Source organism: Micromonospora sp. BQ32, assembly GCF_059358895.1.
In genome coordinates, this window is record NZ_JCADBI010000001.1 from 56252 (window position 1) to 113922 (window position 57671).

A 57671-nucleotide genomic window follows, 5' to 3' on the forward strand; every position below is an offset into this window, starting at 1 on the left:
GTCCCGAGGGAACGCCGGAGCGCGGACCAGCCCGTCCCGAGCTGAGCGCCCCGTCCGAATCGGTGGGGGCATCGGTTCCCGTCACCTCGGACAACCGCGAGATCAGTCGAACGTGGGAACCCCGGGAACTTTTCCGGACCGGCCGGCGACCACCAGAGTGCGCGGCCGACCGGCGGCGTTCCGACGACGGCATCTTCGGCATGAAGGAGCGCCCGTGGCACACAGGACGGTGGCCGGTGCGGAACGGCGTCCCTGACGACGACCAGGTGACCCGGTGGGCGCGGGAGGCGGGCCAGGGTGACCGGCAGGCCGCCACGGCGTTCATCCGGGCACTACAGGACCAGGTCTGGCGGTTCCTGTCGCACCTGGCCGGGCCGGGGGAGGCCGACGACCTGACCCAGGAGACGTTCCTGCGGGCATGTCGCAACCTGCCCGGCTTCGCCGGCCGCTCGTCGGCCCGTACCTGGGTGTTCACCATCGCCCGGCGGGTCGCCGTGGACCACGTCCGGACGGCGGTGGCCCGGCCGAGGATGGCGTCGGTGCCGGACTGGCAGGCGGCGGCCGAGGCCGCCGGTGCGATCACGGCCGGTGCCGACGAGGGGGTCACCCTGCACCAGTTGATCGCCGGCCTGACCCGGGAGCGCCGCGAGGCGTTCGTCGCCACCCAGGTGCTCGGCCTGTCCTACGCCGAGGCGGCGGACGTATGCCAGTGCCCCGTCGGCACGATCCGTTCCCGGGTCGCCCGGGCGCGCGAGGATCTCGTCGCCGCCTGGCAGGCCGATACCGACCCGAGCCACGAGCGGCGGACCGGCTGAGGGTGGATACTGCGGCGATGAGTCTGCGGCGGTCCCTGTTTCTGCACTCGGAGCTGCGCCGTCGGCCGTACGACGTACTGCGGTCGATGCTGGCCCAGGTCGACCCGGCCGCGCCGCCGCACGGACCGGACGGGCCGGTGGCCACCCTCGAACGGCGCGTGGCATCCCTGCTCGGCACTGACGAAGCCCTGTTCTTCCCGTCCGGGACGATGGCGCAGCAGGTGGCCCTGCGCATGCACGCCGACCGGCGCGGCAGGCGGGTCTTCGCCGCCCATCCGCAGTGTCACCTGGATGCCTGGGAGCAGCAGGGGTACGCCGTCGTGCACGGGCTGCGCTTCCAGCCCGCCGGCGACCGCCACCGGCTGATGACCCTGGCCGATCTCGCCGCCGTCGCCGAACCGCTCGCGGCGGTGGTCTGGGAGCTGCCGCAACGGGACATCGGGGGACTGCTGCCGGAGTGGGACGACCTCGTCGCGCAGACCGAGGCGATGCGGGCGCGCGGCGCCGCCATCCACCTCGACGGCGCGCGCCTGTGGGAGGCGCAGACGTACTACCGGCGGACGTTCGCCGAGATCGTCGCGCTGTTCGACACCGGGTACGTCTCGTTCTACAAGGGACTACAGGGCGTCGGCGGTGCCGCGCTCACCGGGGACGCCGCCCTGGTGGCCGAGGCCCGGGTGTGGCGCCGCCGGCTCGGCGGTGACGTCTACGACGCGTGGCCGCTGGCGCTCACCGCCCTGCACGGCCTGGACACCCTGCTGCCCCGGCTGCCGGCGCACCGGGAGCACGCGGTGGCGATCGCGGCGGCCATCAACGCCGACGGGGTGGCCCGCGCCTTTCCGAACCCACCACAGACACCACTGTTCCATGTCCACCTTCCCGTCGGCCCGGATGCCGCGACGCGGGCCGCCGACGCCCTGCTCGCCGCTGACGGGGTGGAGCTGTTCGGCCGGGTACGGTCGGCGCCGGCGCCGGACCGGTGCTCGTTCGAGGTGAGCGTCGGCGAGAACGCCATGGACCTCGCGCCCGACGAGGTCGTCACGTTCATCCACGAACTGCTCCGGCACGCCACCTGACCTCGCGCCGCGACCGGCACCTCCACTCGGTCAACGGGATGGACGGGGCGTACCGGGCTTCCTATGATCACGCCGGTGAACACCGAACCTCTCCACGTCGCCGGCGTAGCTGGCCCGATCGTCATCAACACCAAGGCGTTCTTCGGCCATCCTGCCGTCACCGTCGGCGGAGCGCCGGCCGCCAGGTCGGGCAGACGCTACGCCTTGCCCACAGTGGACGGTGGTGTCGTCCAGGCAACGGTACGCACCGCTCTCGCCGACCCTCACCCGACAGTGGAGATCAACGGTGTCAAGCACCGGACCGGGCCCTCCATGCCGATCTTCCTGCGCATCCTGGTTCTGCTGCCGATCCTGCTGTTCACCGTCGGCGGCATCCTGGGCGCGCTGGTCGGGGCGTTGGGCGTCTGGGGGAACCTGACAGTTGCCCACACCCGGATGACAACCGCCGTCAAAGCGCTCGCCATGGTGGGTATCGGTATCGGCACTGTCATCGTCTGGCTCGCCATCGCCGTCGCGCTGAACGCGGCGCTCAGCTAGACCGCGCAGCACGTCAGCCCCGTACGGTCAGCGCCACCGGTCGACGACCGGTGGCGCTGACGTGTCTGCGGGTGTGCCGGCCGTGCTAACCCAGGCGGGCCTCGATGGCCTCGATGATGCGCGGACGCAGCTCGGCGGCGCGGATGACGGCGTCCACCGAGCCGACCTCGACGGCGCGGTGGATGTTGTGCACCCGGTCGAACTCCGCGGCCACCTCGCTGAGTTTCTCCGCGCGCACCGACGAGCGCAGCTCGTCGAGTTCGGCGGTGAGCGCGGCCCGTTCGGTGCCGGACGCGGCGGCGGTGCGAGCCTCCAGGTCCCGCACCCGCGGGTCGGCCGCCGTACGGGCGTTGACGTCGGCGGAGAACACCACCGCGGCGGCGGGTGCGCCACCGAGCACCGAGGCGAACGAGCCCTCCAGCGCCAGCACCGTCATGTTCGGGTTCAGTGCCTTCGAGAACACCACGAACGCACCGCCGTGGTAGCGCGAGATCACGCAGAAGACGATGGGCCCCCGGAAGTTCACGATCGCCCGACCGATCTCGGCGCCGTACTCCAGTTGCAGCTTGCGCATCGACTCCGGTGAACCGTCGAAACCGGACAGGTTCGCCAGCACGACGAGTGGCCGGTTGCCGCTGGCCGTGTTGATCGCCCGCGCGGCCTTCTTCGACGAGCGGGGAAACAGCGTGCCCGCCGTGTAGGTGTCCGGACCGTCGGTGGGTGGGAAGCCGTGCCGTGGCACCGACCGGGACTCGATGCCGAGCAGGCAGACCGGGATGCCACCGAGGTGGACGTCCTGCACGACCGCGGTGTCCGCGTCCGCCATGCCGGCCCAGCGCTCCAGCACCGGGTGGTCCTGGTCGGAGAGGGCCCGCATCACCGTACGGATGTCGAACGGCTTCTTGCGGTCCGGGTTGGACTCGACGGAGAAGATCTCCCCGACGGTGGCGAAGGCGCTGCCCGCCACGTCGTGCGGGAAGGCGGAGATGTCGCGGTCGGCCGGGTCGGTGGTGACCGCCCGGCGGGGCGCGTCCTCGCCGGGTGCGACGTACGTGTGGTCGTAGTGCGCCATCACCACGTCCCGTGCGGCCGTCAGGTTCGGCGCCCAGTACTGCGCCTGCCCGTTCGGTCCCATCACCCGGTCGTAGCCGCCGATGCCGAAGTTGTCCTCAGCCGACACGCCGCCGGAGAAGTCGAGCGACTGCTTACCGGTGAGCACCATCGCCGAGTCGGGCGTCATCACCAGGATGCCCTTGGTGTGCATGAGCATCGTCGCCTCGGCGTTCCAGTACGGCTGCGCGCCGACGTTGATGCCCGCCACCACGATGTTGATCTCACCACCGGCCTGGGTGAACTCGACGATCCGCTTGAGCGCCGCGGCCACCCAGTCCATGTTCTCCGTACCGGAGGTCATCGAGATCCGGGCCCCGGCGGAGAGCGCCCACCACTCCAGCGGCACCTGCATCCGCTCGGCCAGGTCCAGTGCGGCGACCACGCGCCGGCACTCCGGCTCGGACAGAGCGCCCAGCGACTTCGTCGGGTCGCCGAGCAGCACCACCCGGGTGACGCCCTGGGGGTAGCGCTCGGTCGGCGTGGTGACCACCCCGGCCACGATGGCGGCGCTGTTGCGCCCCTTGGGCCGGTCCACCGGCACCAACACGTGGTCGCCGTCGAGGTCGTGCTCGACGAAGTCACCGAGCCGGCCGGTCAGCTCGTACGGGTACACGGTGTTGCGGCTGCTGGCCCGCAGCACCTTGAGCCGGTACTCGTCGAGCGGCTCGATCGGCTCGATCGGCGGCTCCCCGACGGCCAACTCGGCGCCGCCCGCGGCGTCGAACGAGATCCGTACGGCGATTTTGGTCAGCTCGCCGGTCCGGCGGTCGCGCTGCCGCGCGATGAACAGGATCTCCTCCAGGCCGGCGCCCGCGGTCGTCGGGCGGACCCGCCCGGCGATCATCTCCATCTCCTCGCGGGTCAGCTCGCTCGGCGGCCACACGTAGACCACGATCCGGTTGGTGTTGAAGCGCGTCTTCGACGGCCGGCGCGACTGGGCGCGGCGGATCGAGTCGAGGCAGGCGGCGATGGCGTCCTCGGTCGTCGGCAGCGCGACCAGGCGGCCGTCCTGCTCACGAAGCTCGGTCAGGTCACGCACCTGCGCGAACGCGACGAGGCGCTCGTCGGCCCGGTTCTCCCGCGCCACGCACTGGAAGAGGTAGACCTCCTCGTCCGACGACGGCAGCCGGGTCAGGTCGAACTTGTGCAGCCGCTCCAGCTGCATCCGCTGCGCGATGTACGGGTGCAGCCCGCGGATCAGCCGGTCCTCGGTCAATTGGGCGCCCGACGGGCGGAAGGTGAAGTGGTGGTGCATCACCGCCCCACCGCGACCCGCGACGGTGGTGGTCACCCGACGGACCTGGGGCGGCAACGGGTGCGCGGCGATGACCTCGGCCAGCGCCGCCGCCATCGCGTCGAAGTCCTCCGGCTGGTTCTCCCAGCCGAGGTAGATGTCGGCGTCCACGTCGTCCTCGCCGCCGGCCAGCTCGGCCAGCCCGCGCAGCGCGCCGCCCAGCGCGTCGAAGCTCACCGCGGCGGAGACCACGCTGGAGTCGGCGCGCTCGGCGACCACGAAGGTGCAGCCCGCGACCTCGCGAGTGCCCACGCTGGTGAGCGACCGGTTGCCGTAGTACCGCCGGGTCAGCACCTCCAACATGACCGCGTTGTCCAGGTGGTCGCGGACGAGCCGCTGGCCGAGCAGCCGGACCAGCGGCTCGGTGCTGCGTACCATCTCGGCGATGCGCTCGGCGCGGTCCGGCGCGTCCGGGTGGGCGTCCAGGTGCCGCAGGTGCCCCCGTACCGCGGCGTAGACGCGGGCGCGGTTGCGGCGCAGCAGCGGCTGGGCGAACCAGGCGAACACCACGCCGCGGGCGAGGTCCGCGACCACGGGGAAGCGGACCTGCGTCGCGGCGATCAACCGCTCCAGTGCGAGGCCGGCCGGCTCGCGCAATGTCTCGTCCGGCGGGGTCTCCCTCAGCCACGCGCGCAGCAGCGCCGCGACGACCTGCGCGTCCGCGGACGCGCGCTGCTGGGCGAGGAAGATCCGGAAGACGGCGGCTTCGAGGGCGGGGGTGCGCTCCAGGTCGGTGACGCCGTAGCGGCCGAGCGCCTTGCCGAGCCTGGTCTGGAAGGCGTCCGGCAGCCCGGCCCGCTCGACGTCGAGGCTCTGCAGGTAGGTGTGGAAGTACTCCCGGGCGCTGTGCACGTGCGCGGCGCCGCCGTCCTCGCCGGTCGGCCGGTTGCGGCTCAGCTCGGCGAGATCGGCGAACACCTCGATGAGGTCGAGTTCGGCGGCCAGCGGTCGCTGACCGGCTTCGGTGGCCGCCCGCCGTGCGGTCAGGTAGTCGTCGAGCACCCGGCGGTCGTCGTGCGGGTCGACGTCGAAGCCGAGCAGCAGACCCCGCAGGTCCTCCTGACCGCGCCGGCTGCGCTCGCCCGCCGGGATCTCGGCGGTGGCGGTGGGCAGGTCCAGTTCGACCGTCTCGGTGCTCAGGTCGTCGGCGGTCTCCTCAGCGTCGTCCGCGAGCGGCTCCAGGCGCAGCAGCGGCGCACCCGCCTCCACCTGGCTGCCCACCGAGACGGCGCACTCCTTCAGCCGCGCCTTGAACGGCGCCCGCAGCACCGTCTCCATCTTCATCGCTTCCAGCACCAGCACCGTCGCGCCCGCCTCGACCTCGGCGCCGACCTCCAGTGGCGTGGCGACGACCAGCGCGGGCATCGGGGAGCGCAGCACGCCGCCCTCGTCCCGGCTGACCCGGTGCGTCACGCCGTCCACCTCGACCAGGTGGGTCGGCCCGTACGTGCCGGTGAGCAGGCGGTAGCGGATGCCGTTCACCACGATCTGACCGGTGTGCCGGTCGAAGCGGTCGAGTTTGACGTCGGCGGTGCGCACGACCGAGCCGGTTTCGATGCCGACCCGGAACCGGTGTGCGCCGACGCGCGCCACCCGAGTGCGGTAGCCGACGCCGCGCAGCTTGAGGTCCAACGGTCGGCCGCTGGCGTGCTGCACCTGCGGGCGCCCGCCGGCCGCCGTCGACAGCAGCCGCTGCCGCTCGACGCGCTCCTCCTCCTCGTACGCCTCGATGGCGGCGGCCGCCAGGGCGACCGCGGAGTGGCGGTGCGTGACGAGCCGGCCCTCGCCGCGGACGCGGTCGATCCAGCCGGTGTCCGCGCTGGCGTCGATCACCTCGGGCTGGTCGAGCAGGTCGAGCACGAAGCTCTTGTTCGTCGCCCCACCTTCGATGATCACCGTGGTGTTCGCCATCGCCCGGCGCAGCTTGCCGAGCGCCTCGTCGCGGTCGCGACCGTACGCGATGATCTTCGCGATCATCGAGTCGAAGTCGGCCGGGATGGTGTCGCCCTCGCTGACGCCGGTGTCCACTCGGATGCCGGGGCCGCTGGGCAGGTCCAGCCGGGCGATGCGGCCGGGCGACGGCGCGAAGTCGCGGTCGGGGTCCTCGGCGTTGAGCCGCGCCTCGATGGCGTGCCCGCGCTCGGCCGGCGGCGCACCTTCGAGCCGCCCGCCGGAGGCGACGTGCAGTTGGGCCTTGACCAGGTCGAACCCGGTGGTCAGCTCGGTGATCGGGTGCTCGACCTGGAGGCGGGTGTTGACCTCGAGGAACGCGAACAACCGGTCGCCCGGGTGGTAGAGGAACTCGACGGTCGCCGCGCCGCGGTAACCGACCGCCACGGCCAGCCGCTCGGCCGACGTCTTCAGCTCGGCGGCCTGCGCCGGGTCGAGCACCGGCGACGCCGACTCCTCGATGACCTTCTGGTTGCGTCGCTGCACCGAGCAGTCGCGGACGCCGAGCGCCCACGCGGTGCCCTGCCCGTCGGCGATCACCTGGACCTCGACGTGCCGGGCCCCGGTGACCAGGCGCTCCAGGAACACGATGCCGCTGCCGAACGCCCGTGCCGCCTCCTGGCTGGTGCGCTCGTACGCGTCGACCAGCTCGGCCTCGTTCCTGATCACGCGGATGCCGCGTCCGCCGCCGCCCGCGGTCGCCTTCAGCATCAGCGGGTAGCCGATCTCAGCCGCCGCCGTCTGGGCGGCGGCGAGGGTTTCGACGGCGCCGCGGCTCCACGGCGCGACCGGCACGCCGACCTTCTCGGCGATCAGCTTCGAGCCGATCTTGTCGCCGAGTTGGCGCATGGCGTCCGCGCTCGGCCCGACGAAGGTGACGCCGATCTTCTCGCACAGCTCGGCGAACGCCGGATCCTCGGCGACGAATCCCCAGCCGACCCAGGCGGCGTCGGCCCCGGTCTCGGTGAGGGCGCGCTCCAGCACCGCCAGGTTGAGGTACGGGCGGGCGGATGCCGGGCCGAGATCGTAGGCGATGTCCGCTTCGCGAACGAACGTGGCGTTGCGGTCGACATCGGTGTAGAGAGCCACGGTTTCGAGCTGGATGCCGGTCTCCGCGGCCAGCTCGCGGACCGCGTGGATGAGCCGCATGGCGGCTTCACCACGGTTGACGATGGCGACACGGTTGAACACCCGAAGAACCCCTTAGTTAGACCTCGACCTGCGTGCCGGGAGACGACGGCTCCCAGCAGTGATCACCTTTCCGGGTGACGGCGGCCAGCGCTATGGCGCAACCACCGAACCCACCGTCGCTCAGTTGTAGGAAGTGCACAAAACTTTTTGGCACCCCGGGGACTGTGTCCACCGCCGTCGACCCATCCCGGCCGCTCCGGTAGTTGATCAAGACGGTGTGGGCGGTTCACGTCGGCGGCCTCCCGTGTTCACCCCCGGGTGATCGGCTGGCCAGGAAGATCATCGCCGGTCCCGGTCAACCGCCGGCCCGGCTCGACCATCCCGGCCCAGGCCAGGAACGCACCAGGAAAGGAGCGGCGATGAGGTCACCGCACCTCGTACGCCCACGTCTGGCGCTGCTGCTCGCGGCGGGGCTGACCACGCTCGTGACGCCGGCCGGCGTCGCCCACGCCGCGACCGCCACGGTACCCGCGACGGACACCCCGATCACCATCACCTCGACCGAGCAGCTCGCCCCGGGCGTCACGTACGGCTCGTTCCAGGTGACCACGCCCCGCGGCGTCACCGTCGGTTACCTGCTCACGGCCGACCTCAAGAAGAACACGGTCTCCCTGGACCTGCTGCACCCCGACGCGGTGGCGCAACGCAAGGTCGTCTCGGCGATGACGAACGAGCAGGGTGCCGTCGCGGGCGTCAACGGCGACTTCTTCAACAACAGTGAGACGCACGTCGGTGTCACCCCGACATACTCGTCGTCCGGTCCGGAGATCGCCGACGGTGAGGAGTTGAAGTTCGCGGTGCCGACCGCGCAGCGTTTCGGCCCCGGCCTCGCCCCCGGCACCTCCACCCGGGACGTGTTCGGCGTCGGTGTGAACGGCAAGGCACGCGTCGACACCCTGAGCCTGGACGGCGAGGTCCGCAGCACGAAGGGCACGATCGCGCTGGGCGGCCTCAATCAGTACGCGCTCCCGGTCGACGGCGTCGGCCTGTTCACCGCCGACTGGGGTACCGCGTCGCGGGTCCGGTCCACCTGCGGCACCGACACCAGCCGCAGTGACCCGTGCAGCACCCACACCTACGAGGTGACCGTGCGCGACGGGGTGGTGACCACGGTGGGCCAGACGCCCGGCGCGGGCGCGATCCCGGCCGACACCCAGGTGCTGGTCGGCCGGGAGGGCGGCGCGGACGCGCTCGACGACCTCGCCGTCGGTGACCGGGTGCAGGTGCGCGAGAAGCTCGTCTCCGCCGGCAAGCCGAAGCTGACCTTCGCGGTCGGTGGCGCGCCGATCCTGCGCGACGGTGCGCCGCTGGCCGGCCTGGACACCAAGACCGCCGCGGTACGCAGCGCGGCCGGCGTCAGCCCCGACGGTCGGACGGTGTACCTGGTCGCCCTGGCTGGCCGCGCCCCGGTCAGCGCCGGGTTCACGATCGCCGAACTGGCCGACCTGATGCGCTCGATCGGCGCGGACGCCGCCGTGAACCTCGACGGCGGCGGTTCGAGCACGGTCGCCGTCCGCGAGCCGGGCCAGGCCGCGGCCACCGCCCGCAACAACCCGTCCGACGGTACGGAGCGAATGGTCGCCAACGGCATCGGGATCTTCGTGGGCAAGCGCTGATCGTGCCCCGCTCGAATTCGCCCCGCCCGATGCCGCCGGACGGGGCGAATTCGCGCACCCGCGACGCCGGGCACCCCGACTGTCGGCCCCCGGTCGGACAATGAGGCCGACCGAAAGGACCCGATGACCATTCTCGACACCCGGGCGCTCAACCGCGCGACGCTCGCCCGACAGTTGCTGCTCGACCGCGCCGACCTGCCGGCGCTCGACGCCGTCGCCCACCTCGGTGGCCTACAGGCGCAGGAGCCGCAGGAGCCGTTCATCGGGCTCTGGTCGCGGCTGCGCGCCTTCGACCCGACGGTGCTCTCGACGCTGCTGACCCAGCGACACGTGGTGCGTACCCACCTCATGCGCCGCACCGTCCATTTGCTCGCCGCCGACGACGCCGTGGCCTGGCGCCCCCGTCACGACGCCATGCTGCGCCAACGCGTGCTCGGGGTCTACCGCAGCGAACTCGCCGGGGTGGACCTCGACGAACTCGCCGCTGCTGCCCGGGCGGTGGTGGCCGACGGTGAGCCGCGCTCGATGCCCGAGATCGGGCGGGCGCTCAGCGAGCGCTGGCCGACGCCGGGGCTGCGGGTGCTGGGCGAGATCGCGGTCGCGTTGCTCCCGATGACACAGCTCCCGCCGCGTGGGTTGTGGCGGATGAAGGGCGGCGCGCGCTACGTCCTGCTCTCCGCGTGGCTCGGCCGGGAGATCGCCCCGCCGGCCGCGCCGGGTGCCGATCCGGTCGGTCAGTTGCTGGTACGCCGCTACCTGGCGGCGTTCGGCCCGGCGGCCACGGCCGACCTGCGGGCCTGGTGCGGCCTCGCCGGGCTGCCGGCCGCGGTGACCGCGATGCGGGACGAGTTGGTGACCTTCCGCGACGAACGTGGCCGGAAGCTGATCGACCTCCCCGACGCGCCGCGTCCCGACCCGGAGACACCCGCCCCGGTGCGGTTCCTGCCGGCGTTCGACAACGCGATCCTCGGCTACGACGACCGCAGCCGGATCATCGACGACGCCCACCGTAACCTCTCGGTGGCCGGCGAGCGCGTGGTGCTCGTCGACGGCCGGGTCTCGGCGACCTGGAGCGTCGAGTCGGGCACGGTGACCGTCAACCCACTCCGCGGCTTCTCCCGAGCGGACCGGGCCGCCGTGACCGAGCAGGGACAGGCGCTGGCGGCCTTCCTCTCCGACAACGAGAGCGACCGGGTACGGGTCGATTCGTCTCCCCGGTGACGGACCAGGACGGCCCGCCCCCGGGGAGACGACGGGATCAGTCGACGGTGGGCGGAGCCGTCCTCGCCGCCTCGGCGAGCGCCGCCGCCGCACCGGCGTACGGGTTGTAGCTGTAGGTGCGTGCCAAGCCGGTCGGCACCGTGAAGTACGCGGCCGACAGCTTCGCCGGGTCGCTGGCCAACTCCCCCCGCGCGGGGGTGTCGACGCCGTCGTCCCAGCCCCAGGGCGCGTTGGCCGAGTTGGTCGAACAGCTCCAGGTGCCGACGCCGCAGTCGCCGGACGTGTCACCGGCGAACGTGCCCAGGCTGGCGAAGAGGCTCGCGTTGGACCGCTGCGCCCAGAGACCGCCGGCAGCGAAGATGTCGATCAGCTGATACCGCACGTCGCGGTCGTTGCTGCTGCTCGGCGTCTCGGCGACGGTCGACGGGTAGTAGACCAGGCCGTCGCCGTTGATGTCGTACTGCGGGTGTGCCTTGAGGCCGTGGCCCTGCGCCTCCTGCGCAGTCACCGGGTGCTGGAACGTGTCGTGCGGTGACGCCTGGAACCGCAGCGTGCCGTCGATGCTCTCCCCGCCGCTGGTCCAGGTGCTGCCGGTCGGCGTGTAGGAGAAGAAGTCACTGTGCGCGACCGTGACGGCCGAGCGGAGAACCCCGTACGTGGAGCCGTCGCGTTCGATCGCGAACAGCGCGCCCTCACCGTCGTTCTCGTGCTCGGTCTCGAAGAACGGGTGGTCGGTCCAGTCCCGAGGGTGGAAGAAGAGGTACGTGATGTACCAGTGGGTGCTCGTCTCGACGACGGAGTAGTACACGTGCGCGGCGCGTGTGACGCCTGCCTGGCCGGCCCGGTCCCAGTTGTTGCGTCCGTCCAGGTCGCCGTCGAAGTCGACCCGGGTGAGGTAGTCCGACTGACCGCCCAGGGCGTGGCTGCCGGTGGCATCGACGTCCTGGTAGTGGATGGGTGCCCAGCGCAGGGCCAGTTCGGCCCGGCTGACGGCGGCGTTGGCGGGGGCCGGAGCGGCCAGTGCCGCAGTCGCCAGCACCGCCGCGGCGGCTGCCGCGATCAGTGCCCTCAGCACCCGGGGTCGCCGGGTCGTGCTGCTTGCGTCGAGCATGGTGTGCTCCCGTGTCCGAATGAATAGACCGCAATGGATCATTCTTGTCGCGGACGCCCGGCGGGTGTCCCCGCGGCGACGGGAAAGCGGACGATGTTCGACGGGATCGGGTTGTATCGATGGTCGTCGACTGCCATGCTGTGATTCGGTCGTGCTCGGGGAGCCAGCGCGCACCAGATCTCCTCCGGTCCACGGGGCGCGCGAGGTGACCATGTCACCCGTGCCGGGCAGCCCTCGTCGGCGACCGGAAACCCGAGCGCGGCACCCGGCTACCACCTCGGTCAGCGGTGCCCGGTAACCACGGAGGCACCGATGCTTCGCATGTTCCTCGCTGTCACGACCATGGCGCTGGCCGCCTGGGCCGGGACGACCACCGCCGCCGAAGCGACACCCATGCCAACGCCATCCTCCACACCGACGCCGTCGACGACACCGACGCCGGCCTGCCCGCCGGCGATACCGATCAGCGCGAGCGTGGCCGGGGCCACCACCACGAGCCTGACCATCTCGTACTTCATCTTCTTCCGCCCGCCCTGCGGCTACGAAACGCCGATGACCGTCAGCCTCTTCGCCAGCCGCGAGGACGCCCAACAGTGGCGGGCTGCGATCGCCGAGGGCGTCTCCGGGCCGGAACGCAACGGTTCGGTGACCATCGACCGGCTGACGCCCGACACCGAGTACTGGTACCGGTTCACCGACGCCGAGGGCCGGCGGGACCGGTTCGTGATCGCCTCGGGCCGTACCGCCTCGCTGACCTCGTGCCGCGCGACGGCCACGATCGACGCGCGCTGGGGCAGCGGCTTCGTCGCGACGGTCACGGTCCGCAACACCGGGACACTGCCGCTGGACCGGTGGCGCGTCTCCTGGCAGTGGTCCGGTGACGAGCAGGTCCAGACGGCCTGGGGTGGGGTGGCCGAGACGGCCGGCACCGACGTCACCGTCACCAACGCCTCCTACAACGGGACGCTGGCGCTGGACGGAGCGACGACGTTCGGTCTCCTCGTGACGACCAGCGCGGTGCCCGACGGCCTGACGCTGACGTGCGCGCGGTGAACGGCGTCCGCCCCGCTCCGGTGCGATGGCGGGAGCGGGGCGGACGTCGTGTCGGTCAGGGTTTGCGGGCCACCGCGCCGTAGGCGTCGATGCCGACGGCGTCGGGCTTTTCCGGTCGCCACAACGGGATCGGCACCAGGCCCGGCTCCACCAGCGTCAGCCCGTCGAAGCAGCTCTCGAGCTCCTCCGGGCTGCGCAGGATGTACGGAACTCCGCCGCTCTGCGCCAGCCGCTCGGCACCGGAGACCACCGCCGGGCTGGTGTTGGTGCCGTCCCAGAGCACCAGGTGGGAGCCGGACGGCACCGCGTCCATCGTGCGCCCGACGATGGTGCGCACCAGGTCCAGGTCGGGCTCGTAGCCCATCACGCCCATGTACATCACGGCGATGGGCTGGTCGAAGTCGAGCGTCTGCGCCGCTTCGGCGAGGATCTTCTCCGGGTCGTGGTAGTCGGCCGGGACGTAGGTGGTGACACCTTCGGACGTCGTGCTGGCCAGCAGTGCCCGCGCGTGCACCAGCACCATCGGGTCGTTGTCCACGTAGACGATCCGCGAGTCGGGCGCCACGCCCTGCGCGACCGCGTGTGTGTTCTGCATGGTGGGCAGGCCGGTGCCGATGTCCAGGAACTGCCGGATACCCGCCTCGGCCGCGAGGTAACGCACGGCTCGCACCAGGAACACGCGCGACTGCTGCGCCATGAGGACGATCTCCGGGTAGACCTCGGCGACAGCGTCGCCGGCCGCCCGGTCGGACTGGAAGTTGTCCTTGCCGCCCATCCAGTAGTTCCAGATCCGTGCCGCGTGCGGCACGTCGGGCTGAAGCTTCGCGGCGAGTTCGGGGTCCGGGCCGGCCATGCCAGGCTCCTATCGAGGGGTCGTCAGCTGGAGGTCACCACAGCGGTACGAGCGGGATCGTACTCCGGCGATGTCCACTCTCGACCGGGGGTGGACCCACCGCCACACACGGGTTCAGCGTCGCGTCACCGTTGGACCACGCCGTTCTGGTACGCCCACACGACGGTTTGCAGCCGGTCCCGTGCGCCGATCTTCGCCATGGCGCGCCCGAGGTGCGACTTGACCGTGCTGGTCTCGATGAAGAGCTGCTCGGCGATCTCGACATTCGACAGGCCCTGCGCGAGCAGCTCCACGATCTCCGTCTCCCGCGCGGTCAGCTGGTGCGCCACCGCCGCGTCCGAGCGGGGAGCGGGCGTACGCCTGGCGAACTCCGAGATCACCCGACGGGTGACGGCCTGGTCGACGAGCCCGTACCCGCTTGCCAGGCGACGGATCGCCTCGATCAGGTCCTCGGGCTCACAGTCCTTGAGGATGAACCCGCTGGCGCCGGACTCCAACGCGCCGAAGACGTACTCGTCGAGGTCGAAGGTCGTCACGACCAGCACCGCCGGCGGCGTCCCGGGTGCCTCGGCGACGATCTGCCGGGTCGCGGTGAGCCCGTCGCCGTGCGGCATCCGGACGTCCATGCAGATGACGTCCGGTTGCAGCCGGCGGGCCAGCTCGACCGCGGCGGACCCGCTCGACGCCTCCGCCACGACCTCGATCTCGCCGGCCTGCTCCAGGATGACCCGGAAGCCGGCGCGGACGACCGCCTGATCGTCGACGAGCATCACTCTGATCATGCTGGGGCCTCTTCCTTCGGCCGGGATGTGGCGGGACCGTTCGTCGGCAGGGTCGCGGCGACCGACCAGCCACCGGCCGCCGTCGGGCCGGCGGTGAACGTCGCCCCGATCAGCTGGGCACGCTCGCGCATTCCCACCAGGCCGACACCACCGGTCCGTGCCGCCGGTGCTCGTCGCGGCGTGGCGGGTTTGTTCACCACCTCCAGCGACACCGAGCGGGGCTCGAAGCGGAGCACCACCCGCACCGGAGCGCCCGGGGCGTGCTGGCGGGCGTTGCTGAGCGACTCCTGCGCGATCCGGTAGAGCGCGACGTCGGCGATCGGCGACACCTCGCGCTGCTCCCCCTCCCGAACGAACTCCACCGGACCGGCGAGGTTGCCCGCGGTGCGGACGAGGTCGTCGAGCATGCCCAGCCCCGGCACCGGGGCGGCACCGTCGCCGCCCTCGTGCCCGGGCCTGCCGCGCAGCACACCGACGACCAGCCGCAGGTTGTCCAGGGTCTCCTTGCCCTGGCTCCGAATCCAGGCCACGCCGGCCTTCGCGGCCGCCGGATCCCGGTCGATCAGCCGCTCGACCGCCGCCGCCTGCACGACCATGCCGGAGAGGTGGTGGGCCGCCACGTCGTGCAACTCCCGGGCCATCCGGGAGCGCTCCGCGCCGATCGCCGCCTGGACCTTCGTGCGCTGCTCCCGGACCGCCTCGTCCGCTCGCACCCGGACCAACTCGACGTAGCGCCGGTAGGTGGCCACGTAGCCACCGACGAAGGTCGCGCTGGCGTAGGTCAGGGCGCTCGCCGAGACGTACGCGACGGCCGTCAGCAGATCCGGGGTCACCACGACAGCCGCCCCGACCGACTCCACCAGCACGGCCGCGCCGACGGTCGGCAGCGCCCGCCGAACCGGCAGCAACGACCCGACGGTGTACGCCACCACGAACGGGGCGATACCTCGGATGGTCGCCTCGGGCAGGGAGAAGCCGATGATGGGCAGTTGGAGGCCGACGACGAGCGCGAGGCAGAGCAGTGGCCGGACCCGACGCAGGCACAGCAGCATCGCCTGCGCGCAGCAGATGGCGACGAGCAGCCAGGCCCGCGTCGGGTGGAACGACACCCCGTCCTGCGGTGCCACGAACCAGAACAACACCGTGAGCAGTACGAACGTCAGGACGCTCAGCGCCGCGGCCAGCAGGCAGTCCCGGGGGAACACCCCGGTCACCCCGAGCCGGGTGAGCCGTCCGTCGAGCCACTTCGTCAGTCGCGGGGTGCCGGGTTCGGGGTCGGTGTGGTCCCTCATGCGGTGCGCATCCTTGCTCCGGATCGTCCCGGGTCGGGCGGGTCAGTAGGAGATGCTAGGCGCGATCAGGTGGAACTCCACGGCGAACCAGCCCGCGCCGGCGAGAGCGAGCAGGATCAGGCCGCTGCCGGCGATCCGTCGCCAGCCCAGGTGGCCTCGCACGTCGTCGACCAGTCGGACCGCGGCGGGCAGCACTCCGAGCAGGCCCACCAGTTGCAGCACCTGGATGGTGCGCAGGACGGGCCCGGGCACGTCCTGGAGACTCATGATGCTGGCGATGCTCAGGACCCACCCGGTGAACGCGAGCAGCGTGCCGGCGACGGCGAGGCGGCTCAGGATCCGGGCGGTACGCCCGGACCGCTCCCGGGGGGCGCGGCCGAGCCGACGGCGGACGATCGCGCCGACCGGCCAGGACAGGACGGTGAGCAGCAGCACGACGGTCGACAGGGCGAGCACCGGGACGGCCACCGCCCAGGCGCGGGCCGGCTCGACGGGCAGCAACGCGAACGCGGAGTCGACACCGATCGCCTCGACCCGGTCGTCGGTCACCCGCATGCTGATCGTGCGCTGCCCGCCGACCTCGCGCCAGACCCAGGGCGCCACCTCCTGGTAGAGGGCGGGGGAGTCGGAGAGCGGGCCCGGCTCCAACAGCAGTCGGTCGCCGTCGGCGACGCTGACCGTGGTCCGACCGGCCAGGCCGATGGCCGTCAGGAAGTTGCTCCGTATCGCTCGCGAGGACTCGTACGTGCCGGCGGCCAGCGCGGCGTGCTTGGCGGTGGTCGCCGGGTCCAGCCCGGCGGTCGGCTGGTCGTCGCGGGCGGGGAAGTAGCGGTCGGCGAAGCCGGTCACGACCGACTCGCGCAGTTCGTGGCTGTCGAGGGCGCCGGAACCGTTGCTGTTGAGGGAGAGGAAGATCCCGGCCCGGTCGTCGGGGTAGATCTGCAGGTGGGAATGGAAGTACTTGGTGTCGCCGCCGTGGCCGAGGATCCGGTGGCCGTTGCGGTCCTCCTCGAAGAAGCCGAGGGTCATCCGGGGCCCGTCGGCCAGCGTGCCCAGCGACGTCGCGTCGAGTGCCGGACGCTGCATCAGATCACGGGTCGGCTGGTCCAGCAGGGGCGCGAAGCCCACCGGATCGCCGAGTTGGGCGAGCATGAACCGCGCCATGTCCGTCGCCGGGGCGCTCAGCGCACCGGGCGGGGGCGTGCCGACGATCTCGAACGGCGCGGCGGGCCCGGCCGAGGTGTCGTACCCCTTGGACATCCGGTCGCGCAGCGCCGCCGGGAGCGGCTGCTCGAAGGTCGACGACGGCATGCCCGCGCGGTCCAGGATGTTGCGCTGGACGTACTCCTCGAAGCGCGTCCCGCTGACGCGTTCGACGATGTAGCCTGCGAGCGCGTTGCTGTAGTTGGAGTACGCGGGGACGGTGCCGGGTTCGTAGATCTGCTCCGGTGGGTCGGTCACCAGGGCCCTGCGCAGGTTGAGGTCGCCCCCGTCGGTGCCGATGAGGCCGGCGATCCGCTCCTCGAAACCCGCGGTGTGCGTCAGCAGGTGCCGCAGGGTGACGGCCCGCTCGTAGCGGAGGGGCAGTTCGAAGTCGAGGTACGTCGTGACGTCCGCGTCGAGGTCGAGCTTCCCGCTCTGTACGAGTTGCAGGACCGCGGTGGCGGTGACGAGCTTCGACACCGATCCCATCCGGAACAGGTGTCGGTCCGGGTCGACCGGCACGGCTGCGTCGCCGTCTGCGCCGGTGTCGGCGTAGCCGTACCCCCGGGTTGTGATGATCTTGCCGTCGTGCACGACGGCGACCGTGGCCCCCGCGATGCCGGTACGGTCGAGTGCGGCCGGCAACAGCCCGTCGAGCCAGGCGTTGACGTCGGCGTCGGTCAGGGCGGAACCCGCCCCGGTCGCGGCGGCGGGCGCCGCCGGAGCGTCGATGCGCGGCGCGGGGTCGTGCTGCGGCGCGCCGCAGCCGGCGGCGCTCACGGCGATGACGACCGCGGTCGCCAGCAGCGCGCCGAGTCGGACCACGGGCCGGGCGGGGCGGGGTGAACTGGGTGCAGGAAACGGAAGAGGTCGCATCGTCTGCCAGTGCCTTTCCTGGCGAACGGGTGTCCGGAGCAGGTCCGTACGGCGTCACCCGATGCCATGGCACAAGCCTGTTCGAGCGATCGCACCCAGCCATCTGGCGCAGGACGGCAATGCGCTTACGACTTGAGGAGGAGGGGCGGGTGCACCGATGGTGGGCAGAGGTGGCGCCCCGGTCGCGTGAACCACCGCTCGCCGGTCGCCCGGCGCATTCATCGATTCGAGGGTCGATCGCTCTTCTCCACCTGGTTGCACACCGTGGTCGCCAACTGCGCGCGCCAGACCTACCGGTCACTGCGGCGCCGAGCGGCCGAGCGGCCGAGCGCGCTCCTGCCCGTCGAGGTGGCCGACCCCCGTACGACGAGCGTCATCGCCGGATTCCGCCTCGATCTGCTCGACGCGCTGGACCGGCTGGAGGCGCATCGGCCGGAGCTGGTGACGGCCCTCGTGCTCCGCGACCTGTGTCAGCTCGACTACCAGGAGATCGCCGGGCAACTGGGCATCCCGATCGGCACGCTGAAGTCCCGGATCCATCACGCCCGTCGGTACGTCCGGGAGACGTTGCAGGGCAACTGAGCGAAGCGTACGCCGATCTGCGGGTTTGCCCCCCGATCGAGGGACATCGTTTGACTTGTGCGGCGAACACATCTTTGATGGTCGATGTACATGTTCGGCGTGATCGGACGCTTGGTCGTCCGGGTGGGCCGGTCGGTGCCCTGATCTTGGAGGACGGATGCGAGTCACCGCGCGGAGGAACCCCAGCCGCCCACGATGGCGGCTGTTGCCGGTGGCGATGGCGGCGGTGACGCTGCTGAGCGTGGCCGTTGGTGTGCCGGCGGCCGCCGCGGCACCGTCGACGATCGTCGGTGTGGCCAGCGGTCGTTGCCTGGACGTGGTCGGCAACGTCCGGACCGCCGGTGCCGGCATCAACATCTACGACTGCAACGGTCAGGCCAACCAGGCGTGGACCCTCACCTCAAGTGGCGAGCTGCGGGTCTACGACGACACGATGTGCCTGGACGTCGTCGGTCAGGACACCACCGCCCCGGCCGCGCTGCAGATCAACGGTTGCACCGGCGGCGCCAACCAACGCTGGCGGATCACCGCCTCCGGGACCATCGTCGGGGTCCAGTCCGGCCTGTGCCTGGACGTGTCCGGCGCGGGCACCGCCAACAGCACCACGGTCGGTCTCTGGACCTGCAACGGGCAGTCCAACCAGCGATGGACGACGTCCCTCGGCAGCGCCGACAGTCAGCCACCGACGGCGCCGGGCAGCCCACGGGTGAGCGGCCTGACCTGCAACTCGGTGACGTTCGCGTGGAACGCCTCGACGGACAACGTCGCGGTGGCGTTCTACGACATCTACCACGACGGCCAGTTGATGACGTCGGTGAGCGGCACGACGCTCTCCACCAACCTGACGGTGGTGGCCGGGGCGACCTGGGGCCTGTACGTCAACGCCCGCGACGCCGCCGGCAACGTGTCGCAGGCGAGCGCCACTGTCTCGATCACTCCGCCGCCCTGCCAGGCCGACAGCCAGCCACCGACGGCGCCGCAACAGCTCACCGGCACCGCGTCGGGCACCACTGTGACGCTGCGCTGGACGGCGTCGACCGACAACATCGGGGTTCGGGCGTACGACATCTACCGGGCTGGCGCGAAGGTGGGCACGGTCACCGGCGCGCCGCCGGCGACCACGTTCACCGACAGCGGTCTGGCGGCGAACACCACCTACCAGTACTACGTGGTGGCTCGGGACGCGCAGGACAACGTCTCGTCGCGCAGCGGCACCGCGACGGTGACCACCGGTACGGCGTGCGCCAACCCGGTGTGCGGGGTGCGGCAGGTCACCACCGACACCGACATCCCGTGGGGTCTGGTGACGTTGCCGGACGGCAACGTCCTCTACAACCGCCGCGACGCGCACGACATCATCCAGCTCAACCCGAACACCGGGGTCAAGACCAACCTGGGCACGGTGCCGAACGTGCAGAGCACCGACGGTGAGGGTGGCCTGTTGGGGCTCGCCATCTCGGCCAGCTACTCCAGCGACCGTTGGCTGTACATCATGCACACCTCGCCGAGCGACAACCGCATCGTCCGGATCAGGCTGGAGAACGGGCGACTCAACACCGCCAGCGAGCAGGTCCTCCTCACCGGCATCCGGCGGAACAAGTACCACGACGGTGGTCGCCTGCGGTTCGGCCCGGACGGCAAGCTGTACGCCAGCACCGGCGACGCCCAGAACGGCAACTACGCCCAGGACCGGTCCAGCCTCGAAGGCAAGATCCTGCGGCTCAACCCGGACGGCACCGTCCCCTCGGACAACCCGTTCGGCAACTACGTGTGGAGCTACGGCCACCGCAACCCGCAGGGGCTGGCGTTCGACTCGCAGGGCCGGCTGTGGGAGCAGGAGTTCGGCAACTCGGTCATGGATGAGACCAACCTGATCGTCAAGGGCGGAAACTACGGCTGGCCGGCGTGCGAGGGCACCAGCGGCACCTGCGGTACGGCCGGGTTCATCGCGCCGGCGCGCACCTATCCGACCGCCGAGGGGTCCTGCTCCGGCATCACGATCGTGCGTGACGCGCTCTATGTGGCCTGCGCCCGAGGCGCTCGGATGTACCGCGCGGTGATCAGCGGCAGCAGCCTGACGAACGTGCAGACGTACTTCAGTGGCACCTACGGCCGGTTGCGGACGGTGGAGCCGGCTCCCGACGGGGGGCTGTGGCTGACCACCACCAACGTCGGCGACAAGGACAGCACCCCGAACAACAGCAACGAGAGGATTCTCCACGTCACGCTCGGCAACTAGTTCGTACGGACGGTGGGGTCCACGCCCGCCGGGGCGCGGCGCATGGCCTGGAGAGCGCTATACCACTGAGGTATGAATATGCCTCAGTGGTATAGCCGCCGAAAGCGAAACCGCCCCGGGCGCCCCCAAGACCGGGCTGGGGGGGGCGAACGCCGCCCTCAGCCGCTGGTCAGGAGCACGAGTTGCTGAGTGGCCCGGGTCATCGCGACGTAGCGGTCCACCGCCCCTTCGATGCCGGTGCCGAACGTTTCCGGGTCGATGAGGACGACCAGGTCGAACTCCAGCCCCTTTGCCTGCTCCGGGCTCAGCGACCGGACGCGGGCCGTGGGCGCGAACGTCGGGTCGCCGATCACGCAGGCGATCCCGTCGACGTGGGCGGCGAGCCAGGTGTCGAGGATCGAGCCCAGCTCGGCGACCGATCCGTGGACGACGGGGAGCCCGTTGCCGCGGATGGAGGTCGGCACGTTGGCGTCGGGGAGCGCGGCCCGGATGACCGGCTCGGCCTGCGCCATGACCTCCGCCGGCGTCCGGTAGTTGATGCTCAGCGAGGCCAGGGTGACCCGGTCGAGCCCGACCCGCTTGAGGCGGTCCTGCCACGACTCGGTGAACCCGTGCCGGGCCTGGGCGCGGTCGCCCACGATGGTGAAGCTGCGCGACGGGCAACGGGCCAGCAGCATCTGCCACTGGGCGTCGGTCAGCTCCTGCGCCTCGTCCACGACGATGTGCGCGAACGGGCCGGCCAGCAGGTCCGGATCGGCGTCTGGCAGCGCGGACTCGTCGACCAGGACGTCGCGCAGGTCGGGTTGGCGCAGCATCGTCAGCAGGCCCTCGCCGTCGTCGTAGGTGTCGGCGGCGAGCAGTTCGTCGACGACCCGGGCCATGTGCTCGCGTTCGGCGGCGGCAGCCGGGTCGTGCCGGCGGGTGCGCCCCGACCTCTCCGCGTCGCCGAGCCGCTGCCGTGCCGCGTCCAGCAGCGGCAGGTCGGACACGGTCCAGGCCCGGGGTTCGTCGCGTTGCAGCTTGCGGACCTCCTCGGGGCCGAGCCACGGCGCGCACGTGCGCAGGTACGCGGGCACCGACCACAGGTCTCCCACGAGATCGGCCGCGTCGAGCAACGGCCAGGCGCGGTTGACCGTCGCCCGCAGTTCCCGGTTACGCAGCAGTGAGTTGCGGATCACGTCGTCCGGCTCGTCGCCGTCGTACCTCTCGGTGAGGATGGTGAGCAACTCCTCCCAGATCTCCTCGCGCGCCTCGTTGTGCGGGGTGCCCGGACCCGGCGCCTGGAACGCGTCGGCCCAGTCGTCGGCACTCAGCCGGACGTCGGAGTCGCCCACCGTGATCGTCATCGGGGCGACCGGCGGGTCCTCGTAGAACCGGACGGCCGCGTCGATCGCCCGGACCAGCTCGGCCGAGGACTTCAGCCGGGCCACCTCCGGGTCGGTGTCGACGGTTGCCGTCGCCCCCTCGGGGACGAGGTCGCGCAGGGTGCAGGTCTGCACGTCCTCCTCTCCGAGGCTGGGCAGGACGTCGGCGACGTACGCCAGGTAGGGCTGGTGCGGCCCCACGAAGAGCACCCCACCCCGGCGCTGACCGAGGCGCGGATCGGAGTAGAGCAGGTACGCGGTGCGGTGCAGGGCGACGACGGTCTTACCGGTGCCCGGACCGCCGTCGACCACGAGAGCGCCGGCCGACCCCGCCCGGATGATGGCGTCCTGGTCGGCCTGGATCGTGCTGAGCACGTCGCGCATCCGGTTCGACCGGGCGCTGCCCAGGCTCGCGATGAACGCGGACTGGTCGTCGAGCGCGACGGCGTGCCCCACGAACCCGTCCGGGGTGAACACCTCGTCCCAGTAGTCGCTGATCCGGCCGCGGGTCCAGCGGTAGCGGCGGCGGCTCGCCAGGCCCATCGGGTTGGCATGGGTCGCGCCGAAGAACGGCTCGGCGGCGGGTGAGCGCCAGTCGAGCAGCAGCCGCCGACCCGTGCTGTCGGTGAGGCCGCGACGTCCGACGTACACGGGCTCGGGGTTGTCCGCCGCGACCACGTGGCCGAGGCACAGGTCCAGCCCGTAGCGGCTCAGCGAGCGCAGGCGGGCGGTCAGCCGGCGGACCTCCTCGTCCCGGTCGACGGCCTGCCGGCCCTTGCCGCCGGGCGCCCGGCGCGCGGTGTCCAGACGGTCGGACAGCTCGGCGCTCAACTGCGCAAGGCTCTGCGCCATTGCCGCGAAGTGCCGCTCGTCCTGGGCGATGAGCGCCGGGCCGGCCTTGGGGGAGAGGTGATCGGGAAGTTCGAACACGGAGATAGGCAAGGAATTCAATTCATGACTTCCATTTCGGCAGAATCTGGCCTCGGCCGACGATTCTGCGTCATGAACGGGGTCTTGCCGCAAGCCCCCCAGTGCGCTATAAGTTAGAAGTGGCGGGAGACCGAGTGTCTCCCGTCTCGCGTGTTCAGGGCACGTCGACGACCTCGCGGCCGAGGGGCCAGAACGCGGCCGGAACGAGCTTGAAGTTGGCGATGCCGAACGGGATCCCGATGATCGTCACGCAGAGGGCGATGCCCGCGAGGATGTGGGAGAGCGCGAGCCACCAACCCGCCAGCACCACCCAGAGGATGTTCGCCAGGCCGGAGACGGCACCCGCGCCCGGCTTGGGCACCAGGGTGCGACCGAAGGGCCACAGCGAGTAGACCGCGAGGCGCAGCGACGCGACGCCGAACGGGATGGTGACGACCAGGACGAAGCAGATCAGCGCGGCGATGCCGTAGCCGACCGCCAGCACGATGCCACCGCCGAAGACGAGCCACAGCACATTCAGTACGAATCGAATCACCACTCCAGCATGAAACATGCTCGCCACCCGACCCGCGCCCCGGTCGGCCGCCATGTGCCCTCAGCGTGGAACGGCCACCGCGTGACCCTCGGGCCAACGCCGCCGTGGGGCCGGCCGCTGTAAGGTACGCGAAAACCCTTCCACGGCGTGCTCCGGAGCGCGGCAGCCCGGTCCCGGAAGTTTCAGGAGGATCGTGTGTCGTCCGACGACCGTTGGCTGCTCGACACCCCGATCGCGCACCGGGGACTGACCGGCCCCAACAGACCCGCCAACTCGCTGGCGGCGTTCGAGGCAGCCGCCGACGCTGGCTATGCCTGCGAACTGGACGTGCAGCTCACCCGCTCCGGCGAGGTCGTCGTCGTCCACGACTACGACCTGGCCGCGCTCACCGGTGCGGCGATCGCCACCGCGGAGCTGACCCCGGCCGATCGGCAGCGGCTCCGGTTGCAGGGCACCGACCAGCGGGTGCCCACTTTGTCGCAGGTGCTGGACCGGGTCGCCGGACGGGTGCCCCTGCTGATCGAGCTGAAACGGCCGACGCTCGCCCTCAACTTCGACCTTGTCGACGAGGTGCTGCGGCAGACGGCCGACTACCCGGGGCGGTACGCGCTCGAGTCCTTCGACCCGTTACTCGTGGCGGCGCTGCGGGTCGCGGTGCGGAAGCTGCCGCCGCACCGCCGGGTGCCGGTGGGGCGCATCTGCGGACTGCTGCGCACCGCCGGGCCGCTGACCCGGATGGTGGGCCGCAGCATGGTCAGCAACCTGGTCACCCGACCCGATTTTCTGGCCTACGAGGTGGACGCGTTTCCGTCCAATCTGACGGCGTGGTGGCGTCGCCGCGGCGTTCCGGTGATTGCCTGGCCGGTCGCTTCACCAGAGCGGGAGATGTTCGCCCGTCAATACTCGGACAACATCGTATTCTCCGGCTATAGACCGTCGCATGGCCAGCATCTAACATCGTGACGTGTCTGTTGACCAAGGACAGAGCGGGCTGCTCGCCGAGTCGCAGAACGGGGCTCCCGGCGATCCGTTGCAGGTCTACCGCGCGTTGGCGGAAGACAGCGTCAACAAGCTCAGGGACCATTACGACTGGCGGGCGAAATGGCACCGTCGACTGTTTCGATCCACCGGCATCCTGGTCATCGTCGTCAGTGCGTCACTGCCACTGCTCGCCGGCTTCAGCTACCCGGGTAAGAACCTCGTAATCGCGGTCTCGGGCGTGCTCATCGCCACGGCCACCGCGCTACGCACCTTTTATCAGTGGGATCAGATGTGGGCGCTGCTGCGGCGTACCCATTTCGGGCTCATCGAGGCGAGCAACCAGTGGAGACTCGCGTTCGGTCGGGCCGAGGCGACCGCTGATCCGACCGAACGGGAGCAGCGCGCCTACGAGGCGACAGAGGCGCTGCTGGCGAAGATCGAAGGCATCCGCAGTGCCGAGACGGAGAAGTTCTTCAGCTCGTTGGCCTTCCCGGAGGAATCCGCGCTGACTGGCAAGCCATTCCGCCCCTGACCGCGGCGGCCGGCGGTGGCGGGTCTCGGGGTTGCTCGGTGGAAGACCTGAGACGAAATCCAGGGCGACCTGAGGGACGCTCCCGGAGGTCGGCAGGCGTCGGCGGCCAGATGATGGCTGGCATGAAACGCGCTGCGCTCTACGTGATCGCCGGACCGGTCGGCATTCTGGCCTATGGCCTGGCACGTCTGTGGGGGAAATCCGACGGGGTGTACGGCCCCGGGCTCGACTGGCAGGCCGCGCACCTGGTCGCTCTCGCCGGCATGGTGTGCTTCGTCCCGGGTGTGCTCGCGCTGTCGGGTCTGCTGCCCCGCAGTCCGTGGCGCACCGGGGTGGTGGCCGCCACGTTGGTCGGCCTCGCCGCGACGATGGTGCAGTTCGGCGCGGACATCGTGGAAGGGCTCCTGGCCGAGGACCGGGCGGAGATGTCGAGGCTCGGCGCGGACTTCAAGGACATCCCCGGCGTGGAGGTGGCCTTCTACGACGTCGTACCCCAACTCTTCTTCCTCGGCCTGCTCGTTCTCGCCGGCATGCTCGCCGCCCGACGGCGGTTGCCGTGGTGGAGTGTGTCGCTGCTGCTCGCCGGCATCGTCCTGCCGGCGGTCACCCTCGATCTGCTCCCCATCGGCGGCCTGTGCATGGCGGTGGCGTTGGCGCCGGCGCTGCCGTTGGTGCGACAGCAGGGCGAGCGGGCCGAGTCGTCCGCCGGCGTCCACTGAGGATCCCGGGTGGCGCTGGCCCTCGGACCAGCGCCACCCGGAGAGCCACTACTTCAGCGCGAGGGTGCGGGCGTCGGCGGCGATGACGCTGGCGGCCTCGGCCGGCACCAGCTTGCCGGCCTGCCGGTCGGCGTAGGTGGCCAGCTCGGCGTACTGGGCGTGGGCCAGCTTGATGGTCATCGCGGTGACGGCGGTCGGGTCCGCGCCCGAGGTGAGGATCAGGTAGCCGAGACCGGCCTGGCTCACCGTCACGGTGAAGGTGCTGGTCGCGGTGGCGGTGCCCTCGGGCCCGGTCACCTGGGTGGAGATGGTGTGCCGGCCGGCGGTCAGCTTGGCCAGGTCGAGCTTGCGCCCGGCGGCGGACTTCTTACCGTCCAGCGTGACGGTGACGGTGTCCGCGTTGGTCGCGGCGATGGCGATCACCGGCGACTGCGCCCGGTCCAGCCGAGCCCCGTCGGCCGGCGAGGTGATCTGCACGGTCGGGTCGGCGGAGGCCCGCTGGAGGAACGCCGAGTTCCAGCCGACCAGCTCGGCCGCGCGGTTGGTGATGATCGCGTCCGTGCCGATCCGCTCCAACCGCTGCCACAGACCGGCGGAGTCCATCGTCCAGGCCATCACGGCGACCCCGGCTGCGTGCAGCGGGGCGACGACCTCCGGCTTGGCCAGCAACGCGTTGCCGTTGGGGTTGTACGCGGTCAGGTGCAACTCCTTCGCGATCGCCACCGGGTCAGCGTCGAGGGTGCTGCGGAGCAGGCCGAGCGGCAGCTCGGGGGCGATCTCATAGGTGTACCTCAGGGCGTCGACCTCGAAGCTCTGGATGAAGACCCGGCCCATCATCTGCTCGTCCCGGATCACCTGGATGATCGTGGCGACCTCGTCCCGGGTGTGCCTGCCCTTGATCTCCACGAGCAGGTTGCCGCCGCGGGTCCGTAGGTCGGCGAGCTGCTCGGCGAGGGTGGGCACCCGCTCGCCCACGTACTGCGGGCCGAACCAGGAGCCGGCGTCGAGTGCCTTGATCTGCGCGGCGGTCAGGTCCCGGATGTTGCCGGTGCCGTCGGTGGTCCGGTCGACGGTGCCGTCGTGCAGGATGAACGGGACGCCGTCCTTGCTCGGCTGGACGTCGTTCTCGATCCAGTCGGCGCCGCCCCTACGGGCGATCTCCTGGGCGACGAGGGTGTTCTCCGGCGCGGCGGCGGACGCGCCCCGGTGGGCGATCACGGTGAACGGGCTGCCCTCGGGGCGCAGGTAGCCGTTCGGCGCCAGCTCGGTGACGGTGACGTCGTCGTACGACACCGTCGCGCCGTTGACGAAGAGACCCTGGACACCGTCGGCGGAGCGCTGGAGGCTGCTGGTCCGCATCGCCTCCCGCCCGTCGAAGATCCAGCGGGCTTGGTTGCCGTGCACCTCGACGGCGACGCGCACGTCCCGGCCGGTGCCGGCGTCGGACGGGGCGGAGGCGGTGTTCGTCACGACCCAGGCGTTGGCCGTGGTCCGCTGGGCGAATTCGAGCCCGTTGGCGGCGGTGGTGCCGCTGCGCATGGTGGCGATCCACCAGGGGGTCGCGCCGTTGGCGGGAACGTCGATGCCGAGCGAGGCCCAGCGGGTGGCGGCCGAGACCGACTCGAAGCGCATGGTCGCCTCAAGCCGGAAGTCGTTCAGGTGCCGACCGAAGGTGATCTTGTTGTTCTCGCTGGAGCTGGCGGAGGTTCCGTACAGCCGGCCGTTCTCGACCTTCCAGGTGCCGTCGACCGCGTGCCAACCGGCGGGCAGCGACCCGGCCGAGAAGTTCTCCGAGACGACGACGTGGCCCGGCTCGGCGGTGGCGGGCGACGAGGTCGCGACGGCGACCGCGACGGCAGCGCCGGTGACGGCGAGGACGGCGACGGACGCGGCGGCCCGGGTACGCAGGGCACCGAGGCGCGACCCGGCGCGGCGAAGCGACGGTGATGCGGGTAGGACAGTCATGGTCGGAACGGTACGAAGCGCGCCCGAACTGGTGATCAATCAAGCATGACGCCCGCCGGAACGCCCGGTGTACCACGCTCGACCGGGGCGTACCGGACCGGTCAGTTCGACAGGCCAGCGCAGGCGACCCCGTCGATCGTGCACGCCGTGGGGGCGGAACCGGTCAACGAACCATTGACCCGGAACGTCACCCGGACCGAGGCGCTGGCGGGCACCTGGCCGGTGTTCGGGTCCGGCACGAACGTCCACACCGCACCGTCCCGGCTGGTCTGTGCTCCCTCGACCCCGCTGACCCCCAGCGACTCCCGGGGCAGGGTGACCACCAGCGTCCACCGCGGTGCCGGAACCGAGCCGGGATTGCTGATCGTCACGGTCGCGCCGTAGCTGAGCAGGGCGTTGTCCCTGATCGCGAAGTCGGCGCTCAGCGCCGCCGGGGTGGGCTCGGCGGTCGCGCCGGTCGGCGTCGGCCGGGTCGACGACGCGACGGCCGGTGGGACCGGGGAGGCCGAGGCGGGCGGGGGAGCGGGCACCGCCGGGCTGGTGGCCGCCGGACGCGCCTGCGCCCGGGGCGTACCGGACGGCGACGCGCCCACCTGCTCCACGGACGGCGGCGGGTCGAGGGTCACCGGTGTCAGCTTCTCCGGTGTACGCACCACCCCGACGACGGAGACAACCGTCGCGATCAGCACCCCGAGCGCCGCGATGACGGCCACCCAGGTGGCCCGCGAGACGTCCTCCCGGCCGGTGAGCACCCGCCGTGCGGCCGTGACGAGGGCCACGACCCGATCCAGCAGGATGATCGCCACGGTACGGCGTGGCTGGGGTGGTGTTGCCGGCACTGCCTGTCTCTCCTTCAGTTCGTCGCCGGGTGCGTGCTCAGGATCCGGCCGGGTCGTGGCTGGCACCAGCCCGGTCACAGCCCGCGAAGCCCGACGAGTATCGCCTCGAGCAGATCCTCGGTCGGCAGCTCCGACAGCATCGGCGGTTCGTGCGTCTCGATCAGCCCGGCCGCGAGCAGGTCGCCGAGCAGCACCCGGACGGTCCCCAGCGGAAGGTCCAACTCGGCACCCACCTCGGCCACCGACACTGGATGGTGACACAGCTCGACGATCCGCGCCTGTTCAGGGAAGAGCGGTGTGGGGGGCGTGACCCCCCGCCGGGCGACGACCAGTGAGATCAGGTCGAACTGACCGCGTGCGGGCGCGGTGCGCCCCCCGGTCATGGTGTAGGGCCGGGCGACCGGGCCCGCGTCGTCGTCGTACCACGCCTCGTCAGTGGTGCCGCTGGTGTGCACCAGTGTCCCCGATCGTCACCGAGGAGGCCGGTCCCAGAGTGATCGGCAGGTGCCGCTCGGCCTGCCCCACGAAGAGCGCCACCTCGTACGCCATGTCACCGACCTCGACGTCGTCACCGGCGATCCGCACGGTGAGGATGGTCCCGTTCGGGATGGTGGCGATGAACAGGAACGCTCGCGACATCTGCACCACGACCTGGCGCAGCCGACCCGCGTCGCAGGTCCGGGTGGCGGCCAGCCCCAACGCGATCAGGCCGGCGACCACGCCGGAGATCTGCTCGGCCAGCTTTTCCCCCACCCGCCGGGAGCCGCCGAGCGGCAGCCCGTCCGGCGAGAGCACCACGGCGAACTCCGCGCCGTGCACTCGGTCGACCAGGCTGTTCAGGGCGTCGGTCAGGCCGTCCTCGGTGACCACTGCAGACGTCATTGATGTCTCCTTGCTGTTCTCGCGACCGGGAACTCGACCGTGTCGAGGCTGGTTCTGCCGTGTTCCGGGCCGATCCGCCCGGTGTGGCGGACCCGCGTCGGCAGCGCGCCGTCGCCGCTCGGGTCGGGCCGGTCGGTGCCGGTGCGGTCCGGTGGGTACGGGGTGTCGGATGGTGCGCTGGCCGGTGAGCGGCCGGTGTCGGTGACCGTGACCAGCCGGGAGGGCAGGAGCACGATGGCCGCCGTCCCACCGCGTTGGCTGGGGCGCAACGAGACGTGCGCGCCGCAGCGACCGGCCAGTACGGCGGCGGCGTACCAGCCGGCGAGGCCCGCGGGTGGGCCGTCCGGTGGCGGGTTGCCGAGCAGGTGGTTCGCCTCGGCCAGCGCGGCGGCGTCCAGGCCGGGCCCGTCGTCGACGACGAGGACGGCGCACCCCTGCGGTCGCTGCTCGGCGCTGACCCGGACGGTGGTGTCCGGCCCGGAGAAGGTCAGGGCGTTCTCGATCAGCTCCGCCAGCAGGTGGATGACGTCCGTGACGGCTGGCCCCGCCAGCGACCACGACCAGTGCGGGGCGATCAGGACCCGGTGGTAGTCCGGCACCTCGGCGACCGCGCCGCGTGCCACGTCGAGCAGCGGCACCGGGCGTCGCCAGCGGCGGGCGGGTGTCGCACCGGCCAGGGAGATCAGCTTCTCCACGTTGCGCCGGATCCGGGTGGTGAGGTGGTCGAGCTGGAACAGCTCGCCGGTCTCCTCGGTGGACCGTTCCCGACGTTGCATCCCGTCCAGCAGGCTGAGTTGGTCGCGCAGCAGGACCTGGTTGCGTCGGGTCAGCCCCAGGAACAGCTCCCGCTCGGTCGCACCCCCGGGCGGCGGGGCGTCCTGCGCCGGGACCAGGGCGTCCTGCGCCGAGGCCGGCGTGTCCTGCGCCGGTGCCGGGGGGTCGGCGTCCGGCCTGGTCAGCTCGGCGGTCAGGCGTCGGACGGTGCCCGCCCAGCTCAGCAGAAGCACGAGCACGACGATGAGGCCGAGCCCCACCACGACCCCGGTACGCGCGATCAGCACGGCGGCGCCGGGGGTGGCCCGCTCGACGCTGCTGCGGGCGGTCGTCGTCACCAGTGTCTGCAGCGCGCCGAGCGCGGCGTCCGCCGCGGCCCGCCAGCCCTGGACGGTGAGACCGGCCAGGGCGTTGGCGGTGCCCGCCTGAAGCAGCAGCCGGTCCTCCAGGGCGAGCAGAGCCGCGAACTCGGGGCCGGCCGCGAGGCGCTGGTGCTCGCCCTGGCCCTCGGGCGGAAGGCCGACCGCCGCCTCGGCGCGCGCGTACCGCTGGATGCTGACGAGCGTGCTCAGCCGGCGCCGCTCGTCGACGCCGAGCCGCGCGCCGGTCAGGGCCGCGCTGACCAGCGTGTCCTCCCGGGCGAGCAACTCCCGGGCGCGGGCCAGCGCGATCACCGCACGGGTGTCGGCGGCCAACCCGCTCTCGTACGCGCCCCACTCCGGTCCGTACACCCGGAAGGCGACGTCGATGACCTCGTCGTACCTGTCGATGGCCGCGGCCTGGTCGAGCCGCCCGGTGTCCACCTGGGACCGAATCGTGCCCAGGCCGTCGAGCCGTCGGACCAGCTCACCGGCGCGGTCCCGGACCGTGCCGGCGCTGAGCAGCCGAAGGTCGCGCCCCTCGGTGAACTCGCGGATCTCGGCGGCGGCCCGGTCGGTGCCTTCGCGGGCCCCGACCAGCGCCGGTGTCGTCTGCCCCGCCCCGGCGATCGTCTCGACGGTGGTCCGGCGCTCCGTCTGCAAACTCAGGATCAGGCGGTCGATGGGCTGACCCAGCGTGTCCGCCAACGCCCGGACACGCAGCAGGTCGACGGCGTCCTGGCTGGACACGTAGGCCGCGTACGACCACAGCGTGATCAGCACGGCGGCCAGCACGGCCAGCCTGGTCCGGATCAGCCGAACATCGTTACGGGTCATCGGCTCGCCCGCTGCGGCCACGGTTGCCCGGCCGTGTCGCTGGCCCGGTCGGCGACGAGGGTGCGCAGCAGCGCCAGCAGCTCGGTGCGGTTGGCGCAGTTCAGCCGGTTACGCATCCGCGCCACGTGGTGTTCGACGGTCTTGGCCGAGATGAAGAGCCGATCGCCGATCTCCCGGTAGGTCAATCCGGCCAACACCAGCTCGGCAACCTCGTACTCGCGGTCGCTGAGCCCGTGCTGAGTGGGGCCGGCGGCCCGCGCCGTGCTCGCACCGGTCGTGGCTGTCTGCCCGCCGTGCCCGCCGGAGGGCCGCCCCTGCAACGCTCGGGCGCACTCCAGCAGGGTGGTCATCGCCCGCCGGTCGGCGGTGCGGATGGCGGCCTGCCCGGCGAGGCGGGCGCCGTCCCAGCACAACCCGGTGTCGTACAGCCCGCGGGCGGCGGCCTCCACCCGGATCGGGTCCACGACCCCCCGGAGCACCTCCACCCAGCTCTCCGCGGCGGCGGCGACCACGGCCGCGTACCGGCTGTGACCGGCGGCGGCCAGCAACGCCGCGACGTGTTCGTCGGCGACCGTCGGCTCGCCGGTCAGGATGGCGGCGTGCAGTTCACTCCAGTGCAACGGCACACTCCACAGTGGTGGGCCGCCGAGGCGGTCGAGCAGCGCACGCCCCTGATGCAGGTACGGCTCCAGCCGAGCCAGGTCACCGAGCCGTGCGCCCGCGATGGCCAGCTCACCCAGCGGCAGCAGGGTGAACAGGTCGACGGGGTGCCGGACCACGGCCTCCAGCGCCTGCCCCCAACCCCGCTTGAGCGCACCGAGGTCACTGTTGCGCCGGCCGATGCCCATCCGGATCGCCGCGGCGAAGAGCTGGTCGCGGGACTCCAGTTGCCGCCCGTCGAGGGTCACCGTGGCGAGGCGTTCGGTGGCGGCGTGGATCTCGCCACGGACCATCAGGATCCAGGCCTGCAACAGCCGGTGGCGGCGGGCCATCAGCGGGCCACCGACACCGGCGGCCAGGGCGCGGTGCAGCACCCGCTCGGCGATCTCCAGCTCACCGCAGTGCACCGCCGTCAACGCGGCCAGGGCCGCCGGACTGTCCGGCAGCAGCGCCGCTCGTCCATCCGGCTCCAGCAGCGCGGCGGCCTGCACGAGCGCGGAGAGCGCGGCGGTCGGCGGGCCGGTCACGCTTTCCCGTACGCCGTTGGCCGTCAGGCGGGCGGCGCTGGCGTGCAGGGTGGGCGGTTCGCCCGCCGGGTCACCCGCCGGCGACTCGGTGGCGGCGGCCAGGTCACCGGTGGCGAGCCCGCCGACGATGGCGAACGCCGCGGCCGAGGCGGTGCCCGACCACCGGAACAGCTCGACGCTGCGACCGACGTGACCACGGTGGGCCAGGGCGGTGGCGGCGACCACGGCCGCCTCGGAGCGGTCCGGCGGAGCGGCCGTGGCCAGCAGTCGGTCCGCCAGCCGAAGCGCGTCGTCGAGGTCACCGGCGAGCGCGGCGGCGAGCGCCTGCTGCGCGTTGGGCGGCTGCCCGGCCGCCGTGGCCGCCGCGAACAGCTCGGCGGCGAACGCCGGCTCGTCGGCCAGCGCCTCGTCCGCCGCGGCGGCCAGGGTCGCGGCCGGGCAGTCACTGAGCGCGCCGACCGCGAGCAGGGAGCGGACCAGCGGCAGCACCGCGCCGCCCCGGGCGAGCTGCAACTCGGTGAGCCGACGCCAGACCGCCGTCCGCTCGGTGCTGGGGCTGAGCGTCGCGACGGCCCGCCGGACGATCGGCGCGAGCCGGCCGTCCGCGCCGAGCAGCCCGGCCGCCCTGGTCGTGGCGATCAACTCGTCCACCCCGGCCGGGTCCCGACCCAGCAGCGCGCCGAGCATGCTCACCGGCAGCGCCCCGCCGGCCGCGACGGCGAGCAGCAGTCGTCGTACCGCAGTGGGTTGAACGTCCAGGTCCGGAGCGAATTCGAGCATGACCGACCGGGGTGGGTCGACCATCGCGCCGGTCCGCGTCTCCACCCCGGACAGGCCACGGGCCAGCCGTTCCACATCCCGGGGTACGCCGGCGGTCTGCGTGTGGACGAAGTCGACCAGGTCGGCGGGGCGGCCCAGCTCGGGTGTGGCGGCGAGATAGGCGGCGGTCTGCTCCCGGGTGAACGGGGTGAGCAGCAGGGCCTGCCCGTCGCGTCGCAGGGCGTCGACCAGCTCGCTGAACGCCGCCGACCGGGGCCACGGGCGGTGGGCGACCACCAATCGGTGTCGTCGGCCGGCGACCAGACCCAACAGCGCCCCGATCCGCGCGTCGTCGAGCAGGTGTGCGTCGTCGACCAGCACCACCGTGTCGGCGTCGACCGGCTCACCCGGCTCCGGCGCGGTCGTGCGGACGGCGATCCCGGCGCGCTGGTGGACCCGCTCCAACTCCGCGAGCAGTGCGGTCTTCCCGTGACCGGCCGGGCCGGCGATGCCGACGGTCAGTGGGCCGGTCGGGTCCTGTGCGACCGAGTCCAGCAGGGCCTGCAATCCCTTGTCCAGGGTCAGCCCTGGCGCGGCGAGCTCATTCATGATCATGAGGGTTATCCTTCGCGTCCCCGGCCGCGGGCCAGCGCCAGGCGGGACGGCTTCGGCAGTTCCAGTGGGAGGACCCGGACCGGGGGCCGCGGTGGCGGATCGCCCAGAACGGTGTGATGGGGGCGTGGTGCCGGGATGGTGGCCCGCCCGGCACCGCTGACCGGGGCCGGAACAGGGGCCGGCGCCGGCTGGCGAGGGCGCGGTGACACCACCTGACAGGCGGCCATCGCCGCCCCGGTGGCGGCGGTCAACTGTGCGTCCGGCTCCACCTCGACGGGCACCGGCAGGGCCGCGCTGATCAGCTCGGTCACGAGCGGGACCCGGGTGGAGCCGCCCGCCAGCAGGACGCCGTCGAGCTGCGCCGGAGTCAGGTCGGCACTGCGCACGGCCCGGAGCAGAAGGTCGACGGTGGCCTGCACCGTCGGGCGGATCATGGCCTCGAACTGCGCCCGGGTCACCGGCACCCGGGCCGGGCCGCTCGGCAGGGTCAGCACCACGTCGGCCGTGAGGTCGACGGTCAGCACCCGCTTGACCCGGTCACACTCCGCGCGCAGCCCGCGCAGCGCGGCCTGGGCTCCGCGACGGCCGGTCGCGGCCAACTCCCGGGCCAGCACGGTACGAGAATGCTCGGCCAGCGCCTCGTCGAAGTCGGCGCCACCGATCGAGTCGAGACCCTGCGGGGTGCCGAACGTCTCGTACGTGCCGCGCGGGGTGCGGCGCACGAGAGCCGCCTCGAAGCTGTTGCCGCCCAGCGCGTAGACCACGGCCGTGCTGCCCGCGAACCCGCGAGCGGCATGGCTTTCGGCGACCGTGACCGTGCGGGGCAGCAGCGTCACGTGCCGTAGGCCGAGGTCCGACAGTGCCCGGTGCAGCACCTCCCGTCGGTAGGGGCGCCACCCCGCCGGGTGGCTGAGCACGATCGCCTCGGCCGCCCCGCCCTCCAGGGCGTGGACCCGCTCCACCACCCACGCCGCCAGCTCGGCGGTCAGCGTCTGCGGCGCGCACGGCTCGCCGCCGAGCAGCACCGGCACGTCGTCGCCGATCCGGTGGACGAAGTCCCGGGTGGTGCGGCTGCCGTCGTCGGTCGCGGGCTCCCCGACGTGCAGCGAACCGTCCTCTGCCAGGCAGAGCACCGACGGCATGAGTGGTGAGCCGGCGCTCAGCGGGACGGCCTCGGGCCGTGTCCAGGTCGCGCCGCGTCGCCGTGCGACGGCGGCGGCGGTGTTGCTGCTTCCGATGTCTATCCCCAGGACGTACGGCATCGTCTCTGTCTCTCCCCGTGAGTCGGCCGGTCGGTGGCGATGGCGTCGGCTGCCCGACGACCCACCCCCGGCGAACCCCGCGGGCTCCTACGTTCGTACCAGAGATCAGTCCCTGGTCGGGACCCTAATCTCGTCGGGACGGTTTCCCCCTGTCCCCCTAACGTACGAGGTGGCGGTGCCCCTAGTTCAACCGGCCCGGATGCGGGCTCAGCCCCGATGCCCGGGGGCGGGCCCCGGCAATAGCGTCGTCACTGTCGACGTACGACACCCCGCCAATGCCAGACTCGAGGAGAACCGGCACATGGACTCGCAGCAGACGCTCCACGACTTCGTGCTCGACCTACTGACGAACCCGGACGCGCGGTCGGCCTTCGACCTCGACCCCGAGGGTGCGTTGCGGGGCGCCGGGCTCACCGACATCACCGCTGCGGACGTGCAGGACGTCGTACCGCTGGTTGTCGACTACGCGCCGGGGGCGGGCCTCGCGCCGCTGGCCTCGCCGGTCGGGCAGCTCGGGCTGGACCCGCTGCTCACGGACACCACCGACGTGGTGGGTCAGTTGCAGAGCGTGGCGCAGCAGATCAGCGTCACCAGCTCGCCCAGTGGCGTGGACGTCAAGGCCGGCGTGCTCGGCGCCATCGCGGTCGACCCGTCGACCGCCGCCGCCGGGGTCACCGTGCTGCCGGGCATCGGTCTGGGTGTCGGTCCGTCCGGCCTCGACACCGACCTGGCCGGTGTCTCCGATGTGGCGCACACTCTCGACGCCGACGTGGTGCAGCCGGTGGACGCGATCGCGGACCCGGTGCTCGGGGACGTCACCGGCGCGGTCGGCGACCCGAGCGGTCTGCTCGGCGTCACCGACCAGAACCTGATCGGCGGCGACCTGACCGGCGGTGTCCTCTCCGGCACCCACGGTCAGCTCGGCGGGGTCGTCAGCTCGCTCGGTGTCGACGACACCCTCAACGGGCTGGGCCTCGGGCACGGCGACGGTGTCGTCGGCGGGGTCCCGCCGCTCGACGTGCCGTCGACGGTGGGCGGCGTGACGCATCAGGTGGACAGCCTCCTCCCCGGTGTCACCGACACGGTCGGTGACGTCACCGGTGGGGTCACCGATGGTGTGCTCGGCGGCGACTCCAACGCCTCCTCCGATCACGGGCTGCTGGGTATCACCGGCGGTCTGCTCTGACCCGGATCTCCGGTCGGAGCGGAGGGCCGGATCGTCTCGGGCGATCCGGCCCTTCCCGGTTCCACATCCGGTCCCTCTTGATAATTGAGCCGAAATCCGCACACTTGGTGCGGTGATGGCCGGGATCTGGTTGGACGTGCTGGACGAGATCGCCCGCACGTGCACTGCACACAATCGCGGTGACCTACTCCAGACGGTGCGGCAGAAGCGTGCGCAACTGCTGGACCCGACGCTGCGTGTCCTGGTCATCGGCGAGCCGAACCAGGGCAAGAGTCAGCTGATCAACGCGATCATCAACGCTCCGGCCTGCCCGGTCGGCGACGGCCGTACGACCGTCCTGCCGACCGTGGTGCAGCACGCCGAGGCCCCCACCGCGGCAGTGGCCCAGGCTGCGCCGCCGGCCCCGGGCCATCCCACCGGCACCGCCGCCGCGGTGACCGTCGAGCGGACCCCGGTGGCGCTCAACCAGGTCGCGGCTGGCGTGGCCGGCCTGGTCGGGCGTCGGCCGGGTGGTGGCCCGGCGTACGTCGAGATCGGACTGCCCCGCGCCCTGCTCGGCGCCGGGCTGGTGCTGGTGGACACTCCCGGCACCGACGAGGTCGCCGGTATCGGCGCCGCCGCCCCGGTGGCCGCGCCCGCCCGCGCGGACACCGTGCTGCTGGTCTCCGACTCCACCCGGGAGTTGTCGGTCGCCGAGCTGAACATGCTGCTGCACATCATGCGTTCGCATCCGAACGTGGTCGTGGTGCAGAGCAAGACCGATCTGGTGGCGGACTGGCGTACGGTCGCCGAGCGCAATCGGCAGCACCTGGCCGAGGCGGGCGTACCGGCGACACTGATTCCGGTCTCCGCGGCGCTGCGACTGCGTGCCGCCGCGGCCGACGACCGGGTTCTCAACGCCGAGTCCGGCTTCCCCGCCCTGATCGCCCGCCTGCAACGCGACCTGGCCGGCAAGGCCGACCACCTGGCCCGGGCGGCGGTGCAGACGGTGGCCCGGACGGTGGTGGAGCAGTTGGCCGCGCCGTTGCGCGCCGAGTTGGCGACCCAGGAGGCCGAGGAGCAGTCCGGGCCGATCTCCCGGCTGCATGCGGCACAGCGCGAGGTCGACGAGCTGCGCCGGTGCTCCACCCGGTGGCAGAACACGCTGACCGACGAGATCACCGACCTGCTCGCCGACCTCGAGTACGACCTGCGCGACCGGACCCGACAGATCCTGCGCGCGGTGGACGAGGCGTTCGACACCGCTGACCCGTTGGTCGCCTGGGACACCTTCCAGGACTGGCTGGAGCGGAGCCTGGTGGAGGCGGCTGAGGCGAACCACGAGTGGCTGATCCAGCGCTGCGACTGGATCGCCCGTCGGGTGGCCGCCAACTTCGACCGGTACGGCTACGACGTGCTGCCGCCCTGGTCGATGACGATGCCGGACGACATCGGCGGGCGACTGCCCGAGCTGCAACGGCCGACGATCGACCGGTTCACCACGGGCCAGAAGCTGTTCACCGGCATGAAGGGTTCGTACGGCGGCATGCTGATGTTCGGTCTGGCGACCACCCTGGCCGGGATGCCGATGATCAATCCGGTCTCGGTCGGCATCGGGGCGCTCTTCGGCGGCAAGAGCATCCGCGACGAGAGCAAACAGTTGCTCCGTCGCCGTCAGGCGACCGTCAAGACGGCCATCCAGCGGCATGTCGACGACTTCTTCGTCCGGATCATCCGGGACTGCCGCGACGCCGCCCGGCAGGTGCAGCGGATGCTGCGGGACCACTTCACGGGGCTGACCGAGGAGTTGCAGGAGGCCATCGTGCAGTCGTTCCGCAGCGCGAAGCAGGAGGCCGACACCGATGCCTCCCTGCGCGAGCAGCGGCAGCGCGAGATCCGGCTGAAGATGACCCGGTTGGCCGCGGTCTACGAGCAGGCTCAGCAGTTGACCGGCGCCCGGTCCGCCCCGCTGCTGCTGGAGCCGCAGGCATGACGGTGGGGGTGCGCCTGGATGAGGCGGCGTGGGGGTTGCTGCACCAGGCCATCGAGCTGTACCAGGACAATCCCCGGGCGGTCGGAGAGCTTCGGCATCAGGTGGCCCGGTTGGAGCAGCCGCTGCGAATCGCCGTCGTCGGCCCGTGGCGATCGGGAAAGTCGACGGTGCTCAACGCGTTGATGGGCGAGGAGGTCGCCCCGGTCGAGCGGGCGGACGGCGCCTTCACCTGGTACGAGGACGGGGCCGCGCCGCGCGCCACCGCCTACCCGGTCGGGCAGCCACCGCAGGAGTTGGCCGTGGTGAAGTCGGCGACCGGGCTGCGGGTGGATCTGGGCTGGGGTGCGGGGGAGGTGCGGGACATCGTGGTGCGGTGGCCGACGCGGGCGCTGCGGCAGATCACGCTGATCGACACCCCGGCGGTCACCGGGGGCGCCGAGCAGGGCCGGGCGCCGGTGTTGGAGCGGGTGCTGCGGGATGCGGACGCGGTGTTGTACCTGACCCGCGACGGTCGCGACAGCGATCTGCGGGTGCTGGAGTCGGCCCGGGACAGTGCCGTCGGGCAGTCTGCTCCGGTCAATGTGATCATGGTGTTGTCCCGCGCCGACGAGACCGGCGGCGGTCGGATCGACGGCCTGCTCACGGCACGTCAGCTCGCTCGCCGGCACTACCGCGACCCGAGGGTGAACGCGCTCAGCGTCAACGTGGTGGCGTGCAGTGGAATGATCGGCCTGGCCGGCCGGATGCTCGGTGAGTCGGATTTTGCCGCGCTTGCGACCCTGGCCCAGGTGCCCCGGGCGGAGTTGGACGCCCATCTCATCTCCGCCGACCGCTTCCTCGGCGGCGAGCTGCCGGTTCGGCTGGACACCGAGGTGCGCGCCGCGCTGCTGGGGCGGTTCGGGGTCTTCGGCGTCCGGCTGGCGGCCACGCTGGTGCGCAGCGGGTTCGACAGCCGGGTGAAGCTCTCCGCCGAGTTGATTCGGCGTAGTGGTCTCACCGAGCTGCGCGAGTCGGTGACGCGGTGCTTCATCGATCGCCGCGACGCGCTGAAGGCGCGGTCCGCGCTGGCCGCGGTGGAGGCGCTGCTGCGGGCCGAGCCCACCCGGGGATCGGCCGAGCTGGTCGGCGCGGTGGAGCAGATCCTCGCCGGTGCGCATGAGTTCCGGGAGCTGCGCCTGCTGGTGGCGCTGCGCAACACCCGGCTGGGGTTCGACGCGGAACTCGCCGCCGAGGCCCAGCGTCTGGTTGGTGGCGACGGGGTGGGCCTCGCGGCCCGGCTCGGTGTCGAGCATGAGGCCGACGTGCGGCAACTCTGGGAGGTCGCGGCCGACGCGCAGTGGCGGTGGCGGGACCGGGCGGAGGATCCACTGCTCCCGCTGGCGCAGCGACGCGGCGCCCAGGTCGTGGTCCGCAGTTGCGAGGGGATGATCGCCGAGCTGGCCGCGGGCGGCCGTTGAACGTCCGATCGCCATTCTCGCGGCGGTGGTTGGCTGTTTTTCGAGGTGGGAGGCACCCGGCATTGGCCAAAACCGGAAGTGTTGGTTAGCCTAACCTAACTTTCGGGCCGGATGGCTCGCTTCTCTTCGGAAGATCGGGAACTTCACCATGCACTCATGGCGTCCGGTCCTGGCCGTCGCGGCGCTGAGCGTCGTGCTCGGCGGGCTCACTGGTTGTGGCAACGACACGGGTACCGGTGACTCCGCCGCCGCTGCCACGGCTTCCGGCCCCTGGTCTTTCACCGACGGTTCGGGCAAGGCCGTCAAGGCGGACAAGACACCGACGCGGATCATCGCGCACGCCGGCGAGGCCGCCGCGCTCATGTCCTTCGGCATCAAGCCGGTCGGCGTCTACGCCGACGAGTCGGTCAAGACCGACCCCAACCTGAAGAACCTCGACCTCACCGGGATCGAGATCCTCGGCGAGGAGTGGGGCAAGATCGACGTGGAGAAGGCCGCCGCGCTGCGTCCGGACCTGATCGTCGGCGACTGGTGGCCGGCCGAGAAGGCGCACAGCGGCATGGAGGAGGGCGTCGACGAGAAGAGCAAGAAGCTCGCCGAGCTGGCCCCCGTCGTCGGCGTCACGCAGGGCAAGTCGATCGTCGCGCTGGCCGAGGGGTACGAGGATCTCGCCGAGAGCCTCGGCGCCGACGTGGCCAGCCCGCAGATCGCGGCGAACAAGAAGCGCTTCGAGGACGCGGTGGCCGCGTTCAAGGCGGCCACCTCGGCCAAGCCGGGCCTGACGGTCGCCGCGATGTCGCCCTCGACGGAGAAGGTCTACGTCGCGAACCCCGAGTACGCGCCCGAGCTGCTGGACCTGCAGACCTGGGGTCTGAAGGTGATCAACCCGGCCAGCCCGGACCCGGCCTTCCCGTACTGGGAGAACCTCAGCTGGGAGAACGCCGACAAGTACCAGCCGGACCTGATCCTGTGGGACGGCCGATCCTTCACGCCCACCGCCAACGCCGAGTGGAGCACGAAGCAGCCGACCTGGTCCAAGATCAAGGCGGCCAAGGCCGGTGCCACCGTCTCCTGGCCGGCGTTCTGGCTGCACACGTACGGGGACTTCGCCACCGAGCTGGACAAGCTGACCCAGGCGGTCAAGGCCGCTGATCCGAATGTCGGCAACTAACCAGATCGGGACGCGCAGCTCGACGGGAGGCGTGCGGCGAGCCTCTGCCCTCGGGCCGGGGCTCGCCGTCCTCTGTGCGGTCCTCGCCCTCGTCGGCTTCCTGAGCGTGACCATGGGCTCGCGGTCGATCGGGCTCTCCGAGGTGCTGCACGCCCTGTTCAGCCTCGACAGCGACGGGCCGATCAGCAGCACCGTCACGCTGGAGATGCGCGTACCCCGCACTCTGCTCGGCATCCTGGTCGGCGCCGCGCTCGGGGTGGCCGGGGCGATCCTTCAGGGCGTCACCCGCAACCCTCTGGCGGACGCGGGGATCCTGGGCATCAACTCCGGCGCTGCCGCGTTCGTGGTCTTCGCCATCACGGTGCTCGGGGTGCGCGGCGTCGGCGTCTACGTCTGGTTCGCGTTCGCCGGCGCGATCGCGGCGCTGGCCCTGGTGTACGCGGTCGCCTCGCTCGGCCGGGAGGGCGCCACCCCGGTGAAGCTGGCCCTGGCGGGCGCGGCGGTCACCGCCGGCCTGACCTCGGTGACCAGCGGGATCGTGATGACGAACGTGGACGCCCTCAACGAGCTGCGGTTCTGGCAGGTGGGGTCGCTCGCCGGTCGGTACACCCCGATCCTGACCGGGGTCGCGCCGTTCCTGCTGATCGGCCTCGCCGTGTCGCTGGGCTTCGGGCGGGCCATCAACGGCCTCGCGCTCGGCGAGGACGTCGCGCGTGGCCTCGGCCAGCACGTGACCCGTACCCGCGCGGCGGCCTTCGCCGTGGTCGCGGTCCTCGCCGGCGCCGCCACCGCGGCCTGCGGGCCGATCGTCTTCGTCGGGCTCGTCGTACCGCACCTCGCGCGGTTCATCTGCGGCCCCGACTACCGCTGGATCCTGCCGTACTCGATGCTGCTGGCACCCATCGTCCTGCTCCTCGCCGACGTGCTCGGCCGGATGGCCGCCGCCCCCGACGAGGTTCAGGTCGGCGTGATCCTCGGGCTGATCGGCGCGCCCGCGTTCATCGCGATCGTGCGCTACGGCCGGCTGTCGGAGGTTTGAGCATGGTGACCACAACGACCACGCCCGCGAGCGACGTCCGCGCGGCCACGTCCAATACGGCCGCGGCGCTGCGCGCCAACCGGCGGCGTCGAGCCGGCCGGTCCATCATGGTGACCTGCGCCCTGACCGTGGCGGTCGCCGCCCTCTTCGTGCTGACCATGATGGTGGGCAGCTTCCGCATCGGCGCCACGGAGGTCATCGCCTCGGTCCTGCACCTGTCCGAGAATCCCAGCGTCGACTTCGTCGTCCGTGGCCTGCGGCTGCCCACCGCGGCCGCCGCCCTGACGGTCGGGCTCGCCCTCGGCGCGTCCGGGACGATCTTCCAACAGTTGCTGCGCAACCCCCTCGCGTCCCCGGACTTCGTGGGGATCACCTCCGGGGCGGGGCTGGCGGCCGTCACCGGGATCGTGCTTTTGCAGGCCGGTGGGCTCGTCGTCAGCGGGCTCGCCCTCGGTGGCGGGGTCGCCGCCGCCCTGGCGATGTACCTGCTGGCCTGGCGCGACGGCGTCAGCGGCTACCGCTTCATCCTCATCGGCATCGGAGTGGCGGTCTTCTTCGAGGGCCTGATCGGCTACGTGCTCAGCCGGGCGCAGCTCTTCGAGGCCCGCCAGGCCATGCACTGGCTGATCGGGTCGGTCGGGCAGGCCAGCACCACGGAGCTGTGGGTGCTCACCGGCGCCCTGATCGTCCTACTGCCGGTCGCCACGTTGCTGCAACGGCCACTGAGCGCCCTCGCCCTCGGTGACGACGCCGCCCGAATGCTGGGTGTCCGGGCCGAGCTCAGCCGGGCCGGGCTGCTCGGCACCGCCGTCGTGCTGGTGGCCCTGGCGGTGTCGGTGGCGGGCCCGATCGCCTTCGTCGCCCTGGTGGCCGGGCCGATCGCCAACCGGCTCCTCGGCCCCGCGGCCCAGGGCGTCCTGCCCGCCGCCCTGGTCGGTGCCGCGCTGCTGCTCACCGCCGACCTCGTCGCCGTGCACCTGCTGCCCACACCGTTGCCCACCGGCGTGGTGACGGGTGCGGTCGGTGCGCCCTACCTGCTGTGGCTGCTGGCCACCACCAACCGACAAGGAGCGGGTGGATGACCCGACTACGCGCCGAGGGCCTCACCCTCGGCTACGACGACCGGACCATCGTCGACCACCTCGACGTCGCCGTGCTCGACGGCAAGGTCACCGCGATCGTCGGCGCCAACGCCTGCGGCAAGTCCACCCTGCTCCGTGGCCTGGCCCGACTGATGGCACCGCGCGACGGCGCCGTTTTTCTCGACAACAAACCCCTCGCCGATCTGCGCAACGTCGACGTGGCCAAGGTGCTCGGGCTGCTCCCTCAGACTCCCGTCGCGCCCGACGGCATCACCGTCGCCGACCTGGTGGCCCGCGGTCGCTACCCCCATCAGGGATGGTTTCGACGGTGGAGTGGCGACGACCACGACGCCGTCGCCCGGGCCCTCGACGCCACCGGCACCGCGGATCTGATCGACCGTCCGATCCGGGAATTGTCCGGTGGTCAACGCCAGCGGGTCTGGGTGGCCATGGCCCTGGCGCAGGAGACCGACCTGCTGCTGCTCGACGAGCCCACCACCTACCTGGACATCAACCACCAGGTCGAGCTGCTGCGGCTACTGCGGAAACTGAACGCGGAGTCCGGCAAGACCATCGTCATCGTCATGCACGATCTCAACCTCGCCTGCCGTTACTGTGACCACCTCATCGCGATGTCCGGCGGTGCGATCGTCGCCGAGGGAGCGCCGGTCGACGTGGTCACCGGCGACCTCGTCGAGCAGGTCTTCGGTCTCAGCTGCCTCGTCGTACCCGATCCGATCGCCGGCACACCGATGGTGGTCCCCGCGTAGGCGGTCGCTGACACAGGTTGGGGACGGCCGTGACGGCCCTCCCCGACCGCTTGCCTAACCATCACCAAGTGTAGGCGCCTGCGCCGGGGCCCTCCGGGGTGGATCGTGGCCCGAAAACCGTTATTCGATCTCACTCCGCACGGTCGTCGCTGACCTGCGGAGATAACGCTCTCACGGATGGTGGGAGAGTGCTTGACGCGCCCGTGATCCGGACGCAACGATGCATTCACATATCTCGTCCCACCACCGCCAGGCGTGATCGGCGCACGCCGTCCCTCGCACCGCGAAAGGACCCCACTGTGCGCAGATCCCTGAGATCGTGGCTCGGCCTCGCGCTGAGCGCGATCCTCGTGGCGGGCGGCATCGTCGCCGCGCCACCCACGGCCAGCGCCGCACCGTTCACCGTGCTGGTCTTCAGCAAGACCGCCGGATTCCGGCACGGATCCATCACCCCGGGCATCGCCGCGATCCAGCAACTCGGTGCGGCCAACGGCTTCACCGTCGAGGCCACCGAGGACGCCGGCCAGTTCACCGACGCCAACCTGGACCGGTTCGCCGCGGTGATCTGGCTCTCCACCACCGGCGACGTGCTCAACGCCGCCCAGCAGGCCGCCTTCGAGCGCTACATCACCGGCGGCGGCGGGTACGTGGGCGTGCACTCCGCCTCCGACACCGAGTACGACTGGCCCTGGTACGGCGGACTGGTCGGGGCGTACTTCGCCTCGCACCCGGCCGAGCAGACCGTCACCGTGAAGGTCGCCGACCAGGTGCACCCGTCCACCGCGACGCTGCCGCAGCGGTGGAGCCGGTTCGACGAGCTGTACAACTACCGCACCAACCCCCGGGGCAACGCGCACGTGCTGGCCACCCTGGACGAGAGCACCTACACCGGCGGGAGCATGGGCGCCGACCACCCGATCTCCTGGTGCCAGAACTACTCCGGCGGCCGGGCCTGGTACACCGGCCTGGGCCACACCGACGCGTCGTACGCCGAGGCGAACTTCCGTCAGCACCTGCTCGGCGGCATCCAGACGGCCGCCGGCGCGGTCGACGCCGACTGTGGTCCCACCGTCACCAGCAGCTTCCAGCAGGTGGAGCTGGCCAAGGGCGCGGCCGAGACCGGTGAGCCGATGAGCCTCACCGTCCTACCGGACCGGGGCGTGCTGCACACCTCCCGCAACGGCGTGATCCGGCACACCGACGCCGCCGGCAACACCAAGATCGCCGCCACCCTGCCCGTCTACACCGGCGACGAGGAGGGTTTGCAGGGCATCAAGGCCGACCCGAACTTCGCCACCAACCGCTGGGTGTACGCCTACTTCGCCCCACCACTGAGCACCCCCGGCGGCGGTGCGCCGGCCACCGGCACCCCGGCCGACTTCGCCGTCTGGGACGGAGTCAACCGGCTGGCCCGGTTCACCGTGAACGCGGACAACACCATCAACCTGGCCAGCGAGACGTTGATCCTCAACGTGCCGACCAGTCGGGGCATGTGCTGCCACGTCGGCGGTGACATGGACTTCGACGCGGCCGGCAACCTCTACCTGTCCACCGGCGACGACACCAACCCGTTCGACTCGGCCGGCTTCACCCCGATCGACGAGCGGGCCGGGCGCAATCCGGCCTTCGACGCGCAGCGCACCTCGGCGAACAGCAACGACCTGCGCGGCAAGGTGCTCCGGATCAAGCCGAGCGCGGCCGGCGGCTACACCATCCCGGCCGGCAACATGTTCGCCCCGGGCACCGCGCGGACCCGCCCGGAGGTCTACGCGATGGGCTTCCGCAACCCGTTCCGGATGAGCGTGGACAAGGCCACCGGCGTCGTCTACCTCGGTGACTATGGCCCCGATGCGGGCACCGCCGACCCGAACCGGGGGCCGGCGGGCAACGTCGAGTTCGCCCGGATCGACCGGCCGGGCTTCTACGGCTGGCCGTACTGCACCGCCCGCAACGACGCCTACAACGACTACACCTTCCCGTCCGGACCGTCCGGGGCGAAGTTCAACTGCGCCGGCGGGCCGGTGAACAACTCGCCCAACAACACCGGCATCACCCAGCTGCCGCCGGCCATCCCGGCCTGGTTGCCGTACGGCGGCTCCGGCTCGCCGCCGGAGTTCACCGGCGGCGGCCTGTCTCCGATGGGCGGGCCGGTCTACCGGTACAACCCGAACAACACCTCGCCCGTGGCGTTCCCCGAGTACTACGACGGGACCTACTTCGCCGGCGAGTTCGGTCGCCGCTGGATCAAGAACATCAAGCTCGACGGGTCCGGCCAACCGCTGAAGATCAACCCGTTCCCGTGGACCGGCACCCAGGTCATGGACATGGAGTTCGGCCCGGACGGCGCGCTCTACGTGCTCGACTACGGCACGGGCTGGTTCAACGGCGACGCCAACTCGGCGCTCTACCGCATCGAGTACGCCCGCGAGGGCCGAGCACCCGTCGCCAAGGTGTCCGCCACCCCGACCAGTGGCACCGCGCCGCTGACCGTGGCCTTCTCCTCGGCCGGCACCCTCGACCCGGACGGCGACCCGTTCACCTACGCCTGGGACTTCGACAACAACGGCACCACCGACTCGACCGCGGCGAACCCGAGCTTCACGTACACCACCAACGGGACCCGCAGCCCGACGCTGACGGTCCGGGACACCACCGGTAAGACGGCCACCGCGAGCGTGGTCGTCACGGTCGGCAACAGTGCCCCGGTCGTCACCGTGAACACCCCGTTGAACGGGCAGACCTTCAATTTCGGGGACGCGGTGCCGTTCAGCGTCACCGTCACCGACGCCCAGGACGGCGCGATCAACTGCGCCCGGGTCAAGGTGAACTACGTCCTCGGCCACGACTCGCACGGCCACCAGCTCGGCAGCGTGCAGGGCTGCACCGGAGTCATCCAGACCTCGGCCGACGGCGAGCACGACACGGCGGCGAACATCTTCGGCATCATCGACGCCGAGTACACCGACCTGGGTGGGGGTGGCCAGCCGGCGCTGACCACGCACACCCAGGCCGTGCTGCAACCTCGGGTACGCCAGGCCGAGCACTTCGGTGACTCGTCCGGCATCCAGGTCGTCGCCGGGGCGGCGGGGCACGGCGGCGCGGCGGTCGGCTACGTCGACAACAACGACTGGATCTCGTTCCGTCCCTACAACCTGACCGGCGTCCAGTCGTTCAGCGCCCGGGTCGGCGCACCGGCCGGCGGTGGCGGCATGTTGGAGTTGCGGGTCGACTCGCCCACCGGGCCGCTGGTCGGTTCGGCCACCGTGGTGCCCACCGGCGGGTACGCCAATTTCGCCACGGTCACCGGTGGGCTCACCGCCCCGACCGGCACAAGAACCCTGTTCCTGGTCTTCAAGGGCACTGGCCCGTACTTCGACATCGACGAGTTCACCCTCTCCACCAGCCCGGGTGGTCCCGGGCCGGACCCGGATCCCGAGCCGGGTGCCAACCTGGCCCGGGGCAAGCCGGCGCGCGCGTCCAGCTTCGAGGGCGCGTTCGGCGCGGCCAACGCGTTCGACGGCGTGGCCGGGACCCGGTGGGGCAGCGCCTTCGGTGACCCACAGTGGATTGACGTGGACCTCGGTGCCACGTACTCGGTCAACCGGGTCAAGCTGACCTGGGAGGCGGCGTACGGCAGCGGATACCAGATCCAGACGTCGCCGGACGGGGTCAACTTCACCACGATCCGTACGGTGACCGGCGGTGACGGCGGGGTGGACGACCTGACCGGGCTCAGCGGCTCCGGCCGGTACATCCGGCTCCTCGGCACCGCCCGGGGGACCGCCTGGGGTTACTCACTGTTCGAGTTCGAGGTGTACGGCGGCACCGGAAGCCCGACCGGCGGCAACCTGTTGTTGAACAAGCCCACGTCGACGTCCAGCAACGAGGGGGCCGACGTGTCCGGTGCCCAGGCGGTGGACGGCAGCCTCACCACCCGCTGGTCGAGCACGTTCTCCGATCCGCAGTGGATTCGCGTCGACCTCGGCAGCCCCACCGCGATCGGTCGGGTCAAGCTGAGCTGGGAGGCGGCGTACAGCAGCGCGTACCAGATCCAGACCTCGAATGACGGCACCACCTGGACCACAGTGAAGACGGTGACCGGGGCCGACGGCGGCGTGGACGAGCACACCGCCCTCGGCGCCAACGGCCGCTACCTGCGGATCAACGGCACCGCCCGGGGCACCGGATACGGCCATTCGCTCTGGGAGGTGGAGGCGTACGCCAGCTGAACCACCACCGCTGACGTGGCCGGCACGGCGATCCGTGCCGGCCACGTCCGTCACTCAGCTCTCGTCTTCCTTGCATATGCCGTCTATCGGTATATGCTCCCTGGCATGGCTGAGGCTCCACTTCGGGAACCGACGTTCCTGGTGCTCACCGCGCTGGTGGAGGCGCCCCTGCATGGGTACGCCGTCATCGAGGACGTGCTGCGCATCTCCGACGGCAAGGTGCGCCTGCGCGCCGGCACCCTCTACGCCGTCCTCGACCGGCTCCGCGCCGACGGTCTCATCGAGGTCGAGCGCGAAGAGGTGGTGCAGTCCCGACTACGCCGCTACTACCGCCTCACCGCTCTGGGCGCGCGGCGGCTCACCGAAGAGGCGTCCCGCCTGCGACACAACGCGGACGCCGCTCGGGCGCGGCTGCGCCGCAGCGGCCTCCTGACCGACGGGGGTGCGGCGTGAGCAGCGATGACCTGGAGCGCCGCTACCGGCGGCTGCTGGCCGTCTATCCGTGGGAACACCGTCGGGTGTACGAGGACGAGATGCTGGCCGTGCTCCTCGCCGGTGCGCGGCCGGGCCAGCGGCGACCCGCCGCCGCCGACGTGCGGAATCTGGTCGGCGCCGGCTTGCGGGCGCGGCTGCGGGTGGGCGCACGGGGGTTCACCGAGCCGAGCTGGGCGGACGCGGCGACGGTCACCGGCCTGCTGGTCGGGGTCGTCCTGCTGGCCCTCGCCAGCAGGGCGCTGCTCGACCAGCTCGTCCGCCCGTCGGGCCTGCCGCCCGGGTTCTCGCCGACCGGCCCGGATCTCGTCGACTGGCTGCGCGTCGCCGGCTGGGCGGGCGTCTGCGCCGCGGTGCTGGTCGGGTGGCGGTGGGTCGCCGCCGCTTTGGCCTGGGCCGGCGTGCTCGGCTGGGGCGCGCTCGTCGCCCCGCAGACGGGTGACAACCCGACGTACGTGGTGGACATGTTGCCGCAGCTCGCCCTCGCCGTGGTGGCTGCCGCCGCGCTCACCGTGCCGGTGCCGCGCCGCCGGGCGATCGCAGTGCTGGGCGTACGCCGACTGCTGGCCCTGCTCCTCGCGCCGGCCGCGATGGTCGCGCTCATGGTGACGAACCGGCTGACCAGTCCCACGTTCGGCTTCGTCGCCGAGGTGTCCTACCAGGTCTTTTACGACCTTGAGGCGAGCAGCGAGCTGGTGCTCTGGCTCTACGTCGCGGGCCTGGCGGTCGCCGCGTTGGCCATGGTGATCGCGGTTGCCACGCTCACTCCGGAGGTACGCCGACGGGTCGTCGTCATGCTCCTGCCCGTGGCCGCCCTCGCCCTGCTGATCGACAGCGCCCTCGCCGGTTGGGCCACCTCGACCATGCACATGGGACACGCCATCCCCCTGGTGCCGGCGCAGTGGGCGATGCTGGTGCTGGTCGCGCCGGTGACCTTCCTGGCCGGTGCGCTACTCGTGCGACGTCGGGAGGAGACCCTGCGCATGGTCGCCCTCGGCCGCGACGCGGACCGCGAGCAGCCAACGGGTCAGTGAGGCGGCCGGCTGCTCACCCGACGCCTGGCGGCTGTCCACCAGTGGCCCGGAACACCGCTCGGCTCAGATAGTGCCGGGACTGCCTGTCGAAGCGCCCGAGCAGGTCACGGGCCGCGGGCGGGACAACCGAGGCGGACGGTTCGCCGCCGGTGAAGGCCGACACCGCGGCGAGGTCCGTGAATGTCATGGCGGTGAGAAATTCGCTGCCCTCGGCGGGGTCGAGCTCCTGCGGGGAACGACGCAGGACCCGAAGCTCCCGAAGCCCGGCTACGTCCCGGGCGAGGATCGCCGGCGCGATGTCCTGCGTCAACAACCGCTCGTAGGCGTCAGTGAGAGCGGGCTCCGTCCAGCCGCTCCACAGTCGGAAAATCATGACAGCATGCTGTCATTCTAGTAATAGGCTGTCAATGTTCGATACCATGCTGTCGGTGAGGGAACGGAAGCAGGACCGGGTCGACGCCTACCGGCTGCTGATGGCAGACGTGTACGAACTGGCAGGCGAGTCTCGGCGCTCAAGCGAGGACCTCGCCCGAGAAGAGGGGCAAACTGCCGCCCGATGGCACGTGATGAGCGTGCTCTCCGACGGCCCCCGCACCGTGGCGAGCGCGGCGCGCAGGCTCGGCCTCGCTCGACAGAGCGTGCAGCGAGTGGTCGACGACCTGGCCCGAGCCGGAATGGTGGAGTTGCACGACAACCCCGATCACCGCCGGGCGCCACTCGTGACACTCACGGAGGTGGGTCGAGTCACGCTCACCGGCCTCCTGGAACGCTCGGACGCCGACCGCCGGGACGCCGTCGAACGAGCGGGTCTCAGCCTCGGCGATCTCGAAAATGCGCGCGCGACGCTCCGGAGGTTGGTGGACGCCCTGCAGAGCCGCTGAACCGCCCCCGACAACTCACCTCACCGCTCCCAGGTCGTCAGTCGTCGGCGACGGCCACCGGCTCCGAGCCGATGCAGCGCACCTTCAACTCGTACTCCCGGGCCGCCCCCTGGAAGGTGACCTCGACGTCGTCGTCCGGGCCCCGGTCCACGTCGCGGACCCGGAAGCCCTGCGCGGGCGCCCAGGAGACGAGGCGTACGCCGCCAACGCCGCACTCGGCGACGGCCGTGCCGCCGTCGGTGGCGAACCCCCGGCGGGCCCCGGAGCTGGCGCTCGGTGCGGGGCTCGTCGTGCCCGGCCCGGCCGAGGCGGTGCCCGTCGTGCCGGTGGGCACCGGCTCCGGCGAGGCGAGCGCCCGTTCGATCTCGGCCTCGCTGCGCACCCCGCCCGGGGTGCCGGTGAGGCTCTCGCCCACCAGCCGGATCGCTCCCAGGCCGATCAGGGTCGCGATGGCGGCGGTGGCCACCCACCCGCTGGCGACGAGGATCGAACGACGGCCCATCCCCTGACTATCCCCGATCCGTCATTGTCGTTGGCACATCCGAACGCTAAGGCGTGGTTAACGTGCGTCGCACTGCCAGCGGCAGCGGTTAGCCTGCCAGCTGTGGCCCGCCTGTTGCTCATCGAGGACGACCTGACGATCCGTACCCCGCTGATCCGGGCCCTGCGCGAACGCGGCCACGCGGTGGCGGCGGCCTCGACCGCGATGGCCGGGCTCCGCGACGCGCTGGAGGACCGACCCGACCTGATCGTGCTCGACCTGGGCCTGCCCGACCTGGACGGCCGCGAGCTGCTGCGGATGCTGCGGGCGGTCAGCTCGGTGCCGGTGATCGTGGCCACCGCGCGCGACGACGAGACCGAGATCGTCCGGGTGCTCGACGCGGGCGCCGACGACTACGTGGTCAAGCCGTTCACCGCGGCGCAGCTCGACGCCCGCGTCCGGGCGGTGCTGCGGCGCGGCCCCGGCGGCGCCGACGGGCAGGACCCGGCGCTCGTCGTCGGCGGGCTCCGCGTCGACCCCCGGGCCCGGCAGGTGACCCTCGACGGGGTCACCGTCGAGCTGACGCCTCGCGAGTTCGACCTGCTGCACCACCTCGCCGGCCGACCGGGCCAGGTGGTCACCAAACGTGAGCTGCTCACGGAGGTGTGGCAGATCCCGTACGGCGGTGCCGACAAGACCGTCGACGTGCACCTGTCCTGGTTGCGTCGAAAGTTGGGGGAGAACGCCCAGCAGCCTCGCTACCTGCACACCGTGCGGGGTGTCGGGGTGCGTCTCGAAGCCCCGGCGGCGCAGCCGTGAGGGCGCGGCTCGCGCTGCTGGTCGCCGCGGTCAGCGTCCTCACCCTCATCGCGTTCCTGGTGCCGCTGGCGTTGCTGGTGCGTACCGTCGCCGAGGACCGGGCCACCGTTCGGGCCACCGCCGACGCGCAGAGCCTGGTGCCGGTGGTCGGCACCGCCGACGCGGCGACCATCCGGCTCACCGTCGAGCAACTCGCCGCGGATTCCGGTCGACCGGTGAGCGTCTTCCTGCCCGACGGCACCGTGCTCGGTGCCCAGACCCCGCGTACGCCCGCGGTGGCCCTCGCCGAGCGCGGACAGAGCCTCACCGGCGAGTCGGCGGCCGGCCGGGAGGTGGTCATCGCCGTGCAGGGTCGGGCGGACGGCACCGGCGTGATCCGGATCGCGGTGCCGCAGCACGAGCTGACCGCCGGGGTCACCCGGGCCTGGCTGGTGCTGGCGCTGCTCGGCGTGATCCTCGTGCTGATCGGGCTGCTGGTCGCCGACCGGCTGGCGCGCACCCTGGTCCGGCCGATCAGCGACCTCTCGGCCGTCTCACACCGGCTGGCCAACGCCGAGTTGGACGCCCGGGTCACGCCGGCCGGACCGCCCGAACTGCGCGAGGTGGCCGGCGCGCTCAACCACCTCGCCACCCGGATCCAGGTGCTCCTGATGCAGGAGCGCGAGCAGGTCGCCGACCTGTCGCACCAGCTGCGTACGCCGCTGACGGCGTTGCGGCTGGAGGCGGAGTCGTTGCGGGACCCGGACGACGCCGCCCGGATCACCGCCGCCGCCGACGGGCTCGAACGCGCGGTCACCGGGCTCATCCGGCAGGCCCGGTGGCGGCACGCACCGGCGCAACCGGCCGCCGCGGACGCTGCGGCGATCGTCGCCGACCGGGTCGCGTTCTGGTCGGTGCTGGCCGAGGACACCGGCCGGGCCGTCACCCTCGACCTGGCGCCCGGCCCCCTTCCCGTCGGTGTGGCCGCCGACAACCTGACGGCGGCCGTGGACGCCCTGCTCGGCAACGTGTTCGCGCACACCCCCGACGGCACGCCGTTCGCCGTCCGGCTCGCCCGGGAGGCCGGCGGGGTGGTCCTCACGGTCGCCGACGAGGGCCCGGGCATGCCCTCCGGGGCGATCCGGCGGGGCGCCAGCGCGGCCGGGTCCACCGGCCTCGGCCTGGACATCGCCCGGCGTGCCGCGCAGGCGGCCGGCGGTCGACTGGAGTTACGGGCCGGCCCGGGAGGCGGCGCACGGGTGCTGCTCCGGCTCGGGCCTCCGACGTCGCCGCGGGACGCATAGCCGCTGCGGCGCCGGGTAGCTGCCAGTCATGGCGCGGTATACGAAACCCGAGCTCAGAGAGCAGATCAAGGAAGAGATCAAGGCTTCCGACAAGGGCGGCCGACCGGGGCAGTGGTCGGCACGCAAGTCACAGCTGGTCACTCAGGAATACAAGAAGCGTGGCGGCGGATTCCTGGGCGAAAAGGACGAGCGGCAGAAGTCCCTCCAGCGCTGGGGCAACGAGAAGTGGCAGACGAAAGAGGGCGACACCCGTGCGCGCAAGGGCGGCACCACGAGTCGCTACCTGCCCAAGAAGGCATGGGAGGAGATGTCGGAGAGCCAGAAGCGCGCGACCGACACGAAGAAACGCGAAGCGTCCCGATCCGGCAAGCAGTACGTCGCGAACACCGGGCCGGCCAAACGGGCGCGTCGGGATGCCACCACGGCCGGACGGATGTCGGAGATGTCGGTCGCGGAGGCGGCCAAGCTGGTCCGTGGCCTCGACACGCGACAGCTCAAGACCGCACTGCGCAACGAGCGCGCCAGCAAGGACCGCAAGACGCTCGTCCAGCGGCTGGAAGCGGAACTCAACCGGCGCGGCTGACCCGGCACCCGACCGTCTTAACCCGGCCTTAGCGTCCGGACAGCGCGGTGCTATCCCGATCTGGCCGATCCTCGGAAGCGACAACCGAGGAAAGGTGGACACCACGATGAAGCGCACCAATCTGCTTCTGGCGTCGGTCGGCGGGTCGGCGGTGCTGGCGGTGGCCGGGGTCGCGCTCGGCGTCAACGCCGCGAACGACTCGCGGACCGGCGGCACGGCACTCGCCGCGGCCACCGTCGCGCCGACGGCCACCGACGCGCCGGTCGTCACCGGTTCGCCGTCGGTCGGCACCCCATCGGGTACGCCGTCGAGCGGCACGCCGTCCGGTACGCCGTCGACCGGCAGCGCGCCCGCGGGCAGCGCGGTCGACGAGAAGCGCGCCGGTGAGATCGCGCTCGCCAAGGCCGGTGGCGGCCAGGTCGTCGAGGTCGAAGCCGAGCAGGAGAACGGCCGGCCGGTGTGGAGCGTCGAGATCGTCGCGGGCGACACCGAACACGAGGTGGACGTCGACCGGGACAACGGGTCGGTGGTCAAGGCTGAGCAGGAGCCGGTCGACGCCGATGACAACGACGACGACGATGACGACGCCGATGACGACGCCGACGATGACAACGACGCCGATGACAAGGACGACGACGACAACGACAACGACTGACCGTCCGCCGCCGCCCACCCCGGGTGCTGCACGGGGTGGGCCGCGGCGCGTGGTGACGCGGTGGTCGGACTGTCGTTCGTGGGGCGGGCCGACCACCGCGTGCGTCATGAGATGCGCGAGCACCGTCAGATGGCGACGGGTTGCTCCTGGACCGTCGGCTTCTCCTGGGCGAACTGGGTGCGGTACAACTCGTGGTAGCGGCCGCCAGCGGCGAGCAGGTCACTGTGTCGCCCGCGTTCGACGATGCGACCGGCCTCCACGACGAGGATCTGGTCGGCCGCCCGGATGGTGGAGAGCCGGTGCGCGATGACCACGCTCGTCCGGCCGGTCAGGGCCTCGGCGAGGGCGTCCTGCACCGCCGCTTCCGAGGTGGAGTCGAGATGCGCGGTGGCCTCGTCGAGGATGACCACCCGCGGACGAGCCAGCAGCAGTCGCGCGATGGTGAGCCGTTGCCGCTCCCCGCCGGACAGGCGGTATCCGCGCTCGCCGACGACGGTGTCCAGCCCATCGGGAAGGCTGCGGATCAGGTCGTCGAGTCGGGCCCGCCGAAGCACCTCCCACATCTCGTCCTCGGTCGCGTCCGGCTGGGCGAACGCCAGGTTCGCGCGGATGCTCTCGTGGAAGAGGTGCCCGTCCTGGGTCACCACGCCCAACGCCGTCCGGATCGACTCGGCGGACAGCTCGCGTACGTCGACGTCGGCGAGCTTCACCGCGCCGTCCTCCACGTCGTACAGGCGAGGCACGAGCTGCGCGATCGTCGACTTGCCCGCGCCGGAGGAGCCGACGAGCGCCACCATCTGCCCCGCTTCGGCGCGGAACGACACCCCGTGCAGCACCTCCTCGCCGCCGCGCGTGTCGAGCTTCGCCACGTCCTCCAGGGACGCGAGCGACACCTTGTCCGCTGAGGGATAGCCGAACCGGACCCCGTCGAACTCGACCGCGACCGGCCCCTCCGGAAGGGGCCGGGCGTCGGACCTGTCGAGGATCAGCGGCTTGAGGTCGAGGACCTCGAACACCCGCTCGAAGCTCACCAGGGCGCTCATCACCTCGACCCGGGCACTGGCCAGCGAGGTCAACGGCGCGTAGAGCCGCGACAGGAGCAGCGCGAGGGCGACCACCGTCCCGGCGTCGAGGCTGCCCCGTAGGGCGTAGAGACCACCCAGCCCGTAGACCAGGGCCAGCGCCAGCGAGCCGACGACGGTGAGCGCGGTGATGAAGACCCACTGGAGCATCGCGGCGCGGATGCCGATGTCCCGGACCCGACGAGCACGCGCCGCGAACTCGGCGGACTCCTCGGCCGGCCGCCCGTACAGCTTGACCAGCGTGGCGCCGGGTGCGGAGAAGCGTTCTGTCATCCGGGTGCTCATGGCCGCGTTGTGCTCGGCCGCCTCACGCTGCAACTGGGCGAGCCTCGAACCCATCCGGCGGGCCGGGAGGACGAAGATGGGCAGCAGGACGAGCGCCAGCAGCGTGATCTGCCAGGAGAAGGTGAGCATCACGGCCAACGTCAACATCAGCGTGACGGCGTTGCCGACCACACTCGACAGGGTGTCGCTGAAGGCCCGCTGCGCGCCGATCACGTCGTTGTTCAGTCGGCTGACCAGCGCACCCGTGCGGGTCCGCGTGAAGAACGCCACCGGCATCCGCTGAACGTGGTCGAAGACAGCCGTCCGCAGTTGGACGATCAACCCCTCGCCGATGCTGGCGGAGAGAAATCGCGTCACCAGCCCCAGCCCGGCCTCGGCGAGGGCGATCACGGCGATCAGTACGGCCAACCGGATCACCACACTGCTGTCGGCGCCGTCGACGATCGCGTCGACCACTCGGCCGGCGAGGACGGGCGCCGCCACGGTGAGAACCGCCGTCACCACACTCAGCAACAGGAACCTGATGATCAAGGCGCGGTGTGGGCGTGCGAACTTCGCGATTCGCTTCAAGGTGGCGCGGGACAGCGGTCGCTCGTCCTGCGCGTTCATCGCGTGGTGCAGGGACATCCACGCGGTAACTTCCATGCTCATGCGTTACCTCCAATACCGGAGGCTAGGACCTCACCCGAGCTTGAGGTCAAATCACCACGCGAGGATGTGGCGACGGGTTGTCCACGTGGTCGTGGCCCAGGACCGCATCGGCGCCGTCGGCGACATCCGGTACCGCTCGACGACGACGACCTCGGGCGGGATCAGGTGCAGCTGTCGGGGTTGCTGTACAACGGTTTGCCTGCCCCGTCGAGGTAGGGCAGGTGGCGGGCGGCCGCTGCGTCCCACTCGGTGGTCAGGAACACATCGATGTCCCGCCCGAGCGCCTCACACAGCTTGTGCTTGTTCTTCGGCACGCCGATCGCGTAGCGCGCCATCTCGTACCTTCTGAAGGCGACGATGTCGCCCGGAGCCAGACCTCGACGGACCGCCAGGCTGACGAGGACGGAGTGATGCATGAAGACGGCGTCGACCCGGTCCTTGGGGTCGAAGAATTTGACCAGGCAATCCTGGAGGCTCTGGGCGTGCTGGAAGGTAACGCCCATGTCGCCCGGCCGTGGGTAGGTATCCCCGAGCGCGCAGCCGGTCAGCTCGGCGGCGACCGGCGGCTTCTTGACCTTGTGTGCGGACAGATAGATCCCGACCTCGTCCAAAAAGTATGGACCAGCGAACGCGACGGTTGTCTCCCGGGAGAACTCGATCGAATAGTTCCCCACCACCAGATCGACGCGGCCCGAGTCCAAAGCCTCCGTCTGATCGTCGGGATTCAGTTCCACGTACTCCGGCTCGAAACCGTAGCGGGCTCGTAGGTAGTCGATCAGCGCAATCTCGAAGCCCTCGTAGCGTTCGCCGTTCTTCTCGCTCCAACCCGGGATCTTGCCGGTGATGCCGATCCGAACCCGGCCGGAAAGCTGGCGCGTGACGTCGTCCGTGTCGGATGGCAGGTGCATGACGATCGCGGCCAGTATCGCGCAGAGCGTCACTGCGGCCAGGGCGACGACCGGCCAGTGCCGCATCCGGTGGCCGCCTGCCGCACGTCGCAGCCCGTCGGCTGGGGTGCTGCCCCGCACCGCCAGGATCCCGGCCATCGTCGCGGTCACCGCCACGGGCAGAGCGAGGATGGTGGCGATGTCGGCGCCTCGTTCGGGCACTCGGACGAGCAGAAAAGTTGCCGCTGCGGTCAGTACGCCGACGGGAATGATCCAGTACAGGTCACG

At 71.5% G+C, this 57671-nt stretch carries 46 protein-coding genes (2 of these 46 running past the window's edge); 27 read left to right on the top strand and 19 right to left on the bottom strand.

Annotation, left to right across the window (positions count from 1 at the left end):
- The 4 genes from AC5L30_RS00280 to AC5L30_RS00295 form a co-directional block, all read left to right on the top strand.
- Positions 1-45: the final stretch of an ABC transporter ATP-binding protein gene (locus tag AC5L30_RS00280; RefSeq protein ID WP_494864332.1), read on the top strand. The gene continues 1782 nt to the left of window position 1, outside the view; the window shows 45 of its 1827 coding nt (coding positions 1783-1827); its start codon lies beyond the left edge, outside the window; its stop codon occupies positions 43-45.
- 191 nt (positions 46-236) lie between these two features.
- Entirely contained in the window at positions 237-815 is a 579-nt protein-coding gene (locus tag AC5L30_RS00285; RefSeq protein ID WP_494864334.1) for a sigma-70 family RNA polymerase sigma factor, read from the top strand.
- A gap of 17 nt (positions 816-832) precedes the next feature.
- Entirely contained in the window at positions 833-1891 is a 1059-nt protein-coding gene (locus AC5L30_RS00290; protein ID WP_494864336.1) for a threonine aldolase family protein, read from the top strand.
- Between the two features lie 75 nt (positions 1892-1966).
- Complete coding sequence (locus AC5L30_RS00295) at positions 1967-2428, top strand: hypothetical protein (RefSeq protein WP_494864338.1); 462 nt, start codon at positions 1967-1969, stop codon at positions 2426-2428.
- A gap of 85 nt (positions 2429-2513) precedes the next feature.
- Here AC5L30_RS00295 and AC5L30_RS00300 read toward each other — a convergent pair whose 3' ends face one another.
- Positions 2514-7976 (bottom strand): ATP-binding protein, encoded by a 5463-nt coding sequence (locus tag AC5L30_RS00300; RefSeq protein WP_494864339.1) that lies wholly within the window; start codon positions 7974-7976, stop codon positions 2514-2516.
- A 359-nt stretch (positions 7977-8335) separates the two neighbouring features.
- Between AC5L30_RS00300 and AC5L30_RS00305 the strand changes: the two genes are divergently transcribed.
- Positions 8336-9592, top strand: a complete 1257-nt coding sequence (locus AC5L30_RS00305) for a phosphodiester glycosidase family protein (protein ID WP_494864341.1) — start codon at positions 8336-8338, stop codon at positions 9590-9592.
- 123 nt (positions 9593-9715) lie between these two features.
- Complete coding sequence (locus AC5L30_RS00310) at positions 9716-10813, top strand: winged helix DNA-binding domain-containing protein (RefSeq protein ID WP_494864342.1); 1098 nt, start codon at positions 9716-9718, stop codon at positions 10811-10813.
- A 37-nt stretch (positions 10814-10850) separates the two neighbouring features.
- Here the strand turns inward: AC5L30_RS00310 and AC5L30_RS00315 are convergent, their stop codons facing one another.
- Positions 10851-11924, bottom strand: a complete 1074-nt coding sequence (locus AC5L30_RS00315; protein WP_494864343.1) for a hypothetical protein — start codon at positions 11922-11924, stop codon at positions 10851-10853.
- A 312-nt stretch (positions 11925-12236) separates the two neighbouring features.
- Here AC5L30_RS00315 and AC5L30_RS00320 point away from each other — a divergent pair, with 312 nt between their 5' ends.
- Positions 12237-12977 (top strand): cellulose binding domain-containing protein, encoded by a 741-nt coding sequence (locus AC5L30_RS00320; protein WP_494864344.1) that lies wholly within the window; start codon positions 12237-12239, stop codon positions 12975-12977.
- A gap of 55 nt (positions 12978-13032) precedes the next feature.
- Here AC5L30_RS00320 and AC5L30_RS00325 read toward each other — a convergent pair whose 3' ends face one another.
- The 4 genes from AC5L30_RS00325 to AC5L30_RS00340 form a co-directional block, all read right to left on the bottom strand.
- Entirely contained in the window at positions 13033-13830 is a 798-nt protein-coding gene (locus AC5L30_RS00325; protein ID WP_494864345.1) for an SAM-dependent methyltransferase, read from the bottom strand.
- Positions 13831-13955: 125 nt separating this feature from the next.
- Complete coding sequence (locus AC5L30_RS00330) at positions 13956-14612, bottom strand: response regulator (protein WP_494864347.1); 657 nt, start codon at positions 14610-14612, stop codon at positions 13956-13958.
- Positions 14609-15904: a sensor histidine kinase gene (locus tag AC5L30_RS00335; protein WP_494864348.1), complete on the bottom strand. Its 1296-nt coding sequence runs from the start codon at positions 15902-15904 to the stop codon at positions 14609-14611. Before AC5L30_RS00335 ends, AC5L30_RS00330 begins: the two co-directional genes overlap by 4 nt.
- A 42-nt stretch (positions 15905-15946) precedes the next feature.
- Positions 15947-17932, bottom strand: coding sequence for a serine hydrolase domain-containing protein (locus AC5L30_RS00340; RefSeq protein WP_494864350.1), 1986 nt, complete (start codon positions 17930-17932; stop codon positions 15947-15949).
- A gap of 237 nt (positions 17933-18169) precedes the next feature.
- On the opposite strand from AC5L30_RS00340, the gene AC5L30_RS00345 reads away from it, so the two are divergent.
- Together AC5L30_RS00345 and AC5L30_RS00350 are read left to right on the top strand one after the other, a co-directional pair.
- Positions 18170-18565 (top strand): RNA polymerase sigma factor, encoded by a 396-nt coding sequence (locus AC5L30_RS00345; protein ID WP_494864351.1) that lies wholly within the window; start codon positions 18170-18172, stop codon positions 18563-18565.
- 157 nt (positions 18566-18722) lie between these two features.
- Positions 18723-20804, top strand: coding sequence for a PQQ-dependent sugar dehydrogenase (locus AC5L30_RS00350; protein WP_494864352.1), 2082 nt, complete (start codon positions 18723-18725; stop codon positions 20802-20804).
- 158 nt (positions 20805-20962) lie between these two features.
- Here AC5L30_RS00350 and helR read toward each other — a convergent pair whose 3' ends face one another.
- Positions 20963-23104, bottom strand: coding sequence for an RNA polymerase recycling motor ATPase HelR (gene helR / locus AC5L30_RS00355; protein ID WP_494865296.1), 2142 nt, complete (start codon positions 23102-23104; stop codon positions 20963-20965).
- A gap of 148 nt (positions 23105-23252) precedes the next feature.
- On the bottom strand, positions 23253-23633 hold the full coding sequence (locus tag AC5L30_RS00360) for a YccF domain-containing protein (protein ID WP_494864354.1): 381 nt from the start codon (positions 23631-23633) through the stop codon (positions 23253-23255).
- Positions 23634-23828: 195 nt separating this feature from the next.
- On the opposite strand from AC5L30_RS00360, the gene AC5L30_RS00365 reads away from it, so the two are divergent.
- From AC5L30_RS00365 to AC5L30_RS00375, 3 genes are all read left to right on the top strand, one after another.
- Positions 23829-24596, top strand: a complete 768-nt coding sequence (locus AC5L30_RS00365) for a glycerophosphodiester phosphodiesterase family protein (protein ID WP_494864356.1) — start codon at positions 23829-23831, stop codon at positions 24594-24596.
- 1 nt (position 24597) lies between these two features.
- Complete coding sequence (locus tag AC5L30_RS00370; RefSeq protein ID WP_494864357.1) at positions 24598-25146, top strand: SLATT domain-containing protein; 549 nt, start codon at positions 24598-24600, stop codon at positions 25144-25146.
- A 122-nt stretch (positions 25147-25268) separates the two neighbouring features.
- A complete protein-coding gene (locus AC5L30_RS00375; RefSeq protein ID WP_494864358.1) occupies positions 25269-25865 on the top strand; it encodes a hypothetical protein in 597 nt (198 codons plus the stop codon).
- A 48-nt stretch (positions 25866-25913) separates the two neighbouring features.
- Here the strand turns inward: AC5L30_RS00375 and AC5L30_RS00380 are convergent, their stop codons facing one another.
- The 7 genes from AC5L30_RS00380 to AC5L30_RS00410 form a co-directional block, all read right to left on the bottom strand.
- Positions 25914-27830: a glycerophosphodiester phosphodiesterase gene (locus AC5L30_RS00380; protein WP_494864360.1), complete on the bottom strand. Its 1917-nt coding sequence runs from the start codon at positions 27828-27830 to the stop codon at positions 25914-25916.
- 101 nt (positions 27831-27931) lie between these two features.
- On the bottom strand, positions 27932-28669 hold the full coding sequence (locus tag AC5L30_RS00385; RefSeq protein WP_494864361.1) for a cellulose binding domain-containing protein: 738 nt from the start codon (positions 28667-28669) through the stop codon (positions 27932-27934).
- Positions 28670-28743: 74 nt separating this feature from the next.
- A complete protein-coding gene (locus AC5L30_RS00390) occupies positions 28744-29124 on the bottom strand; it encodes a DUF742 domain-containing protein (protein ID WP_091399588.1) in 381 nt (126 codons plus the stop codon).
- The gene (locus AC5L30_RS00395) at positions 29102-29551 is read right to left on the bottom strand and encodes a roadblock/LC7 domain-containing protein (RefSeq protein ID WP_238659150.1); all 450 of its coding nucleotides are present in this window, start codon (positions 29549-29551) and stop codon (positions 29102-29104) included. Before AC5L30_RS00395 ends, AC5L30_RS00390 begins: the two co-directional genes overlap by 23 nt.
- Entirely contained in the window at positions 29548-31521 is a 1974-nt protein-coding gene (locus AC5L30_RS00400; RefSeq protein ID WP_494864362.1) for a nitrate- and nitrite sensing domain-containing protein, read from the bottom strand. The genes AC5L30_RS00395 and AC5L30_RS00400 overlap by 4 nt, the downstream gene beginning before the upstream one ends.
- Positions 31518-34082 carry a helix-turn-helix transcriptional regulator gene (locus AC5L30_RS00405; protein WP_494864363.1) on the bottom strand — a complete coding sequence of 855 codons (2565 nt, stop codon included), beginning with the start codon at positions 34080-34082 and terminating at the stop codon, positions 31518-31520. Before AC5L30_RS00405 ends, AC5L30_RS00400 begins: the two co-directional genes overlap by 4 nt.
- 5 nt (positions 34083-34087) lie before the next feature.
- Positions 34088-35344 carry an Hsp70 family protein gene (locus tag AC5L30_RS00410; RefSeq protein ID WP_494864364.1) on the bottom strand — a complete coding sequence of 419 codons (1257 nt, stop codon included), beginning with the start codon at positions 35342-35344 and terminating at the stop codon, positions 34088-34090.
- A 301-nt stretch (positions 35345-35645) separates the two neighbouring features.
- On the opposite strand from AC5L30_RS00410, the gene AC5L30_RS00415 reads away from it, so the two are divergent.
- From AC5L30_RS00415 to AC5L30_RS00460, 10 genes are all read left to right on the top strand, one after another.
- Positions 35646-36530: an IniB N-terminal domain-containing protein gene (locus AC5L30_RS00415; protein WP_494864365.1), complete on the top strand. Its 885-nt coding sequence runs from the start codon at positions 35646-35648 to the stop codon at positions 36528-36530.
- A gap of 115 nt (positions 36531-36645) precedes the next feature.
- Positions 36646-38502 (top strand): dynamin family protein, encoded by a 1857-nt coding sequence (locus AC5L30_RS00420; protein ID WP_494865297.1) that lies wholly within the window; start codon positions 36646-36648, stop codon positions 38500-38502.
- Complete coding sequence (locus AC5L30_RS00425; protein ID WP_494864366.1) at positions 38499-39959, top strand: hypothetical protein; 1461 nt, start codon at positions 38499-38501, stop codon at positions 39957-39959. The genes AC5L30_RS00420 and AC5L30_RS00425 overlap by 4 nt, the downstream gene beginning before the upstream one ends.
- A 148-nt stretch (positions 39960-40107) precedes the next feature.
- Positions 40108-41130 carry an ABC transporter substrate-binding protein gene (locus tag AC5L30_RS00430; RefSeq protein ID WP_494864368.1) on the top strand — a complete coding sequence of 341 codons (1023 nt, stop codon included), beginning with the start codon at positions 40108-40110 and terminating at the stop codon, positions 41128-41130.
- A 31-nt stretch (positions 41131-41161) separates the two neighbouring features.
- Positions 41162-42169: a FecCD family ABC transporter permease gene (locus tag AC5L30_RS00435; RefSeq protein ID WP_494864369.1), complete on the top strand. Its 1008-nt coding sequence runs from the start codon at positions 41162-41164 to the stop codon at positions 42167-42169.
- Between the two features lie 2 nt (positions 42170-42171).
- On the top strand, positions 42172-43251 hold the full coding sequence (locus AC5L30_RS00440) for a FecCD family ABC transporter permease (RefSeq protein ID WP_494864371.1): 1080 nt from the start codon (positions 42172-42174) through the stop codon (positions 43249-43251).
- A complete protein-coding gene (locus tag AC5L30_RS00445) occupies positions 43248-44021 on the top strand; it encodes an ABC transporter ATP-binding protein (protein WP_494864373.1) in 774 nt (257 codons plus the stop codon). The genes AC5L30_RS00440 and AC5L30_RS00445 overlap by 4 nt, the downstream gene beginning before the upstream one ends.
- Positions 44022-44320: 299 nt before the next feature.
- On the top strand, positions 44321-48250 hold the full coding sequence (locus tag AC5L30_RS00450; protein ID WP_494864375.1) for a ThuA domain-containing protein: 3930 nt from the start codon (positions 44321-44323) through the stop codon (positions 48248-48250).
- A 105-nt stretch (positions 48251-48355) separates the two neighbouring features.
- Positions 48356-48703, top strand: coding sequence for a PadR family transcriptional regulator (locus AC5L30_RS00455; RefSeq protein ID WP_494864377.1), 348 nt, complete (start codon positions 48356-48358; stop codon positions 48701-48703).
- Positions 48700-49776, top strand: coding sequence for a hypothetical protein (locus AC5L30_RS00460; protein ID WP_494864379.1), 1077 nt, complete (start codon positions 48700-48702; stop codon positions 49774-49776). The genes AC5L30_RS00455 and AC5L30_RS00460 overlap by 4 nt, the downstream gene beginning before the upstream one ends.
- Positions 49777-49789: 13 nt before the next feature.
- Here the strand turns inward: AC5L30_RS00460 and AC5L30_RS00465 are convergent, their stop codons facing one another.
- Positions 49790-50149 (bottom strand): hypothetical protein, encoded by a 360-nt coding sequence (locus AC5L30_RS00465; RefSeq protein WP_494864380.1) that lies wholly within the window; start codon positions 50147-50149, stop codon positions 49790-49792.
- Between the two features lie 34 nt (positions 50150-50183).
- Between AC5L30_RS00465 and AC5L30_RS00470 the strand changes: the two genes are divergently transcribed.
- A complete protein-coding gene (locus tag AC5L30_RS00470; RefSeq protein WP_494864382.1) occupies positions 50184-50657 on the top strand; it encodes a MarR family winged helix-turn-helix transcriptional regulator in 474 nt (157 codons plus the stop codon).
- A 37-nt stretch (positions 50658-50694) separates the two neighbouring features.
- On the opposite strand, the gene AC5L30_RS00475 is transcribed toward AC5L30_RS00470, so the two are convergent.
- Positions 50695-51159, bottom strand: a complete 465-nt coding sequence (locus AC5L30_RS00475; protein WP_494864383.1) for a septum formation initiator — start codon at positions 51157-51159, stop codon at positions 50695-50697.
- Between the two features lie 102 nt (positions 51160-51261).
- Between AC5L30_RS00475 and AC5L30_RS00480 the strand changes: the two genes are divergently transcribed.
- The 4 genes from AC5L30_RS00480 (at position 51262) to AC5L30_RS00495 (ending at position 54478) form a co-directional block, all read left to right on the top strand.
- Positions 51262-51957, top strand: coding sequence for a response regulator transcription factor (locus AC5L30_RS00480; RefSeq protein ID WP_494864384.1), 696 nt, complete (start codon positions 51262-51264; stop codon positions 51955-51957).
- Positions 51954-53240 carry a sensor histidine kinase gene (locus tag AC5L30_RS00485; RefSeq protein WP_494864385.1) on the top strand — a complete coding sequence of 429 codons (1287 nt, stop codon included), beginning with the start codon at positions 51954-51956 and terminating at the stop codon, positions 53238-53240. Before AC5L30_RS00480 ends, AC5L30_RS00485 begins: the two co-directional genes overlap by 4 nt.
- Positions 53241-53268: 28 nt before the next feature.
- Positions 53269-53823 (top strand): DUF5872 domain-containing protein, encoded by a 555-nt coding sequence (locus AC5L30_RS00490; protein WP_494864386.1) that lies wholly within the window; start codon positions 53269-53271, stop codon positions 53821-53823.
- Positions 53824-53929: 106 nt separating this feature from the next.
- Positions 53930-54478 (top strand): PepSY domain-containing protein, encoded by a 549-nt coding sequence (locus tag AC5L30_RS00495; RefSeq protein ID WP_494864387.1) that lies wholly within the window; start codon positions 53930-53932, stop codon positions 54476-54478.
- 125 nt (positions 54479-54603) lie between these two features.
- Here AC5L30_RS00495 and AC5L30_RS00500 read toward each other — a convergent pair whose 3' ends face one another.
- Positions 54604-56496, bottom strand: a complete 1893-nt coding sequence (locus AC5L30_RS00500) for an ABC transporter ATP-binding protein (protein ID WP_494864388.1) — start codon at positions 56494-56496, stop codon at positions 54604-54606.
- Positions 56497-56657: 161 nt separating this feature from the next.
- Positions 56658-57671, bottom strand: the 3' portion of a protein-coding gene (locus AC5L30_RS00505) for a transporter substrate-binding domain-containing protein (RefSeq protein WP_494864390.1). Its footprint extends 45 nt past the window's final position; 1014 of the gene's 1059 nt are visible here — the last part of the coding sequence; the start codon falls outside the window, past its right edge — the gene reads right to left on this strand; its stop codon occupies positions 56658-56660.

Coding starts and splice junctions, on each gene's coding strand:
- AC5L30_RS00290 (WP_494864336.1), top strand. CDS start 833: ATGAGTCTGCGGCGGTCCCTGTTTCTGCACTCGGAGCTGCGCCGTCGG.
- AC5L30_RS00305 (WP_494864341.1), top strand. CDS start 8,336: ATGAGGTCACCGCACCTCGTACGCCCACGTCTGGCGCTGCTGCTCGCG.
- AC5L30_RS00310 (WP_494864342.1), top strand. CDS start 9,716: ATGACCATTCTCGACACCCGGGCGCTCAACCGCGCGACGCTCGCCCGA.
- AC5L30_RS00315 (WP_494864343.1), bottom strand. CDS start 11,924: ATGCTCGACGCAAGCAGCACGACCCGGCGACCCCGGGTGCTGAGGGCA.
- AC5L30_RS00320 (WP_494864344.1), top strand. CDS start 12,237: ATGCTTCGCATGTTCCTCGCTGTCACGACCATGGCGCTGGCCGCCTGG.
- AC5L30_RS00325 (WP_494864345.1), bottom strand. CDS start 13,830: ATGGCCGGCCCGGACCCCGAACTCGCCGCGAAGCTTCAGCCCGACGTG.
- AC5L30_RS00330 (WP_494864347.1), bottom strand. CDS start 14,612: ATGATCAGAGTGATGCTCGTCGACGATCAGGCGGTCGTCCGCGCCGGC.
- AC5L30_RS00335 (WP_494864348.1), bottom strand. CDS start 15,904: ATGAGGGACCACACCGACCCCGAACCCGGCACCCCGCGACTGACGAAG.
- AC5L30_RS00350 (WP_494864352.1), top strand. CDS start 18,723: ATGCGAGTCACCGCGCGGAGGAACCCCAGCCGCCCACGATGGCGGCTG.
- AC5L30_RS00375 (WP_494864358.1), top strand. CDS start 25,269: ATGAAACGCGCTGCGCTCTACGTGATCGCCGGACCGGTCGGCATTCTG.
- AC5L30_RS00380 (WP_494864360.1), bottom strand. CDS start 27,830: ATGACTGTCCTACCCGCATCACCGTCGCTTCGCCGCGCCGGGTCGCGC.
- AC5L30_RS00395 (WP_238659150.1), bottom strand. CDS start 29,551: ATGACGTCTGCAGTGGTCACCGAGGACGGCCTGACCGACGCCCTGAAC.
- AC5L30_RS00400 (WP_494864362.1), bottom strand. CDS start 31,521: ATGACCCGTAACGATGTTCGGCTGATCCGGACCAGGCTGGCCGTGCTG.
- AC5L30_RS00405 (WP_494864363.1), bottom strand. CDS start 34,082: ATGATCATGAATGAGCTCGCCGCGCCAGGGCTGACCCTGGACAAGGGA.
- AC5L30_RS00410 (WP_494864364.1), bottom strand. CDS start 35,344: ATGCCGTACGTCCTGGGGATAGACATCGGAAGCAGCAACACCGCCGCC.
- AC5L30_RS00415 (WP_494864365.1), top strand. CDS start 35,646: ATGGACTCGCAGCAGACGCTCCACGACTTCGTGCTCGACCTACTGACG.
- AC5L30_RS00420 (WP_494865297.1), top strand. CDS start 36,646: ATGGCCGGGATCTGGTTGGACGTGCTGGACGAGATCGCCCGCACGTGC.
- AC5L30_RS00425 (WP_494864366.1), top strand. CDS start 38,499: ATGACGGTGGGGGTGCGCCTGGATGAGGCGGCGTGGGGGTTGCTGCAC.
- AC5L30_RS00430 (WP_494864368.1), top strand. CDS start 40,108: ATGCACTCATGGCGTCCGGTCCTGGCCGTCGCGGCGCTGAGCGTCGTG.
- AC5L30_RS00440 (WP_494864371.1), top strand. CDS start 42,172: ATGGTGACCACAACGACCACGCCCGCGAGCGACGTCCGCGCGGCCACG.
- AC5L30_RS00445 (WP_494864373.1), top strand. CDS start 43,248: ATGACCCGACTACGCGCCGAGGGCCTCACCCTCGGCTACGACGACCGG.
- AC5L30_RS00455 (WP_494864377.1), top strand. CDS start 48,356: ATGGCTGAGGCTCCACTTCGGGAACCGACGTTCCTGGTGCTCACCGCG.
- AC5L30_RS00465 (WP_494864380.1), bottom strand. CDS start 50,149: ATGATTTTCCGACTGTGGAGCGGCTGGACGGAGCCCGCTCTCACTGAC.
- AC5L30_RS00470 (WP_494864382.1), top strand. CDS start 50,184: ATGTTCGATACCATGCTGTCGGTGAGGGAACGGAAGCAGGACCGGGTC.
- AC5L30_RS00475 (WP_494864383.1), bottom strand. CDS start 51,159: ATGGGCCGTCGTTCGATCCTCGTCGCCAGCGGGTGGGTGGCCACCGCC.
- AC5L30_RS00490 (WP_494864386.1), top strand. CDS start 53,269: ATGGCGCGGTATACGAAACCCGAGCTCAGAGAGCAGATCAAGGAAGAG.
- AC5L30_RS00495 (WP_494864387.1), top strand. CDS start 53,930: ATGAAGCGCACCAATCTGCTTCTGGCGTCGGTCGGCGGGTCGGCGGTG.
- AC5L30_RS00500 (WP_494864388.1), bottom strand. CDS start 56,496: ATGAGCATGGAAGTTACCGCGTGGATGTCCCTGCACCACGCGATGAAC.